At 64.9% G+C, this 56,162-nt stretch carries 58 protein-coding genes, 1 tRNA gene, 1 pseudogene and 1 other annotated feature (2 of these 61 only partly in view); of the genes and pseudogenes, 44 read left to right on the top strand and 16 right to left on the bottom strand.

What is annotated here, in order from left to right:
• The 12 genes from MAAFP003_RS20345 to MAAFP003_RS20290 form a co-directional block, all read left to right on the top strand.
• Positions 1–364 carry the 3' portion of an L-threonylcarbamoyladenylate synthase gene (locus tag MAAFP003_RS20345; RefSeq protein ID WP_096289568.1) on the top strand. The gene continues 290 nt to the left of window position 1, outside the view, so 364 of the gene's 654 nt are visible here — the last part of the coding sequence; its start codon lies beyond the left edge, outside the window; its stop codon occupies positions 362–364.
• Positions 365–405: 41 nt separating this feature from the next.
• Positions 406–1,638 carry a glycosyltransferase family 4 protein gene (locus MAAFP003_RS20340; RefSeq protein WP_096289567.1) on the top strand — a complete coding sequence of 411 codons (1,233 nt, stop codon included), beginning with the start codon at positions 406–408 and terminating at the stop codon, positions 1,636–1,638.
• A gap of 224 nt (positions 1,639–1,862) precedes the next feature.
• The gene (locus MAAFP003_RS20335; RefSeq protein WP_090605135.1) at positions 1,863–2,327 is read left to right on the top strand and encodes an ATP synthase subunit I; all 465 of its coding nucleotides are present in this window, start codon (positions 1,863–1,865) and stop codon (positions 2,325–2,327) included.
• On the top strand, positions 2,320–3,078 hold the full coding sequence (gene atpB / locus MAAFP003_RS20330) for a F0F1 ATP synthase subunit A (RefSeq protein ID WP_096289566.1): 759 nt from the start codon (positions 2,320–2,322) through the stop codon (positions 3,076–3,078). Before MAAFP003_RS20335 ends, atpB (MAAFP003_RS20330) begins: the two co-directional genes overlap by 8 nt.
• Positions 3,079–3,162: 84 nt before the next feature.
• Positions 3,163–3,408: a F0F1 ATP synthase subunit C gene (locus MAAFP003_RS20325; protein ID WP_090609504.1), complete on the top strand. Its 246-nt coding sequence runs from the start codon at positions 3,163–3,165 to the stop codon at positions 3,406–3,408.
• Positions 3,409–3,417: 9 nt separating this feature from the next.
• The gene (locus tag MAAFP003_RS20320) at positions 3,418–3,927 is read left to right on the top strand and encodes a F0F1 ATP synthase subunit B (RefSeq protein ID WP_096289565.1); all 510 of its coding nucleotides are present in this window, start codon (positions 3,418–3,420) and stop codon (positions 3,925–3,927) included.
• A gap of 6 nt (positions 3,928–3,933) precedes the next feature.
• Positions 3,934–5,274, top strand: coding sequence for a F0F1 ATP synthase subunit B/delta (locus tag MAAFP003_RS20315; protein ID WP_096289564.1), 1,341 nt, complete (start codon positions 3,934–3,936; stop codon positions 5,272–5,274).
• 59 nt (positions 5,275–5,333) lie between these two features.
• Positions 5,334–7,001 carry a F0F1 ATP synthase subunit alpha gene (gene atpA / locus MAAFP003_RS20310; RefSeq protein WP_096289563.1) on the top strand — a complete coding sequence of 556 codons (1,668 nt, stop codon included), beginning with the start codon at positions 5,334–5,336 and terminating at the stop codon, positions 6,999–7,001.
• A 6-nt stretch (positions 7,002–7,007) separates the two neighbouring features.
• Positions 7,008–7,925 carry a F0F1 ATP synthase subunit gamma gene (locus MAAFP003_RS20305; protein ID WP_096289562.1) on the top strand — a complete coding sequence of 306 codons (918 nt, stop codon included), beginning with the start codon at positions 7,008–7,010 and terminating at the stop codon, positions 7,923–7,925.
• Between the two features lie 23 nt (positions 7,926–7,948).
• Positions 7,949–9,397: a F0F1 ATP synthase subunit beta gene (gene atpD, locus MAAFP003_RS20300; protein WP_096289561.1), complete on the top strand. Its 1,449-nt coding sequence runs from the start codon at positions 7,949–7,951 to the stop codon at positions 9,395–9,397.
• Positions 9,398–9,423: 26 nt separating this feature from the next.
• Complete coding sequence (locus tag MAAFP003_RS20295) at positions 9,424–9,789, top strand: F0F1 ATP synthase subunit epsilon (RefSeq protein ID WP_096289560.1); 366 nt, start codon at positions 9,424–9,426, stop codon at positions 9,787–9,789.
• Between the two features lie 17 nt (positions 9,790–9,806).
• Positions 9,807–10,250: a DUF2550 domain-containing protein gene (locus MAAFP003_RS20290; protein WP_096289559.1), complete on the top strand. Its 444-nt coding sequence runs from the start codon at positions 9,807–9,809 to the stop codon at positions 10,248–10,250.
• Between the two features lie 25 nt (positions 10,251–10,275).
• Here MAAFP003_RS20290 and MAAFP003_RS20285 read toward each other — a convergent pair whose 3' ends face one another.
• Positions 10,276–10,860, bottom strand: coding sequence for a cob(I)yrinic acid a,c-diamide adenosyltransferase (locus MAAFP003_RS20285; RefSeq protein WP_096291290.1), 585 nt, complete (start codon positions 10,858–10,860; stop codon positions 10,276–10,278).
• Positions 10,861–10,930: 70 nt separating this feature from the next.
• On the opposite strand from MAAFP003_RS20285, the gene murA reads away from it, so the two are divergent.
• The 4 genes and pseudogenes from murA to MAAFP003_RS20265 all read left to right on the top strand — a co-directional run bounded on the left by murA (position 10,931) and on the right by MAAFP003_RS20265 (position 16,405).
• On the top strand, positions 10,931–12,184 hold the full coding sequence (gene murA / locus MAAFP003_RS20280) for a UDP-N-acetylglucosamine 1-carboxyvinyltransferase (RefSeq protein WP_096289558.1): 1,254 nt from the start codon (positions 10,931–10,933) through the stop codon (positions 12,182–12,184).
• Between the two features lie 394 nt (positions 12,185–12,578).
• Positions 12,579–13,103: a sequence feature (16S ribosomal RNA rRNA prediction is too short), on the top strand.
• Positions 13,104–13,276: 173 nt separating this feature from the next.
• Positions 13,277–14,014 (top strand): annotated as a pseudogene (gene cysD, locus MAAFP003_RS20275) (sulfate adenylyltransferase subunit CysD); the annotation flags it as partial.
• Complete coding sequence (gene cysC / locus MAAFP003_RS20270; RefSeq protein WP_096289597.1) at positions 14,014–15,867, top strand: adenylyl-sulfate kinase; 1,854 nt, start codon at positions 14,014–14,016, stop codon at positions 15,865–15,867. The pseudogene cysD and the gene cysC, both read left to right, overlap by 1 nt.
• Positions 15,868–15,922: 55 nt before the next feature.
• Positions 15,923–16,405, top strand: a complete 483-nt coding sequence (locus MAAFP003_RS20265) for an Rrf2 family transcriptional regulator (RefSeq protein ID WP_096289596.1) — start codon at positions 15,923–15,925, stop codon at positions 16,403–16,405.
• Positions 16,406–16,415: 10 nt separating this feature from the next.
• Here the strand turns inward: MAAFP003_RS20265 and MAAFP003_RS20260 are convergent, their stop codons facing one another.
• Positions 16,416–16,805 carry a VOC family protein gene (locus MAAFP003_RS20260; RefSeq protein ID WP_096289595.1) on the bottom strand — a complete coding sequence of 130 codons (390 nt, stop codon included), beginning with the start codon at positions 16,803–16,805 and terminating at the stop codon, positions 16,416–16,418.
• A gap of 19 nt (positions 16,806–16,824) precedes the next feature.
• Entirely contained in the window at positions 16,825–17,238 is a 414-nt protein-coding gene (locus MAAFP003_RS20255) for a VOC family protein (RefSeq protein WP_096289594.1), read from the bottom strand.
• 39 nt (positions 17,239–17,277) lie between these two features.
• Between MAAFP003_RS20255 and MAAFP003_RS20250 the strand changes: the two genes are divergently transcribed.
• On the top strand, positions 17,278–18,156 hold the full coding sequence (locus MAAFP003_RS20250; protein WP_096289593.1) for an LLM class flavin-dependent oxidoreductase: 879 nt from the start codon (positions 17,278–17,280) through the stop codon (positions 18,154–18,156).
• Here the strand turns inward: MAAFP003_RS20250 and MAAFP003_RS20245 are convergent.
• Both MAAFP003_RS20245 and MAAFP003_RS20240 read right to left on the bottom strand, forming a co-directional pair.
• Positions 18,153–19,877, bottom strand: a complete 1,725-nt coding sequence (locus MAAFP003_RS20245; RefSeq protein WP_096291296.1) for an NAD-binding protein — start codon at positions 19,875–19,877, stop codon at positions 18,153–18,155. The two genes, MAAFP003_RS20250 and MAAFP003_RS20245, sit on opposite strands and share 4 nt — an antisense overlap.
• A 136-nt stretch (positions 19,878–20,013) precedes the next feature.
• Positions 20,014–20,385, bottom strand: coding sequence for a nuclear transport factor 2 family protein (locus tag MAAFP003_RS20240; RefSeq protein WP_096289592.1), 372 nt, complete (start codon positions 20,383–20,385; stop codon positions 20,014–20,016).
• Between MAAFP003_RS20240 and MAAFP003_RS20235 the strand changes: the two genes are divergently transcribed.
• Together MAAFP003_RS20235 and MAAFP003_RS20230 are read left to right on the top strand one after the other, a co-directional pair.
• Positions 20,384–20,980, top strand: coding sequence for an NUDIX domain-containing protein (locus MAAFP003_RS20235; protein WP_207768561.1), 597 nt, complete (start codon positions 20,384–20,386; stop codon positions 20,978–20,980). The two genes, MAAFP003_RS20240 and MAAFP003_RS20235, sit on opposite strands and share 2 nt — an antisense overlap.
• 114 nt (positions 20,981–21,094) lie before the next feature.
• Positions 21,095–21,604 (top strand): Rv2253 family sensor-like surface protein, encoded by a 510-nt coding sequence (locus MAAFP003_RS20230; protein WP_207768560.1) that lies wholly within the window; start codon positions 21,095–21,097, stop codon positions 21,602–21,604.
• A 19-nt stretch (positions 21,605–21,623) separates the two neighbouring features.
• Here the strand turns inward: MAAFP003_RS20230 and MAAFP003_RS20225 are convergent, their stop codons facing one another.
• On the bottom strand, positions 21,624–21,923 hold the full coding sequence (locus tag MAAFP003_RS20225) for a DUF732 domain-containing protein (RefSeq protein WP_096289590.1): 300 nt from the start codon (positions 21,921–21,923) through the stop codon (positions 21,624–21,626).
• 405 nt (positions 21,924–22,328) lie between these two features.
• Here MAAFP003_RS20225 and MAAFP003_RS20220 point away from each other — a divergent pair, with 405 nt between their 5' ends.
• On the top strand, positions 22,329–22,934 hold the full coding sequence (locus MAAFP003_RS20220) for a DUF1345 domain-containing protein (protein ID WP_096291294.1): 606 nt from the start codon (positions 22,329–22,331) through the stop codon (positions 22,932–22,934).
• 16 nt (positions 22,935–22,950) lie between these two features.
• Here the strand turns inward: MAAFP003_RS20220 and MAAFP003_RS20215 are convergent, their stop codons facing one another.
• From MAAFP003_RS20215 to MAAFP003_RS20200, 4 genes are all read right to left on the bottom strand, one after another.
• Positions 22,951–23,364: a hypothetical protein gene (locus MAAFP003_RS20215; protein ID WP_096289589.1), complete on the bottom strand. Its 414-nt coding sequence runs from the start codon at positions 23,362–23,364 to the stop codon at positions 22,951–22,953.
• A gap of 203 nt (positions 23,365–23,567) precedes the next feature.
• Positions 23,568–23,915, bottom strand: coding sequence for a DUF732 domain-containing protein (locus MAAFP003_RS20210; RefSeq protein ID WP_423790915.1), 348 nt, complete (start codon positions 23,913–23,915; stop codon positions 23,568–23,570).
• 74 nt (positions 23,916–23,989) lie between these two features.
• Positions 23,990–24,568 (bottom strand): TetR/AcrR family transcriptional regulator, encoded by a 579-nt coding sequence (locus MAAFP003_RS20205; RefSeq protein ID WP_096289588.1) that lies wholly within the window; start codon positions 24,566–24,568, stop codon positions 23,990–23,992.
• Between the two features lie 11 nt (positions 24,569–24,579).
• A complete protein-coding gene (locus MAAFP003_RS20200) occupies positions 24,580–25,569 on the bottom strand; it encodes an NAD-dependent epimerase/dehydratase family protein (protein ID WP_096289587.1) in 990 nt (329 codons plus the stop codon).
• Positions 25,570–25,662: 93 nt separating this feature from the next.
• Between MAAFP003_RS20200 and MAAFP003_RS20195 the strand changes: the two genes are divergently transcribed.
• Positions 25,663–26,475: an SDR family NAD(P)-dependent oxidoreductase gene (locus MAAFP003_RS20195; protein WP_096289586.1), complete on the top strand. Its 813-nt coding sequence runs from the start codon at positions 25,663–25,665 to the stop codon at positions 26,473–26,475.
• Between the two features lie 62 nt (positions 26,476–26,537).
• Here the strand turns inward: MAAFP003_RS20195 and MAAFP003_RS20190 are convergent, their stop codons facing one another.
• Positions 26,538–27,326, bottom strand: coding sequence for an SDR family NAD(P)-dependent oxidoreductase (locus MAAFP003_RS20190; protein WP_096289585.1), 789 nt, complete (start codon positions 27,324–27,326; stop codon positions 26,538–26,540).
• A 45-nt stretch (positions 27,327–27,371) separates the two neighbouring features.
• Here MAAFP003_RS20190 and MAAFP003_RS20185 point away from each other — a divergent pair, with 45 nt between their 5' ends.
• Positions 27,372–27,938, top strand: coding sequence for a carboxymuconolactone decarboxylase family protein (locus MAAFP003_RS20185; RefSeq protein ID WP_096289584.1), 567 nt, complete (start codon positions 27,372–27,374; stop codon positions 27,936–27,938).
• Between the two features lie 28 nt (positions 27,939–27,966).
• On the opposite strand, the gene MAAFP003_RS20180 is transcribed toward MAAFP003_RS20185, so the two are convergent.
• From MAAFP003_RS20180 to MAAFP003_RS20165, 3 genes are all read right to left on the bottom strand, one after another.
• Positions 27,967–28,542: a S1 family peptidase gene (locus MAAFP003_RS20180; protein WP_243394161.1), complete on the bottom strand. Its 576-nt coding sequence runs from the start codon at positions 28,540–28,542 to the stop codon at positions 27,967–27,969.
• Positions 28,543–29,225: 683 nt separating this feature from the next.
• On the bottom strand, positions 29,226–29,894 hold the full coding sequence (locus MAAFP003_RS20170) for an aspartyl/asparaginyl beta-hydroxylase domain-containing protein (RefSeq protein ID WP_165796445.1): 669 nt from the start codon (positions 29,892–29,894) through the stop codon (positions 29,226–29,228).
• Positions 29,895–30,014: 120 nt separating this feature from the next.
• Positions 30,015–30,782 carry an aspartyl/asparaginyl beta-hydroxylase domain-containing protein gene (locus tag MAAFP003_RS20165; protein WP_243394133.1) on the bottom strand — a complete coding sequence of 256 codons (768 nt, stop codon included), beginning with the start codon at positions 30,780–30,782 and terminating at the stop codon, positions 30,015–30,017.
• 517 nt (positions 30,783–31,299) lie between these two features.
• Between MAAFP003_RS20165 and MAAFP003_RS20160 the strand changes: the two genes are divergently transcribed.
• Together MAAFP003_RS20160 and MAAFP003_RS20155 are read left to right on the top strand one after the other, a co-directional pair.
• Entirely contained in the window at positions 31,300–31,707 is a 408-nt protein-coding gene (locus MAAFP003_RS20160) for a hypothetical protein (RefSeq protein ID WP_096289580.1), read from the top strand.
• Between the two features lie 152 nt (positions 31,708–31,859).
• Complete coding sequence (locus MAAFP003_RS20155; RefSeq protein WP_207768559.1) at positions 31,860–32,771, top strand: fatty acid desaturase; 912 nt, start codon at positions 31,860–31,862, stop codon at positions 32,769–32,771.
• A gap of 236 nt (positions 32,772–33,007) precedes the next feature.
• Here the strand turns inward: MAAFP003_RS20155 and MAAFP003_RS20150 are convergent, their stop codons facing one another.
• On the bottom strand, positions 33,008–33,787 hold the full coding sequence (locus tag MAAFP003_RS20150) for an alpha/beta fold hydrolase (RefSeq protein WP_096289578.1): 780 nt from the start codon (positions 33,785–33,787) through the stop codon (positions 33,008–33,010).
• A gap of 80 nt (positions 33,788–33,867) precedes the next feature.
• Here MAAFP003_RS20150 and MAAFP003_RS20145 point away from each other — a divergent pair, with 80 nt between their 5' ends.
• Positions 33,868–35,634, top strand: a complete 1,767-nt coding sequence (locus MAAFP003_RS20145) for a GNAT family N-acetyltransferase (protein ID WP_096289577.1) — start codon at positions 33,868–33,870, stop codon at positions 35,632–35,634.
• A 46-nt stretch (positions 35,635–35,680) separates the two neighbouring features.
• On the opposite strand, the gene MAAFP003_RS20140 is transcribed toward MAAFP003_RS20145, so the two are convergent.
• Positions 35,681–35,756, bottom strand: a tRNA-Arg gene (locus tag MAAFP003_RS20140).
• A 124-nt stretch (positions 35,757–35,880) separates the two neighbouring features.
• Here MAAFP003_RS20140 and argS point away from each other — a divergent pair.
• The 19 genes from argS to atpD (MAAFP003_RS20040) form a co-directional block, all read left to right on the top strand.
• Positions 35,881–37,545, top strand: a complete 1,665-nt coding sequence (argS, locus tag MAAFP003_RS20135) for an arginine--tRNA ligase (protein ID WP_096289576.1) — start codon at positions 35,881–35,883, stop codon at positions 37,543–37,545.
• On the top strand, positions 37,542–38,960 hold the full coding sequence (gene lysA, locus MAAFP003_RS20130) for a diaminopimelate decarboxylase (RefSeq protein ID WP_096289575.1): 1,419 nt from the start codon (positions 37,542–37,544) through the stop codon (positions 38,958–38,960). Before argS ends, lysA begins: the two co-directional genes overlap by 4 nt.
• A gap of 2 nt (positions 38,961–38,962) precedes the next feature.
• Positions 38,963–40,288 (top strand): homoserine dehydrogenase, encoded by a 1,326-nt coding sequence (locus MAAFP003_RS20125; protein WP_096289574.1) that lies wholly within the window; start codon positions 38,963–38,965, stop codon positions 40,286–40,288.
• Positions 40,285–41,367, top strand: coding sequence for a threonine synthase (thrC, locus tag MAAFP003_RS20120; protein ID WP_096289573.1), 1,083 nt, complete (start codon positions 40,285–40,287; stop codon positions 41,365–41,367). The genes MAAFP003_RS20125 and thrC overlap by 4 nt, the downstream gene beginning before the upstream one ends.
• An 11-nt stretch (positions 41,368–41,378) precedes the next feature.
• Entirely contained in the window at positions 41,379–42,314 is a 936-nt protein-coding gene (gene thrB, locus MAAFP003_RS20115) for a homoserine kinase (protein ID WP_096291291.1), read from the top strand.
• Between the two features lie 268 nt (positions 42,315–42,582).
• The gene (gene rho / locus MAAFP003_RS20105) at positions 42,583–44,469 is read left to right on the top strand and encodes a transcription termination factor Rho (RefSeq protein ID WP_096289572.1); all 1,887 of its coding nucleotides are present in this window, start codon (positions 42,583–42,585) and stop codon (positions 44,467–44,469) included.
• A gap of 229 nt (positions 44,470–44,698) precedes the next feature.
• Positions 44,699–44,941 (top strand): 50S ribosomal protein L31, encoded by a 243-nt coding sequence (rpmE, locus tag MAAFP003_RS20100; protein WP_096289571.1) that lies wholly within the window; start codon positions 44,699–44,701, stop codon positions 44,939–44,941.
• 101 nt (positions 44,942–45,042) lie between these two features.
• Positions 45,043–46,116 (top strand): peptide chain release factor 1, encoded by a 1,074-nt coding sequence (gene prfA, locus MAAFP003_RS20095; protein ID WP_096289570.1) that lies wholly within the window; start codon positions 45,043–45,045, stop codon positions 46,114–46,116.
• The gene (gene prmC, locus MAAFP003_RS20090) at positions 46,113–46,958 is read left to right on the top strand and encodes a peptide chain release factor N(5)-glutamine methyltransferase (protein WP_096289569.1); all 846 of its coding nucleotides are present in this window, start codon (positions 46,113–46,115) and stop codon (positions 46,956–46,958) included. Before prfA ends, prmC begins: the two co-directional genes overlap by 4 nt.
• Positions 46,951–47,604 (top strand): L-threonylcarbamoyladenylate synthase, encoded by a 654-nt coding sequence (locus MAAFP003_RS20085; RefSeq protein ID WP_096289568.1) that lies wholly within the window; start codon positions 46,951–46,953, stop codon positions 47,602–47,604. The genes prmC and MAAFP003_RS20085 overlap by 8 nt, the downstream gene beginning before the upstream one ends.
• 41 nt (positions 47,605–47,645) lie before the next feature.
• Entirely contained in the window at positions 47,646–48,878 is a 1,233-nt protein-coding gene (locus MAAFP003_RS20080; RefSeq protein ID WP_096289567.1) for a glycosyltransferase family 4 protein, read from the top strand.
• Between the two features lie 224 nt (positions 48,879–49,102).
• Positions 49,103–49,567: an ATP synthase subunit I gene (locus MAAFP003_RS20075; protein ID WP_090605135.1), complete on the top strand. Its 465-nt coding sequence runs from the start codon at positions 49,103–49,105 to the stop codon at positions 49,565–49,567.
• Positions 49,560–50,318, top strand: coding sequence for a F0F1 ATP synthase subunit A (gene atpB, locus MAAFP003_RS20070; RefSeq protein WP_096289566.1), 759 nt, complete (start codon positions 49,560–49,562; stop codon positions 50,316–50,318). Before MAAFP003_RS20075 ends, atpB (MAAFP003_RS20070) begins: the two co-directional genes overlap by 8 nt.
• An 84-nt stretch (positions 50,319–50,402) precedes the next feature.
• Positions 50,403–50,648 (top strand): F0F1 ATP synthase subunit C, encoded by a 246-nt coding sequence (locus tag MAAFP003_RS20065; RefSeq protein WP_090609504.1) that lies wholly within the window; start codon positions 50,403–50,405, stop codon positions 50,646–50,648.
• Positions 50,649–50,657: 9 nt separating this feature from the next.
• Positions 50,658–51,167 carry a F0F1 ATP synthase subunit B gene (locus tag MAAFP003_RS20060; protein WP_096289565.1) on the top strand — a complete coding sequence of 170 codons (510 nt, stop codon included), beginning with the start codon at positions 50,658–50,660 and terminating at the stop codon, positions 51,165–51,167.
• A 6-nt stretch (positions 51,168–51,173) separates the two neighbouring features.
• The gene (locus MAAFP003_RS20055) at positions 51,174–52,514 is read left to right on the top strand and encodes a F0F1 ATP synthase subunit B/delta (RefSeq protein ID WP_096289564.1); all 1,341 of its coding nucleotides are present in this window, start codon (positions 51,174–51,176) and stop codon (positions 52,512–52,514) included.
• A gap of 59 nt (positions 52,515–52,573) precedes the next feature.
• Positions 52,574–54,241 carry a F0F1 ATP synthase subunit alpha gene (atpA, locus tag MAAFP003_RS20050; protein ID WP_096289563.1) on the top strand — a complete coding sequence of 556 codons (1,668 nt, stop codon included), beginning with the start codon at positions 52,574–52,576 and terminating at the stop codon, positions 54,239–54,241.
• 6 nt (positions 54,242–54,247) lie between these two features.
• On the top strand, positions 54,248–55,165 hold the full coding sequence (locus MAAFP003_RS20045; protein WP_096289562.1) for a F0F1 ATP synthase subunit gamma: 918 nt from the start codon (positions 54,248–54,250) through the stop codon (positions 55,163–55,165).
• A 23-nt stretch (positions 55,166–55,188) separates the two neighbouring features.
• Positions 55,189–56,162 carry the 5' portion of a F0F1 ATP synthase subunit beta gene (gene atpD / locus MAAFP003_RS20040; RefSeq protein ID WP_096289561.1) on the top strand. It continues 475 nt past the right edge of the window, so the window shows 974 of its 1,449 coding nt (coding positions 1–974); it begins with the start codon at positions 55,189–55,191; the stop codon falls past the right edge of the window.

Genomic DNA, 56,162 nt, shown 5'->3' with positions numbered 1-56,162 from the left:
GCTGAGTCTGGTTGTGGCGCAAGCGCCATCGCTGCAGTGGGATCTCGGGGATGCCCGTGGCACGGTGATGCTGCGGATGCCGTTGCACCCGGTGGCGATCGAGCTGTTGCGCGAGGTCGGGCCGATGGCGGTGTCCAGCGCCAATGTCTCCGGTCGCCCGCCGGCGGTGAACGCCGTCGAGGCGCGTGACCAACTCGGCGATCTCGTCGATGTCTATCTCGACGCGGGACCCTCACAGCAGCAGGCGGCCTCGACGATCGTTGACCTCACCGGCGAGACGCCGCACCTGCTGCGCGCCGGACCGGTAAGCGTCGAGCGCATCGCGGACGTGCTTGGAATGGACCCGGGACGGTTGATCGCCTAGCGGCGCAGCGGTGATGAAGCGAGACCTCAAGTCTCAGGAAGGTGGCGTACGGTCTCGTGGTGTCCAGCGACCCAGCCAGCAATCTCGTCAGCCTTGCCGCTGGTCTGCACACCCTGTCCGACCGTGGCGCCGGGGTCCCGCTGCGCGAGCTGGCGTTGGTCGGACTGACCGCCGCGATCATCACCTACTTCGCGACCGGACCGGTGCGGGTGCTGGCCACTCGTTTAGGCGCGGTCGCCTACCCACGCGAACGCGATGTGCACGTCACGCCCACCCCACGCATGGGCGGGTTGGCGATGTTCGTCGGTGTTCTCTCCGCGGTGTTCCTGGCATCCGAGCTCCCGGCGCTCACCCGGGGTTTCGTCTATTCCACCGGCATGCCGGCGGTGCTGGTGGCGGGCGCGGTGATCATGGGCATCGGACTCATCGACGACCGCTGGGGCCTGGACGCCCTGACGAAATTTGCCGGCCAGATCACCGCGGCCAGCGTGCTGGTCACGATGGGTGTCGCATGGAGCGTGCTGTACATCCCGTTCGGTGGTGTCGGCACCATCGTGCTGGACCAGGCGTCGTCGATCCTGCTGACGCTGGCGCTGACGGTGTCGATTGTCAACGCGATGAACTTCGTCGACGGGCTCGACGGGCTGGCGGCCGGGCTGGGACTGATCACCGCGCTGGCGATCTGCGTGTTCTCGGTCGGTCTGCTGCGTGACCATGGCGGCGACGTGCTGTTCTATCCGCCGGCCGTCATCTCGGTCGTGCTGGCGGGGGCCTGCCTGGGCTTTCTGCCGCACAACTTCCATAAAGCCAAAATTTTCATGGGCGACTCCGGCTCGATGCTGATCGGCTTGATGCTTGCTGCCGCGTCCACCACCGCGGCCGGACCGATCTCGCAAAATGCCTACGGCGCCCGTGACGTCTTTGCTCTGCTGTCACCGTTCCTGCTGGTGGTCGCGGTGATGTTCGTGCCGATGCTCGACCTGCTGCTGGCCATCGTGCGGCGAACCCGTGCGGGCCGCAGCGCGTTCAGCCCCGACAAGATGCATCTACACCATCGGTTGCTGCAGATCGGCCATTCGCATCGCCGGGTGGTACTGCTCATCTATTTGTGGGTCGGGATCGTCGCGTTCGGCGCCGCCAGCACGATCTTCTTCAACCCGCGCGATACCGGCGCGGTGATGCTGGGCGCGATCGTGGTTGCCGGCGTCGCGACGGTGATTCCGCTCCTGCGCCGCCGCGACGATTACCCCGACGAGGACTACGACGGGCAGTAGTAGTGCCGCTGACCTTGTGGTACGGTGCTGGTAGAACCCCAAAAAGAATCTTGAGGGTTGCCGGCCAGTCGGCCCGCCGGATCGTTTTCCGACCGTGCCGATCGACGACCGACGCAGGGAGATACCCCTTGAGTGAATCCCCTGTGACGTGCGATACGCTCGGCGGGCTACCGATCAGTCGGTCGGAAGTTTTCCGCTCCGCCAATCCGGATTGAGGTGCTGCAGTGACGACACCAGCGCAGGACGCGCCGTTGGTGTTTCCGTCCGTTGCATTCAACCCGTCTCGGCTCCTGGTGGTTTGCGCTGCGATCACCGCGGTGGCGGTAGCTGGCGCCGCTTTCTCGGGTCATCTGATGGTCGGAGTGTTCTTCGGCGTCGGGCTGCTGCTGGGTTTGCTCAACGCGCTGCTGGTGCGTCGCTCCGTTGCGTCGATAACGGCGAAAGAACATCCGATGAAAAGCTCGATGGCGCTGAATTCGGCGACTCGGCTGGCGATCATCACCGTCATCGGCCTGATCATTGCTTACATTTTCCGGCCCGCCGGCTTAGGCGTGGTGTTCGGCTTGGCCCTGTTCCAGGTGGTGTTGGTGCTCTCGACCGCCCTGCCGGTCTGGAAGAAGCTGCGCGCCGGCGACTGGGCGGAGCCCGCATCCGAAGGTACCGAAAGAGGGAACACCAGCGATGAGTGAGACGAGGTTCCTGGCCGAGGGCGCGATCGAGGTCGGCGAGCACACCCACGCCACCTGGCTCGGGCTGACCGTCAACACCGACACGATCCTGTCGACCGGGATCGCCGCTCTGATCGTCCTGGCGCTCGCCTTCTACTTGCGCGCGAAGATCACCTCGACCGGGGTGCCCAGCGGAGTCCAATTGTTCTGGGAGGCCATCACGGTCCAGATGCGTGACCAGATCGAGGCGGCCGTCGGGATGCGGATCGCGCCCTTCGTCCTGCCGCTGGCGGTCACCATCTTCGTGTTCATTCTGATCTCCAACTGGCTCTCGGTGCTGCCGCTGCAGTACACCGACAAATCCGGGCGCACCACCGAGTTACTCAGCTCGGCGGCCGCGGACATCAATTACGTACTCGCACTGGCTCTTTTCGTGTTCGTCTGCTACCACGTGGCCGGTATCTGGCGCCGCGGCATCGTCGGGCACCCGCTCGCGGTGCTCAAGGGTCACGTGGCGTTCCTGGCCCCGATCAACCTCGTCGAGGAACTCGCCAAGCCGATCTCGTTGTCGCTGCGACTTTTCGGCAACATCTTCGCCGGCGGCATCTTGGTCGCGCTAATCGCGCTCTTCCCGCCCTACATCATGTGGGCGCCCAACGCGATCTGGAAAGCGTTCGACCTCTTCGTCGGCGCGATCCAGGCGTTCATCTTCTCGATCCTGACCATCCTGTACTTCAGCCAAGCCATGGAGATCGAGGATCACCATGACTGAGACCATCTTTGAATCGGCCTGAGCCACACACGATTACAGAAGCCTGGTAGACAACTACCAGTTATAAGGAGGATAAGAATGGCCCTGGACCCCCAAGTCGCTGCCGCTGCACTCATCGGCGGTGGAATCATCATGGGCGGCGGCGCAATCGGTGCCGGTATCGGTGACGGTATTGCCGGTAACGCACTGGTTGCGGGTATTGCCCGTCAGCCGGAAGCGCAAGGCCGGTTGTTCACGCCGTTCTTCATCACCGTCGGTCTGGTTGAGGCGGCGTACTTCATCAACCTGGCCTTCATGGCGCTGTTCGTCTTCGCCACCCCCGTCGGCTAGTTCGCAGTGATGGGTGACGCGAGCCGCAGCGTTCTGGCGTCCAGCCAGTTAGTAGCCGAGGGAGGCAACAACTTCCTCGTCCCCAACGGCACTTTCTTTTTCGTGCTGGCGATCTTCTTGATCGTGCTGGCCGTCATCGGCACGTTCGTCGTGCCGCCGGTCATGAAGGTGTTGCGCGAACGCGACGCGATGGTCGCCAAGACCGCCACCGACAACAAGAAGGCGAACGAGCAATTCGAGGCCGCCCAGGCGGATTACGAGAACGCCATGAGGGAAGCCCGGGTCGAGGCGTCGTCGTTGCGCGACAACGCCCGGGCGGAAGGTCGTAAGGTCGTCGAGGACGCGCGGGCCAAAGCCGAGCAACAGGTCGCTTCGACGGTGCAGACGGCAGCCGAGCAACTGAAGCGCGAAAGGGACGCTGTGGAATTGGATCTGCGTGCCAACGTGGCAACCATGTCGGCAACGTTGGCCAGTCGCATCCTCGGCGTCGACGTCACAACCACTGCCGCGACAAGGTAACTATCAATGTCGACGTTTATCGGGCAGCTGATCGGATTCGCCGCCATCGTTTTCCTGGTGGTGCGTTATGTCGTGCCGCCAGTCCGCAATTTGATGGCCGCTCGTCAGAACACGGTGCGCCAGCAATTGGAAGACGCGGCCAAGGCTGCCGACCGGCTGACGGAATCCACTACCGCCCATAGCAAGGCGGTGGAGTCCGCGAAGTCTGAAGCTGAGCACGTCGTCGAAGAAGCCAAGACCGACGCCCAGCGCATCACCGAGCAGTTGCGCGCGCAGGCTGAAGTCGAGGCCGAACGCATCACGGGACAGGGCGCTCGCCAGGTAGAGCTGCTGCGGGCCCAGCTGACCCGTCAGCTTCGCCTGGAGCTTGGACACGAATCCGTGCGCCAGGCAAAGGAATTGGTACAGACCTACGTCGCCGATGCGACGCAGCAGTCGGGCACCGTCGATCGGTTTTTGGACGAACTCGAGGCGATGGCGCCGGCGTCGGCGGAGGTCTCCTACCCGCTGATGACCAAGATGCGTTCGTCGAGTCGCGAAGCGCTGCGCAACCTGTCGGACCGGTTCACCACCATCGCCAAAGATCTTGACAAACCCGGACTTTCGAAGCTGTCCAGCGAACTGGTGTCGGTGGGCCAGCTGCTCGACGAGGAGATCGTGGTCACCCGGTACCTGACCGTGCCGGCCGAGGACGCGGCACCGCGGATCCGGCTGCTCGAACGGCTGGTGTCCGGCAAGGTCGGCGACGCCACGCTCGTGGTACTGCGGGCGGCCGTCTCGGAACGTTGGTCGGCCAACGCCGACCTGGTCGACGCGATCGAACACATGTCGCGCCAGGCGCTGCTGGAGGTTGCCGAACGCGACGGAAAGGTCGACGAGGTCGAAGACCAGTTGTTCCGGTTCTCCCGGATTCTGGACGCGCAGCCGCGGCTCTCGATTTTGTTGGGCGACTACGCCACTCCGGCCGAGAAGCGGGTGGAGTTGCTGCACAAGGTACTCGACTCCAGTGGCAGTGCGGTCAATCCGCTCGTCGTCGCGTTGCTGTCGCAGACGGTCGAGCTGCTCCGGGGTGAGCAGGCGGAAGAGGCCGTGCAGTTCCTGGCGGAAGTTGCGGTGGCTCGCCGCGGCGAGGTCGTCGCCGCGGTCCGCGCAGCCGCCGAGCTCAGCGACGCCCAGCGCACCCGTCTCACCGAAGTTCTCAGTCGTATTTACGGGCATCCGGTGACGGTTCAGCTCGAGATCGATGCCGACCTGTTGGGCGGGTTACTCATCGCTGTCGCCGACGAGGTGATCGACGGGTCGCTCTCGTCGCGTCTGGCCGCAGCCGAGGCGCAGCTACCCGACTAACCCGAATCAGCCACCACCACCCCGCGAACGCCGGAAATCAAGTAGGAAGACGAAAAGCCATGGCCGAGTTGACAATCTCCGCTGATGACATTCAGAGCGCGATCGAAGAGTACGTAGGCTCCTTCACCTCCGACAGCTCCCGCGAGGAGGTCGGCAGCGTCGTCGACGCCGGTGACGGCATCGCGCACGTCGACGGCTTGCCCTCGGTCATGACGCAGGAGCTGCTGGAGTTCTCCGGCGGTGTCCTCGGCGTCGCGCTGAACCTCGACGAGCACAGCGTCGGCGCGGTGATCCTCGGTGACTTCGAGAAGATCGAGGAAGGCCAGCAGGTCAAGCGCACCGGCGAGGTCCTCTCGGTGCCCGTCGGTGACGCGTTCCTGGGCCGGGTGGTCAACCCGCTGGGCGAGCCGATCGACGGCCAGGGCGACATCGAGACCGACACTCGTCGCGCGCTGGAAATCCAGGCGCCCTCAGTGGTTCAGCGGCAAAGCGTCAGCGAGCCGCTGCAGACCGGAATCAAGGCCATCGACGCGATGACCCCGATCGGGCGCGGCCAGCGTCAGCTGATCATCGGCGACCGCAAGACGGGCAAGACGGCGGTCTGCGTCGACACCATCCTCAACCAGCGGCAGAACTGGGAAACCGGCGACGAGAAGAAGCAGGTGCGCTGCGTCTACGTCGCTATCGGCCAGAAGGGCACCACGATCGCCTCGGTGCGTCGCGCTCTGGACGAAGGTGGCGCGATGGACTACACCACCATCGTCGCGGCGCCGGCATCCGACTCCGCCGGGTTCAAATGGCTTGCGCCGTACACCGGTTCGGCGATCGCGCAGCACTGGATGTACGACGGCAAGCACGTGCTGATCGTCTTCGACGACCTGAGCAAGCAGGCCGAGGCGTACCGCGCGATCTCGCTGCTGCTGCGCCGCCCGCCGGGCCGCGAGGCTTACCCCGGCGACGTGTTCTACCTGCACTCGCGGCTGCTCGAGCGCTGCGCCAAGCTGTCCGACGAGCTCGGTGGTGGTTCGATGACCGGCCTGCCGATCATCGAGACCAAGGCCAACGACATCTCGGCTTACATTCCCACCAACGTCATTTCGATCACCGACGGCCAGTGCTTCCTGGAATCCGACCTGTTCAACCAGGGTGTGCGCCCGGCCATCAACGTCGGTGTCTCGGTGTCCCGCGTCGGTGGCGCGGCGCAGATCAAGGCCATGAAGGAAGTGGCCGGGTCGCTGCGTCTGGACCTGTCGCAGTACCGCGAGCTGGAAGCGTTCGCCGCGTTCGCCTCCGACCTGGACGCCACCTCCAAGGCGCAGCTGGACCGCGGCGCCCGGCTGGTGGAATTGCTCAAGCAGCCGCAGTACCAGCCGTTGCCCGTTGAGGAGCAAGTGGTTTCGATTTTCCTGGGCACCGGCGGCCACCTGGACTCGGTGCCCGTCGAGGATGTCGGCCGCTTCGAAACCGAGCTGCTGGATCACATGCGGGCCTCCGAGGAGAAGTTTCTGACCGGAATCCGGGATAGCGGAAAGCTTTCCGAAGAGGCCGAGAGCCAGCTCGAGGAGATCATCAAGAAGTTCAAGAAGGGCTTCGCCGCTACGGGTGGCGGGTCGGTGGTGCCGGACGAGCACGTCGAGGCTCTCGACGAAGAGGACTTGGCCAAGGAGTCGGTCAAGGTCAACAAGCCGGCGCCGGAAGACAAGAAGAAGCAAGAGAAGAAGAAGTAGTACTCGATGGCTGCCACACTTCGCGAGTTGCGCGGACGGATCCGTTCCGCCGGTGCGATCAAGAAGATCACCAAAGCCCAGGAGCTGATCGCGACATCGCGTATCGGCAAGGCCCAGGCTCGGCTTCAGGCTGCTCGCCCCTACACCGAAGAGATCACCAATATGCTGACCACGCTGTCCAGCGAGGCAGCACTCGATCATCCGCTGCTGGTCGAACGGCCTGAGCCCAAGCGGGCCGCCGTCTTGGTGGTGTCGTCGGACCGTGGTCTGTGTGGCGCCTACAACTCCGGTGTCTTCCGCCGCGCCGAGGAGCTGTTTTCGCTCCTGCGGGAGGAAGGCAAGACTCCCGTGCTGTACGTGGTCGGCCGTAAGGCGCTGGGCTACTACAGTTTCCGCAACTGGACCATCACCGAATCGTGGACCGGCTTCTCGGAGCAACCCACGGTGGAGAAGGCCGCCGAGGTTGCCTCGACGCTGGTGGATGCGTTCATTCCCGGCAGCGAAGGCAGCGACGAGAACTCCGACGTCGAGGGTGTCGACGAGTTGCACATCGTCTACACGGAATTCAAGTCGATGCTGTCTCAGTCCACCACCGCCCACCGGATGGCGCCGATGGTCGTCGAATACGCCGAAGAACCCGAGGCGCTGCACACGCTGTATTCGTTCGAACCCGATGCGACAACACTTTTCGATGCGCTGTTGCCGCGGTATGTGACCACCCGCGTGTACACCGCGCTCCTGGAATCCGCGGCGTCGGAGCTGGCGTCGCGCCAACGGGCAATGAAGTCGGCCACCGACAACGCCGACGACTTGATCAAGGCCCTGACGCTGATGGCGAACCGCGAGCGGCAGGCCCAGATCACCCAAGAGATCAGTGAAATCGTCGGTGGCGCAAACGCGCTCGCCGACGCCCGAGCCAAATAGCACCACGAGGAAGCGAAGAGAATATGACTGCGACTGCCGAAAAGAAGAAGTCGACCAATACCGACACCAACGGCCGCGTGGTGCGGATCACCGGTCCGGTTGTCGACGTCGAGTTCCCGCGCGGCTCCGTCCCGGAGTTGTTCAACGCGCTGCACGCCGAGATCACCTTCGAGGAGCTCAAGAAGACGCTCACCCTCGAGGTCGCACAGCACCTCGGCGACAACCTGGTCCGCACCATCTCGCTGCAGCCCACCGACGGACTGGTGCGCGGCGTCGCCGTCACCGACACCGGGGCCTCGATCTCGGTCCCGGTTGGCCAGGAAGTCAAGGGCCATGTGTTCGACGCGCTGGGCCGCTGCATGGACGAGCCGGGCTACGGAGAAGACTTCGAGCACTGGTCGATTCACCGCAAGCCGCCGCCCTTCGAAGAGCTCGAGCCGCGTACCGAGATGCTCGAGACCGGCCTCAAGGTCGTCGACCTGCTGACGCCGTACGTGCGTGGCGGCAAGATCGCGCTGTTCGGCGGCGCCGGCGTGGGCAAGACGGTGCTCATCCAGGAGATGATCAACCGTATTGCCCGCAACTTCGGTGGTACTTCGGTGTTCGCCGGCGTGGGGGAGCGCACCCGTGAGGGCAACGACCTGTGGGTCGAACTCCAGGAAGCCAACGTGCTCAAGGACACCGCGCTGGTGTTCGGTCAGATGGACGAGCCGCCCGGCACCCGTATGCGGGTGGCGCTGTCGGCGCTGACGATGGCGGAGTGGTTCCGCGACGAGGCGGGCCAGGACGTGCTGCTGTTCATCGACAACATCTTCCGGTTCACGCAGGCGGGCTCCGAGGTCTCGACGCTGCTCGGTCGTATGCCGTCCGCGGTGGGTTACCAGCCCACGCTGGCCGACGAGATGGGTGAGCTGCAGGAGCGCATCACCTCGACGCGTGGTAAGTCGATCACGTCCATGCAGGCCGTCTACGTGCCCGCCGACGACTACACCGACCCGGCGCCGGCCACCACGTTCGCCCACCTGGACGCCACCACCGAGCTGTCGCGTTCGGTGTTCTCCAAGGGCATCTTCCCGGCGGTGGACCCGCTGGCGTCGAGCTCGACCATCCTCGACCCCAGTGTCGTCGGTGACGAACACTACCGGGTGGCGCAGGAAGTCATCCGAATCCTGCAGCGCTACAAGGACCTTCAGGACATCATCGCCATCCTCGGTATCGACGAGCTGTCGGAAGAGGACAAGCAGCTGGTGCAGCGGGCGCGTCGCATCGAGCGGTTCCTGTCCCAGAACATGATGGCGGCCGAGCAGTTCACCGGTCAGCCGGGTTCGACGGTCCCGCTGAAGGAGACCATCGAGTCGTTCGACCGCCTGACCAAGGGCGAGTTCGACCACGTGCCCGAGCAGGCGTTCTTCCTGATCGGTGGTCTCGACGACTTGGCCAAGAAGGCCGAGAGCCTTGGCGCCAAGCTTTAGTCGGCGATTCCGAAAGATGGTGTGACATGGCTGAATTGAACGTTGAGATCGTCGCCGTCGACCGAAAGATCTGGTCGGGTGAGGCAACGTTCTTGTTCACCCGCACCACTGTCGGCGAGATCGGTATCCTGCCGCGACACATCCCGTTGGTGGCCCAGTTGGTCGATGACGCCATGGTGCGCGTCGAGCGCGACGGCCAGGACGATCTGCGGGTAGCGGTGGACGGTGGATTTTTGTCGGTGACCGAGGAGAGCGTCACCATTCTCGCGGAGTCCGCCGAATTCGCTTCGGAGATCGACGAGGCCGCGGCCAAGCAGGATTCCGAGTCCGACGATCCTCGTGTTGCCGCCAGGGGCCGCGCCAGATTACGCGCCGTCGGCGCAATCGACTAGCCGCACAGGACGAGGCGATGAGCGCGCCCATGATTGGCATGGTCGTGCTCGTCGTCGTGCTGGGGGCGGCCGTTCTGGCCCTGAGCTACCGGCTGTGGAAGCTGCGGCAGGGCGGGACGGCCGGGATCATGCGCGACATTCCGGCGGTGGGAGGTCATGGCTGGCGGCACGGCGTGATCCGTTACCGCGGCGGCGAAGCCGCTTTCTATCGGCTATCCAGCCTGCGCCTGTGGCCGGATCGGCGGGTGTCCCGCCGGGGCGTCGAGATCGTCGCCCGGCGCGCGCCGCGCGGCGATGAATTCGACATCATGACCGACGAGATCGTGGTGCTAGAGCTGCGCGATACCACCCAGGAGCGCAGGTCGGCCTACGAACTGGCGCTCGATCAGGGCGCGTTGACCGCGTTCTTGTCGTGGCTGGAGTCTCGTCCGTCACCGCGCGCACGCCGTCGCAGCGTCTGACGAAAAGCCCGGCAGCTCAACTTGTTCAGGCGCCACCGCCTGGCTTCCCTCCTGGTTTCCAGAGCACATCGCCATCCACGTTGGCGGCCCTGGACAGGATGAAGAGCAGATCCGACAACCGATTCAGGTATTTCGCCGGCAGCACGTTGACTTCGCCGGGTGCGGAGTCGACTGCGGCCCAGGCCGATCGCTCGGCGCGACGCACCACGGTGCGGGCGACGTGCAACAGTGCTGACAACGGCGAACCTCCGGGAAGCACAAAGGAATTCAGCGCCGGCAGCGACTCGTTGTATTTGTCACACCATCCTTCGAGCCGGTCGATGTAGGACTGGGCGACGCGCAGCGGAGGGTATTTCGGGTTTTCCACCACCGGGGTCGACAGGTCCGCACCGGCGTCGAACAAATCGTTTTGGATCTGCCGCAATACGGCGGCGACTTCGGAATCTGGCCGGCCCAGCGCGATCGCGGCGCCGATCGCGGAATTGGCCTCGTCGCAGTCGGCGTATGCGACCAGGCGGGGGTCGTTTTTCGAGACGCGGGAGAAGTCGCTCAATCCCGTGGTTCCGTCGTCGCCGGTCCGGGTATAGATGCGGGTCAGATGTACTGCCATGATCAAACCGTACTCGGCGAAGTGAGTTAGCTGACTGACAAGCCGATACCCCTTCACTAGACTGACGCGGGTGGCTGAGCGATTCGTGGTAACCGGCGGTAATCGGTTGTCAGGCGAAGTCGCAGTAGGGGGCGCCAAGAACAGCGTGCTCAAGCTGATGGCCGCGACCCTGCTGGCCGAGGGCACCAGCACGATCACCAATTGCCCCGACATTCTCGATGTCCCGCTGATGGCCGAGGTGCTGCGCGGCCTGGGCGCCACCGTCGAACTCGACGGCGACGTCGCGCGCATCACCTCACCCGACGAACCCAAGTACGACGCCGACTTCGCGGCCGTGCGACAGTTCCGCGCCTCGGTCTGCGTGCTCGGGCCACTGGTCGGCCGGTGCAAGCGCGCCAGGGTGGCGCTCCCGGGCGGCGACGCGATCGGCTCGCGTCCGCTGGACATGCATCAGGCGGGCCTGCGGCAACTGGGTGCGACGTGCAATATCGAGCATGGGTGTGTGGTCGCTCACGCAGATACGTTGCGCGGCGCGGAGATTCAACTGGAATTCCCCTCGGTGGGGGCCACCGAGAACATCTTGATGGCCGCCGTGGTCGCCGAAGGTGTCACCACGATCCACAACGCCGCGCGCGAACCCGACGTCGTCGATCTCTGCACGATGCTCAACCAGATGGGCGCACGGATCGAGGGTGCGGGTTCGCCGACGATGACAATCACCGGCGTCGACCGGCTGTATCCCACCGAGCACCGGGTGATCGGGGACCGGATCGTGGCCGCCACCTGGGGGATCGCCGCCGCGATCACCCGCGGCGACATCACGGTCAGCGGTATCGATCCGGCGCACCTTCAGGTGGTGCTGCACAAACTGCATGACGCGGGTGCCACCGTCACGCAGACAGACAACAGTTTTCGCGTGACGCAGTACGAGCGTCCGAAGGCGATGAACGTTGCGACGTTGCCGTTTCCCGGTTTCCCGACGGATCTGCAACCGATGGCGATCGCGCTGGCATCGATCGCCGATGGCACCTCGATGATCACGGAGAACGTGTTCGAGGCGCGCTTCCGATTCGTCGAAGAAATGATCCGGCTGGGCGCCGACGCGCGCACCGACGGCCACCACGCCGTGGTCCGGGGCCTGCCGCAACTTTCCAGCGCACCGGTCTGGTGTTCGGATATTCGCGCAGGTGCCGGCCTGGTATTGGCCGGCCTCGTCGCCGACGGTGACACCGAGGTCCACGACGTCTTTCACATCGATCGCGGCTACCCGTTGTTCGTCGAAAACCTGGCGATTTTGGGAGCGGAGATCGAGCGGGTACAGTAACCAAAGTCAGTGCCCCACAGGCGCGGTCACCACTCGAAGGAGACCGAGACCGGGGCTTGACTCCCTCGCCGGATTGGTACTAACCTGGCACGGCTGCCCTCGCAGCGATCACCACGATCGCAAGAAATTGGGGGTTGACGCCTCTGCCGGATCTGTATTAAGCTGGCAGGGTTGCCCCGAAGCGGGCGAGAAAAGCAAGAAAAGTGTTGTTTGAGAACTCAATAGTGTGTTTGGTGTTTTTGTTTGTTGTTGTTTTTTGACCACTCCCAAAACACTCCCCGTGTGATAGGGATGTGGTCGTTTATTTTGATGCCAGTTATATGGCGTCTTTTTGTTAGGTCAGATTTTCTCTGATTCGAAATTCACCTCGCTTGTCGAGGAGTTTTTGTTTGGAGAGTTTGATCCTGGCTCAGGACGAACGCTGGCGGCGTGCTTAACACATGCAAGTCGAACGGAAAGGCCTCTTCGGAGGTACTCGAGTGGCGAACGGGTGAGTAACACGTGGGTAATCTGCCCTGCACTTCGGGATAAGCCTGGGAAACTGGGTCTAATACCGGATAGGACCTTTTGGCGCATGCCTTTTGGTGGAAAGCTTTTGCGGTGTGGGATGGGCCCGCGGCCTATCAGCTTGTTGGTGGGGTGACGGCCTACCAAGGCGACGACGGGTAGCCGGCCTGAGAGGGTGTCCGGCCACACTGGGACTGAGATACGGCCCAGACTCCTACGGGAGGCAGCAGTGGGGAATATTGCACAATGGGCGCAAGCCTGATGCAGCCATGCCGCGTGTATGAAGAAGGCCTTCGGGTTGTAAAGTACTTTCAGCGGGGAGGAAGGGAGTAAATTGACGTTACCCGCAGAAGAAGCACCGGCTAACTCCGTGCCAGCAGCCGCGGTAATACGGAGGGTGCAAGCGTTAATCGGAATTACTGGGCGTAAAGCGCACGTAGGCGGTTTGTCGCGTTGACAGCAACACCCACCGCGAGCCAACGTCGGTGACACCGTTACAGATAACAGTGTCCCCTACGAGAAAACCCCATCTAAAACCCACGTGGGTGACAGTCCTACACACCCCACAACCCGTTACAGATAAGGCGGCTGCCGTTTCCGGTCATGCATGTCGACACCGGCCACAACTTCGACGAAGTGATCTCGACCCGCGACGAACTCGTCGACGAGTTCGGGGTGCGCCTGGTAGTGGCATCGGTGCAGGAAGACATCGACGCCGGCCGGGTCGTCGAGACCATCCCGTCGCGCAACCCGATTCAGACCGTGACGCTGCTGCGTGCCATCCGCGAGAACAAGTTCGACGCCGCGTTCGGCGGCGCCCGGCGCGACGAGGAGAAGGCCCGCGCCAAGGAGCGGGTGTTCAGCTTCCGCGACGAATTCGGCCAGTGGGACCCCAAGGCCCAGCGTCCCGAGCTGTGGAACCTCTACAACGGCCGGCACCACAAGGGCGAGCACATCCGCGTCTTCCCCCTGTCGAACTGGACCGAGTTCGACATCTGGTCCTATATCGGCGCCGAGAAGGTGAAGCTGCCGTCCATCTATTACGCCCACCGGCGCAAGGTGTTCGAGCGCGACGGGATGCTGCTGGCCGTGCACCGCCACATGCAACCGCGCGCCGACGAGCCGGTGATGGAGAAGACGGTGCGGTTCCGCACGGTCGGCGATGTCACCTGCACCGGGTGCGTCGAATCGGAGGCCGCCACGGTCTCGGAGGTCATCGCCGAAACGGCGGTGTCCCGACTGACCGAGCGCGGCGCCACCAGGGCGGACGACCGCATCTCCGAGGCTGGAATGGAAGACCGGAAACGGCAGGGATACTTCTGATGGCTGCACCGACGACACTGCTCCGCATCGCAACGGCCGGCTCGGTCGACGACGGCAAGTCCACCCTGATCGGGCGGCTGCTGTACGACTCCAAGGCCGTGATGGAAGACCAGTGGGCCGCGGTCGAAAAGACCTCGAAAGAGCGCGGCCACGACTACACCGATCTGGCGCTGGTCACCGACGGCCTGCGGGCCGAGCGGGAACAGGGCATCACGATCGACGTCGCCTACCGCTACTTCGCGACCCCCAGGCGCAAATTCATCATCGCCGACACTCCGGGGCACATCCAGTACACCCGCAACATGGTCACCGGTGCGTCGACCGCCGCACTGGTGATTGTGCTCGTCGACGCCCGCCAAGGCCTGCTCGAGCAGTCCCGGCGGCACGCCTTTTTGGCCTCGCTGCTGGGCATCCAGCACATTGTGCTGGCCGTCAACAAGATGGACCTGATCGACTGGGACAGAGAGAAATTCGAAGCGATCAAGGACGAATTCCACGCCTTCGCCGCACGTTTGGACGTGCAGGACGTGGCCACCATCCCGATGTCGGCGCTGCACGGCGACAACGTGGTGACCAAATCGGACAAGACGCCCTGGTATGAGGGTCCCGCGCTGCTCTCGCATCTGGAGGAGGTCTATGTCGCCGGCGACCGCAATCTGGTCGACGTGCGCTTCCCGGTCCAGTACGTGATCCGGCCGCAGACCCACGAGCATCGCGACCACCGCAGCTATGCCGGAACGGTGGCCAGCGGCGTGATGCGTCCCGGTGACGAGGTGGTGGTGCTGCCGATCGGCAAGACCACCCGGATCACCGAGATCGAAGGCCCGAACGGCTCTGTGGGAGAGGCATTTCCGCCAATGGCCGTCTCGGTGAGCCTGGCCGACGACATCGACATTTCGCGCGGCGACATGATCGCCCGCACCAACAACCAGCCCAGGGTCACGCAGGAATTCGACGCGACCGTGTGCTGGATGGCCGACGGCGCGTCACTCGAGCCGGGCCGCGACTACGTCATCAAGCACACCACCCGAACCACCCGCGCGCGGGTCACCGCGCTGGACTACCGCCTCGATGTCAACACCCTGCATCGGGACAAGAGTGCTACGGCGTTGAAGCTCAACGAACTTGGTCGCATAACGCTGCGCACGCAGGTGCCGCTGCTGCTCGACGAATACACCCGCAACGCGAGCACCGGCTCGTTCATCCTGATCGATCCGAACACCAACGGCACGGTGGCGGCGGGCATGGTGCTGCGCGACGTCGCGGCGCAGAAGGCCAGCCCGAACACCGTGCGGCACAAGTCGCTGGTCACCGCCGATGACCGGGCGGCTCGCGGCCGGACGGTATGGCTCACCGGCCTGTCGGGTGCGGGTAAATCGTCGGTGGCGATGCTCGTCGAGCAGAAGCTGCTCGAAAAGGGCACTCCCGCTTATGTTCTCGACGGCGACAACCTGCGCCACGGCCTGAACGCCGACCTGGGCTTTTCGATGGCCGACCGCGCGGAGAACCTGCGCAGGCTGGCTCATGTCGCGACGCTGCTCGCCGATTCCGGCCAGACGGTGCTGGTGCCCGCGATCAGTCCGCTGGCCGAGCACCGCGAGATGGCTCGTAAAGTGCACGACGACGCCGGATTTGAGTTCTTCGAAGTGTTCTGCGATACCCCGCTCTCGGAGTGTGAAGCGCGTGATCCCAAGGGGCTGTATGCCAAAGCCCGCGCGGGCGAAATCACGCATTTCACCGGCATCGACAGTCCGTATCAGCGGCCCAAGAATCCGGATCTGCGGTTGATCCCGGACTGTTCGCTCGAGGAAATGGCCCAGCGCGTCATCGACATGCTGGAGTTGCGCGCCTAGCCCGCAGACCCAAGCATCCGCAGCGCAACGGGCCGATGGTGGCACAATCCTCAACGTGCGCATGTCGGCAAAAGCGGAGTACGCGGTGCGGGCGATGATTCAGCTCGCCACCGCGGACAGCGGCACGCTGGTCAAGACCGACGATTTGGCGCAAGCGCAGGGCATACCACCGCAGTTTCTGGTCGACATCCTGACCAACCTGCGTACCGATCGGTTGGTGCGCAGTCACCGCGGCCGCGACGGGGGCTACGAGCTGGCCCGTCCGGGTAGCGAGATCAGCATTGCCGACGTGCTGCGCTGCATCGACGGGCCGCTGGCCAGTGTCCGCGACATCGGCCTCGGTGACCTGCCGTACTCGGGGCCGACGGCACCCCTGGCCGACGTGTGGCGTGCGCTGCGCGCCAGCATGCGCTCGGTCTTGGAGGAGACAACGCTGGCTGATGTGGCGTCGGGCGCCCTGCCCAAACACGTGGCCAAGCTCGCCGACGACTATCGCGGCCAGGAAAGCCTGCGGCATGGCGCTCCGCGCGCCGACTAGCCCGGTTGGCTCAGCTGCCTGACCCATAGGGCCGAGTCAAGATCTCCATAGCGTGCCCGGCGGGATCCAGGAAGTAGACCCCGCGGCCGCCGTCGCTGTGGTTGATCTCGCCGGGTCGGCTTTGCCGTGGATCGGCCCAATGCTGCAGGCCGCGCGATTGGATCTTGCCGTAGATCGTGTCGAACTCCGGCTCGGACACCAGGAACGCGTAGTGCTGGCGCCGGATCTCATCCCCCTCGGGGGCGTCGGCGTAATCGAGGCTCACCCCGTGCTCGAGTGCGACGACCATGAAGTGGCCGAATGGCTTCGGGGCGGGCAGGTCGAAGAGCTCGGCGAGGAATTCCGCGGATTCGTGTTTGTCGCGGGCGGCGACGATGGTGTGGTTGAAACTGATGGACATAGTTCTTTCCAGTATTCACCTATTTGGGCGCGGTCAGCTCCAGCGCGATGTTGTCCGGGTCGCGGAATTCCAGAATGTAGGACGGCCCGATATCCTTGATCGGCTCGTGCTCGACGCCCAGTTCGTCGAGATGTGCTGCCGCGGTGTCTAATTCGTCCAGGCTGGCGAGCCGGAAAGCGATGTGGTCAAGACCGCACCGGTCTTCGTGAAAGCGATCCGAGGCGACCGGCCGCAGCCCGAGCAGCGTGCCGCCGAGGTCGTAGATGACGCCGCCGTACAAGAAGGAGAACTGGTTGCGGGTTGCCTCGTCGGCATTTTCGGGAAGTTCCAGCAACACCGGCCAGCCGAACACGCTCTCGTAGAACTGCCGCGATCGCTCGATATCGGTGACGGTCAGCCGGACATGTGCGATGGAGGTACTGGCTAAGGGCACTTACCCGAGCATGCCAGAATCGCCGTCGTGCGGATAGCAATGACGATGCCGGTGATGGAGCCGGATTTGGATGCCGCGGTGCTCGAGACCTGGGCGCGCGCGATCGACGAGGGCCCCTTCTCGTCGCTGTGCTGGGGTGAACGCATCGCGTTCGAAAACCCGGACAACCTCACGCTGCTCGGTGCGCTCGCGGCCTGGACGAAACGGGTGCGCCTGATGACGACGGTGATCGTGCCGCAGCTGCACGATCCGGTGATGTTGGCCAAGGGCCTGGCGACCGGCGACATGCTGTCCGGCGGCCGGTTGACCGTCGGCATCGGCGTGGGTGGCAGGCACGAGGACTACCACGCGGTGGGCGCCGACCCCGCGTCGCAGACCATGCGCGACATGGCCGATCGGGTCGCGGTGATGAAGCGGGTATGGGCCGGTGAAAAGATCACTGAGTCGGTGCTCCCGGTCGGACCGGCACCCGTCCAGCCCGGTGGTCCGCCGTTGTTCGTCGGCAGCATCGGACCGAAGACCATCCGCAGCGCGGCCGCCTGGGCCGACGGGCTGGCCGGCACCACCCTGGACCTGGACGTCGGCAAGCAAAATGAGCTCTTCGACGTCACACGGGAAGCGTGGGCGCGGGCCGGCAAGCCCAAACCACATCTGGTGACGTCGTTCTGGTTCGCGTTCGGCACGCCCGAGGAGTCGCGCGCCCAGGTACACCGGCACCTGCGCCGCTACATGAACTGGATCCCGGCGGAGTACGTGGACGCAATGGCCCCGATGACCGGCTGGGCCGGCGACGAAGACGAGCTGCTCGCGGTCCTGCGCAAATTCGAGGAGATCGGCACCGACGAGGTTCAGCTGATTCCGACCAGTTCGGATGTCGGCCAGGTGCGCCGGGCCGCCGACGTCGCCGCGCGGCTCTAGGCCGGTAGCCGCTCGCGACCGACCTCCGGCTGCGGGGGTTGGCCCTTTTGCAGCGTCGCGACCAGCTCGCGGTAGGGGCCGACGAGGTAGACGGTGTCGCCGGCGCGCAGCCGGGCGTCGCGTCGCGGGTGCAGCTGGACCGGGGTGTCGTCGCGGGTGATCGCGATGACGCGGGTCTGCGTGGACAGTTCGAACATCCGCATCCCGTCGAGCTCGCTGCCCGCCGCCACGTGCATGCCGCCGACCATGAAGTAGCGCTGCCCGACCGAGAACGTCCCCAGCACCTGCAGGCCCATCGCGGCGCCGACGAACCACGGAGCGGCCAGTGCGACGGTCGAACGCACGGTGTCAAAACCGAACCGTTCGGCCACCGCGCTGCCGAGCGCGTGGTCGAAAATGCGCAGCACGATCGGCACATCGGGCCGGATGACCCTCGGGATCACCCGCGGACCGAGCATCTCGCGCAGCACGATCCCGGTCTCGATATTGGTCATGTCGTCGTGGGTCAGCACCGCGATCGCACGTGCGGTGTCGACCCGGGCCGCCTCCAGCGTCTGGCGCAGCGTCGCATCCCCGAAGATCACCGGCACCTCGGCAGCGGTCGACAGGTAGCGGTTGTTCTCGTCGATCTCGATCACCGCGACCTCGTATCCGGCGGCGGTCAGGTCGGCGACGACGCGGCTGCCGAACGAACCCAGTCCGACGACGACGATGTGGTTGCGCAAGTGGCGCGCCCGCCGGCGGCCGGCGGTGTGGGCGAAGCGCTGCGAGATCAGCAGGTCGGCGATGAATGCCACCAGGACCGCGGTGGTCATCAGGCCGCCGAACATCAAACCGATGCTGAACAGTCGCAGCCAGGTGGGCTGCGTCAGGAAGCTGAAGTCGCCATAGCCGACCGTCGCGATCGTCTCGGTGCTGAAGTACAACGCGTCGACCCAGGTCATCTTCGCCTGCGGTTGGTAGCAATAGCGCAATAACACCGTCGAGCCGATCAGCACGGTCAGCACCGCGGCGACCGCACGCATGAACATCGGGTTGACGTCGTTGCGCAGGCCGCGGGCGACGTCGATGGCCAGACGCACGCGGCGCTGACGGCGCCGCGTCGTGTTGGGCCGCGGGGCCTTGATGCCGCGCGCCGTCAGCTCGTCGACGGTGCCGATCATCGCTGTCCAGTCGCCGGCGCGGACCTTGAGGTCGCGGCCAGGACAGGTCTCCAGCAGCCCGGGCGCGGGCGAGTTCTCGCCGTGGATCACCGCGACCGGGGCCAGGTCGGCGTAGATCTCGCGCAACGTCGCGTCATAGGGTGCCTGCGAGCCCGAGACGAGAAACTCGATGCCGGCCGCTTCGAACGGGTGCACGGTATGCGCCAGAGCAGCCTCGACCACCGACGGCGCCGCCAACTCGGCGACATCGAGGATCGCTCCGGGACCGTTGTCGTCGGCGACCGCTTCGCGCAGTACGTCGTTGGCCAGCCGGGCGACCACGCGCACATTCGGGTTGGCTTTCCTTGCCAGTAAAGCGATTTCGAGGTTGATCGCGTCGTCGTCGCCGGCGCAGACCACGGCGGCCGCGCGGACGATCCCGGCCTCGATGAGGTCTTCCTTGGTGTCGGCGACGGAGTCGTCGATGAGCTTGACCACGGTGGCGCCGGCGTTTTCCAGCTCCTCGGCGATCGTCGTCGCCAGCGCGTCGTCACCGCTGACGATGATATGGCCGTGCATGCTCACCTGCCTCCCGGGAACGTCACATTGCTATGACTATCGGCTACTGTGCCGATTTCTGCCAGCGCAACACCCGCTATGGCGACGGCCAGCCCGGCGCCGAATCCGTATTTTCTTGGGCTGTAATGGTTTTGCGCTAGAGGACACGGACGTCGGACGGCCCCCAGAACGCCCGCATCGACGTGATCTTCGCGTCGTCGTCGAACGTCATCAGCGAGATGGGCGAAATTCGGGTGCGGGTGTCGCCGGCATCGAGTGTCAGGTGCCAGTAGAACGCCGCCTCGTTGCCGCCGACGCGTATTTCGGCGAGTTCGGTGTCTTTCTTGGCATCTTGGAACGCCGTGTAGAACTCGCGCACCGCGTCCTGCCCGTGCCGGACTTCCGATCCGGCGGGATCCTCGATGGTGGCATCGGCGGAGTAGAGGTTCACAATCTCGTCGGTGGCGCCGCTGGCGACGTGGGCGAGGTAGCTGTTGACGGTGTGGGTGATGGCTTCTTGGGAAGGCATGGCTCCGGACGCTACCTGTTCGCCATGGCGGTCGCTTCGGGTTGGTGATACTAGCAACGTGCCTTTCATCGAACGCCTCGCTTCGCGTGAGATCTATCGGAATCCGTGGCTGATCCTCCGGGAGGACGACATCCGCCGCCCCGATGGCAGCCCCGGCATCTACGCCGTAGTGGATAAGCCGACCTATGCGCTGGTGATGCCCTATGACGAACGCCGGTTCCGGCTGGTCGAGCAGTTTCGCTATCCGGTGGGCGCCCGGCGCTGGGAGTTCCCGCAGGGCACGGCGCCCGATCTGGCCGACACCGAGCCCGCCGAGCTGGCCGCGCGCGAGCTGCGCGAGGAAACCGGGTTGAGCGCGACGTCGTTCGAGGCACTCGGCCTGCTCGACGTCGCTCCCGGCATGACCAGTCAGCGCGGCTGGGTGTTCCTGGCCACCGGGATCTCCGAGGGGCAAGCAGCCCTCGAGCACGAGGAGCAGGACATGCGCAGCGCATGGTTTTCCCGCGAAGACGTCGAGGAGATGATCCGCTCAGGGGTGATCGCCGACGCGCAGTCCGTGGCGGCCTACGGGTTGTTCCTGTTGCACGGGCGATGAGTTTCGGGGCGGGGCCGGTTGGAACCGTTCGGCGCCACGAAGTTTCGGCTGGACGCGGCATTACCGTGCGATCGTGTCCGTGCCGATATCGCATCGCGTCATCGAGTCCGCACCATGGGCACGGTGTGCGCGCGTTACCTGGCCGCGGTGCTCGCCGTCGTCGCGATCCTTGGCGTGCCCGCTATTTCGGCGCACGCCGCGACGCCCGTGTGGAATGGCAAGTACTCGTTGGTCAGATACGCCGTGAACAAGACCGGCACCAGCGTGGCGGCCGGTCAAGCCGAACCCACCTTCAGCGCCGACTACGTCTTCGTGACGTCGTGCGCGTCGGGCAGGTGCGTCGCGACCGCGACGAACGGGCCGGTCCCGAAAAACCCGACGCTGCCCCAACCGTCCCACTACACCTGGGACGGAGCCCGCTGGGTGGAGCACTTCAATTTTCAGTGGGATTGCTATATGGGTGAAGGCGTTCCGAAAGTCTGGGCACCCGCGACGTCATGGGCGTTCTACGCGCCGCAACCGGACGGTTCGCTACGTGGCACCTGGCACACCGACATCTCCAGCGGCCCATGCCGCGGGACGGTGGAGATGCCGGTGGCGGCGTTTTCAGCGGGCCCGCAATAGCCGCGGCCCGCTCAAGTCATTAGGGGCAGTAGTTGGATTCCGCGGCGCTGACGACGCCGGTCGCGTCGCTGAGGCTGATCCCCGGGTTCTTGCTCTGCACCACCTGCGCCAGCTGGTCCGGGGTCTCGCCGTTGGCGCGGTCGACGCAAATCAGGTGCCCGAGCTGGATCAACCCGGTGGGGTCTCCGGTGAGGCCGATCTTCTTGATCTGTGCGAGATAAGCGTCGTCGTCGGCGACCGCGATCCCGGTGCCCACGGTCAACGCGGCGGCAGCAATGGCGGGGACCGTCAATAAGCACAGTTTGCGAGCGGAAATCATGGTCGTCTCCTTGTTTGGGAGGGGCGGTGCAACCGCATCATTATGCGATTCTTAACGCGGCTGTGCGCGCCGAATTGACGCAGCGGGCAAAGATTAGCACCGTACTCGTCGCGCGGTCGGCGCGCTTGAGAGCACGATGTTTCTGACGGATACGTTGCTGGGCGCGGCGTTGGTGAGGCCATTCGACGGCAAAGCGGGGACCGCAATTGGTTCGGTGTCGTCCTGGCCGGCAGCAAATGGGCAGGCTACGACATGAAAAACTGTGAAATTCCCATACCCACGAAATAGTGAACATCGGCAATGATGTCTTTTTCGGAGTTTCTCCCGAGTGTCGCTATCGGATGATGGTTAGGTCGGGATGTGGCGTCTTGGGTGAAATTGTTCCGCGACACCGTCGCGGTTCGGATGGCGGTAGTCGTGGTGCTCGGCGTGGTCGTCGCCATCCTGGTGGGACATGCCCTCGGTTCGCGGTATGCGCTGGTCGGCTGGATCACCGCCGCCGGGGTGTATGTGGTGTGGACGCAGCTCATCCTGCGCGGAATGGACGCTGACCAGACCCGCGAGTGGTCGACGCGAGAAGACCCGACCCGGTGGCTCGCGGACGCGATCATCCTGACCGCAAGCGTCGCGAGCTTGGGTGGCGTCGGATATGTGGTGGCCGCCGGGTCACGCTCCGGCGCCGAGGCCCTCCAAGCGGCCGTCGTCGGCATTCTGAGCGTGGCGGCGTCCTGGTTCGCCGTGCACACGCTGTACACCGTGCACTACGCGCGGCTCTACTACTCCGGCAATCCCGGCGGCATCGATTTCCATGATCCGGAGCCGCCGCGATTTCAGGACTTCGCGTATGTCGCCTTCACCGTCGGCATGACGTATCAGGTGTCAGACACCGAGATCAATCTGACGTCCATTCGCGCCGCGGTGTTGCGTCAGGCGCTGGTGTCTTACCTGCTCGGCGCGGTGGTTCTGGCGGTCACGATCAATTTGATCGCGGGGCTGGGCTCCAAGGTGTGATCGAAAGGTGTTGCAGCTAGCCGATTTTCGTCAGGGTGAAGATGTCGTGCGAGTCGGTGAGGCCGCATGGCGCGGTGCTGTCCAAGAAGACGGCAAGGCCGGTGAGCGTGAGCGGGTCCCACGATTGTTGGACGGTGACCGGATGCAGGCTGTTGTCGTTCGGACAGATCGCGGCCTCCGGGATGGTGCGCGTCACGCTGTACTGGCCGTCGATCAGCGGGGCGTTGAATCCTTGACCCGGAGCGGTCGTCACGTGAGCCACGCAGACCTGCTTGCACGTGGTGTTGATCGTCCACGTTCCGGTGTCACCGTCCTCGTCCGCGTAGTGGTAGACACCGTTCAATTTCGTGTCGTCGGGAGCGGCCAGTGGCTCGGCCGAGGCTGGTAGTGCCGGCAACGTGGCCGCGCCAGCAAAGAATGCGGTCGCCACGATTAATCCGCTTGCCCTCATCTTTTCCGTCCTCATCTCCTGGTTTCACCGCCGCGCGGGCCAGACGAGAACGTATCAGCAAACTGAAGCGGAGTATCCGTTTGCTCCGAGACGCATAGCGAATTGATAGAGAAATTGGTCGGCTGTCCCGAAATCTTCTATGAAGTCGACATGCGTCCCGGATCGCTACCGTGTCGCGGCATTCAGCAGTGCGGGGCCCAGCACCTCTGGTTAGGGCAATAGGTCGCGTGCGCGATGCCGACCATGGATGCGACGTCGCCGATCGTAATGCCTCTGGGGTCCAAGTTGGCGTGCACGTCCCGGGATATCTGGTCCGCCGACCAGCCCCAGCCGAGATCGTCACAAATGAGCTGGGCCATCCCGATCAGGGCGCCCTCGTGTCCCGGTGGCCAGGACAGGCCGGCGGCGCGTAGTTGAGCAAGGTATCCGTCATTGACGGGATCGGCAGTCGCCATCGGTGCGCTCGCAACCAGGGCGGCACTAATCATTGCGGGAGCGGTAATTCTGACCAGCCAGGCAGATGTGGACATGGAGTCAGTGTGCGCCAAATGTGTGAAGAACAAAGAAAGTCGGGATAGCCGTTGAGCTCTGACAATCTTGGCCATCATGGGCGGGGGCCGCCGAGACCGGCGGCGGCCCGGATCTGTCGACGAGCCGCGCCGCGATCAGTCTCGGGAAATATGTAGTGGCTCAAGGCAGTCCGTGCGATGGCGCCGGCAAGGTCGCGGGGATCCACCGTCCCGGCCAGCGCCCCCTCGCGGGCGCAGCGCTGCAAGACCCCTATCAGCCCTTGGGTGATCATGGGTAGTGCCGCGGCCATCTGGTCGTGGGCGAAGCCCGGCTCGAGGTCGAGCAGCCGCCCGGGCGGCTGAGCCTCGAGGAATGCTGCGACGACGTCGAGCGCCGCCTCCAATCGTGCGACACCGACGACTCCCGACATCGCGTCGTCCATCGCCGTACCGAACCGACGGCGTTCGCGTTTTCCCATCGCGTCGATCAGGTCTTCTTTGGACACGAAGTAGCGATAGATGGTGGGTCTCGACACCCCGGCCAGCGTTGCCACGTCCGACAGTGACAGTTTGCGGGCGCCGGTCCGGAAGATCAGCCGCTGCGCCGCGTCCAGGATTCGGTCGGACAGATCTCCGTGATCTGAACGGGGTCTGCGCGATTCGGCGGTCGACACCGTGGCGGCCCCTACAGCTTGCCGAGTTTGCGCAGCCACGAGATCAACAGCCGCAGCCCATCGTCGAAGGACATCGGCACATACCCGAGGCGCCGGGCGGTCAGGTTGTCTTTGGTTCTGGGCTTACGCTCGCTGCGGGCCGCGGCTTCCGCGATGGCCATCAGGGTGGGCCCGAATTCGGCGGTCAGCGCCGCGGAATCGGTGCGGTAGTCGAGATCCTCGACGCGGTGCTCGATTCCGGCCACCTCGCAGGCGCGGTTGATGCCGCCCGCCGTGCTGAAGGTGTCCTCGGGCCGGCCGACCAACAGGTAGCGCTCGCCGGCCACCCCGTTGTCCAGCGCGGCGATCGAGCCCTTCGCGACATCCGCTCCGGCCACCCAGGTCACCGGAAAAGCCAAGTAGCGCTTGATCTTTCCGCGCATGCCCGCCAACAGCACCCGATTGAAACTGGTGCGGTGCAACGCGCGTTCCACCACCAGGCCGGGCCCGAAGATGGCGCCCGGGTGACACGTCAGCACGTCGTCGCCGGCGTCCGCGCGCCGGTGGGCCTCCTGAAAGGCGGCGAGCTTGGTGACGGTGTAGGGGTCGTTGGGCGGGTTCTCGAGCAATGGCGCCTCTTCGAAATCGACGCCCGTGCTCAGGTCGAGGAAGGTGGCGGTGCTCAGGGCGACGACTCGGCGCATGCCGTGCGCCTTGCCCGCGTCTAGGACGTTTGTCGTGCCGTCGACATTGACGGCCTTGAAGTCGTCGAGGTCCTGACTGGCACCGCCCAGCAGCGCGGCGCAGTGGATCGCGGCCTCGGCGCCCTTGGCCGCATGGAGCACATCATCGGTGTCGCTGATATCGCCCTTGACCAACTCGACGCCGATCTCGGCCAGCGCGACCGCGTCGTCGGGATTGCGCACCAGGGCGCGGACGTGGTCGCCGCGCTCGATCAACTGCTCACAGACGTTGCCGCCGGTCTGACCGGTGGCGCCGGTGACGAAGATCGTGCTGGCCATCGCAGCCTCCCTGGAACTAGCCATGCGTTACATATCGAACATATTTAGTGAGAACTGTAAGCCTTGAAGTGGGATTGTTCTATAGTCGACTCCATGGCACTCACCCCCGCCAGCGTGCTGCTGACCAACCGCGTCGCGGTCGTCACCGGCGGCGGTGCGGGCATCGGGCGCGGCATCGCGGCCGGGCTGACGGCATTCGGTGCGCGAGTCGCGATCTGGGAACGCAACCCCGATACCTGCGCGGCCGCCGCCGACGAGATCGGCGCTCTGGGCATTCCGGTGGACGTTCGGGACAGCGCCGCGGTCGACGCCGCGCTGGAACAGACCGCGGGCGAGCTCGGGACGGTGTCAATCCTGGTCAACAACGCGGGCGGTGTCTTCTGGTCGGGAATCCTCGACACCAGCGAGAACGGCTGGGATGCCCTGTACAAGTCGAACCTGCGGCATGTCTATCTCTGCACGCAGCGAGTGGCCCGCGTCCTCGTCGAGCAGAAGCTGCCCGGCAGCATCATCAGCGTCACCTCGATCGAGGGCGTGCGTGCCGCACCCGGCTATGCGACCTACGCGGCCGCCAAGGCCGGTGTCATCAACTACACCAAGACCGCCGCGCTCGAACTCGCACCGCACGGCATCAGGGTCAACGCGCTGGCCCCCGACATCACCTGGACCGAAGGTCTCGAGCAGATCGCGCCGCCGGGATCCCAGCAGCGGATGGGCTTCACGGTCCCGATGGGACGCGCGGGTCACGTCGACGAAATGGCCGGGGCGGCAGTGTTTCTCGCCTCCGACATGTCCAGCTACGTCACCGGCCAAACGATCCACGTCGACGGGGGCACCCATGCCGCCAGCGGCTGGTACCACCACCCGGAAACCGGGGCATACGCTCTCGGACCGACAACTCAATAACGATTCGTTAATTCACGTCCGCCGGTCGCCATCGCGGTTGTGTTGATAACCGCTGCGACTAATTAATCGCCGGTATTCATCGAGACATGCGCTGACATCCCGCCGTCAATAGAAATCATTTGTCCCGTGATGTAGCGGGACTGCTCGGAAGCCAGAAAAAGAACAAGTTCTGCGACGTCTTGTGGCTGTCCTACGTACGGCGTCAGCGTGGCCCGGCCCAGGCCGTCGAGGATGTCGGGGGACAGGTGCGCGCGCACGGCGTCGGTCAGGATCAAGCCGGGCACGATCGTGTTCGCCCGGATGCCGGCCTTGCCTTCGCTGGTGGCCACATACATCGTCAGGGCGTGCACCCCCGCCTTCGAGACGCCGTAAGCCAGGCGGGTGCGGTCACCCGAGAGCGCCGCGCCCGACGACATGTTGACGATGGAACCGCCACCGGTGCTTCGCATTTCGGGCACGGCGTGTTTGCACATCAGCAGCTGACTGCCGAGGTTGGCCTCCATGGATCGCTGCCACACATCGAGAGGCATCTCGGAGACGGTGGTGTCGCGGGCCAGGAAGCTGCTGGCCGTCAGCGCCGCATTGTTGTGCAGGACATCGATGCGCCCGAACTCTGCGACGGTGGCGTGCACCACCGAGCGCGCCACGTCTTCCTCGGCAAGATCGCCGCCGAGGCCGATTGCTCGCGCGCCGCTGTGCCGAATCCGGTCGGCGACCTCTTCGGCTTTGACTTCATCGATATCGACGACGGCAACCGCCGCGCCTTCACGGGCCAATTCGGCCGCGGTCGCCGCACCAATCCCGCCAGCCCCTCCGGTAACTATTGCGACCTTTCCGGCGAGTCTGGACATCGATTTCTCCTTTTCAGTGCCGCACGCAAAAGATAGCCTGAATTAATGCCGCGTATTGCACCAATCCCGATGGAAGAACTCAGCGCGCACTCGCGCGAGATCGTCGATGCCGGCGTGGCCGCCGGGCTCTACGCGACGCCGGTACCGTTGCAGATCTTCGCCTATCGCAGCGCGCAGCTCGAACAGGTGAACACGGCGCGGACCCACCTCGGTGCCGGCACTCTGCTCGGCGGACGCATTCTCGAGCTATTGCGCATCCGCAGCGCCCAACTCGGTGAATGTGAGCCGTGCAGCCAGTCGCGCAAACATGATTCGATCACCGACGAGGACGTCGTCTGCCTGCTCGCGCCGGGCCACGACACGCTCACCCCACAGGAGCAGCTGGCGGTCGAGTTCCTCGATCTGCTCTCGGCGGACCATCATGCGATCGACGACGAGTTCTACCAGCGGCTGGGTGAGCACTTCACCGCGGCACAGATCATCGAACTCGGGTTCACCTGTGCGGGCGTCATGGGGTTGCATCGCTTTATCCACACCCTCAACGTGTACGGCGATTCGCCACCTGTCATCGAATACGGCCGGGACCAGGTCGACGCGGCCAAGGCGGTGTGAGAATGCCAAGCCGATCCTTCAGCCATGCTCAGGGGAGAATGCGCAAGCCCCACCGGCCGAGCAGTGGATACACGAGTGTGAAGTACGTCGTATGGTCGTCACCTTCCGGTGAAGACATCAAGATGCCGACTGCGCTAACGCTGCCGTCCGCGTTCTTCACGAAGCCAGGGCTCCCGCTGTCGCCTTTCAAGCTGTAGACGCTGGCTTCGACCACTCCGTCGTCGACGCTCTTGACGGTGCCGCAAGTCTCACCGGTGACCGCGCCGAGCTTGCAGAACGGCGTGCCCACCTGAATCTGGGAGGGACTCAGGACATCTCGGACCGGGTACTTGCCGCCGACATCTCCCACCGGTACCCCGACGCTCGGGTCAAGGCGGATGATGGCGGCGTCCTTGTTATCGCCATCGTTCTCGCTCGCGGTGATTCTTCCCAGCGGGACATCCTGCTCGTAAGTCCATATCGAACCGTCGTGCGCATCGCAGTGCCCACTGGTCAACAGGTAGTAGCTGTTATCGCTGCCTTGAGTCGCGAAACCCGCTGTGCATCTGCCGCTTTCATCGTCGACCTCGACGCCCGGCATCGGAGGTGCGGCGGCTCGCGCCATGGCGGCGAGCGCCGTGGCCCCAATCAGCACGGCACTTCCGATCGCGAGACTCCGAAACCATACTGCCGTGGCATGGACCGAGACGCGGCTTGTGCGCTTCACCGACTAGTCCAGAGGAGTTGCGACGCAGTCACTGATGCCCCGCAACATAGTGAGGCGTTTCTCAAGTTCTCGCTTGGCGACCTCACACGCCGAGCCGGGATCGTCGGCGGCGGTGTCTGGCACGGTTAGCGTGACTCTGCGCTGTGTGCCACCGATGGATTCCCAGTCGGTGAACATCGGCGATTGCTCGACAAACGGTCTTGCGGGGCCCTGGTGAGGGATGTCCGCATAGATGATCACACGCCAATTCATGTTGTTGACCCCAACCGTCGGGCCGTCGCGGCTACCAAGGCGATGGCTTTCGGTGATGCTGTAAGCGGGCCCGCGCCGGAAGGGTGCTGAATCCGGATCCGACGCGGGCCCATCTGGGTGCCTGCTGACTTGCGCCCAGAACCCCATCGTCGCGTCGGTACCGGACCGGCCACTAGGGACTAAAGACTCCAGTTGTCTGCGAATGCTGACCCGCCCATGACCCACGGCGCTTAGGGGATGTGGCCGCTCGGGACGATGTCGGGTGCGTACGGGCGATTCAGGGTGGCGGTGACAATCTGTCCGCCGACAGTCACGACGAAGGCGCACCGTTAATCCATTGCGGCAGCTTGCCTCTGGTGCCACCGCTCAATATTGCGCACCCCGTCGCGCACGAAAGGACTCGCCCGTAACAGACCGAACAAGGTGTCGCGCACCAGCGAGCCGGGGAAGCGCAGCGGCCGCTTCACGTGAAGCAGCAGGATCACGCGGTGATCCTCGGTGTCGTTCCACACCTCGTGCGGGAACATGTCGTCAAAGATCGCGATGTGGCCCTCCTGCCACACCACCTCATGGTCGCCGATCGTCATCCGACAGTTCTGGCGGTCACGCGGCACGGTGAGGCCCAGATGGGCGGTGACGATGGCCTTGGTCGGCCCGGTATGGCGCGGCACGTGTGCGCCGGGCAGCATTACCGAGTACATGGCGGTCATCAGGCCCGGGATGCGCTCGAGGGCCCGCGCCGTCTCTGGGCAGCGGCCGCAGTTGACCTCGCTGCGGATCCCGTAGCCCCAAAGGAAAAAGGAGCGCCAGCGCTCATCGACCGCGATCTTTTCATGATCGACCGAAATCTCGCGCAACGCGGGAACCGACATCGGGTCGCGCATCACCTCCCGGGCCTCGTCGCGGATGGCGGTCCAGCTCTCGGCGAGGTCGGTCGTCCAGGGAAACACTTCGTTCGGGAAGACCTGGTATTCCTCAGTCGCCGCGAACCGCATCATGATCCAGTCGATGATCGGTAACAGCCAGAGGCCGAAGGCGATGATCAGTTCGCGGCCGGACTTGAGCCCTACCATCTTGTATTCGGCTGTCCTAGAGAACATTCCGCTCGCTCGTACGGCTTAAACCGCACGGCTCGAGCGTTGCGTCGGGACAACGGCGGGCGCTGACGGCGCGGCAGTGTCCAGCGAGTCCCCGTTTCGGTAAAAGGTCTTCTCCCATTTCTTGTGCGCCTTCTTTCCCTCCCTGATGAACGGGGTGAAGGCGGCGATGTTGAGGAGCAGCCAATTGACGAGGGAGGCCGGGAAACGCAGCGGCTTGACGAAGTCGACGAACAGCACGACGCGGGTTTCGTTGGAGCGGTTCCACGCCTCGTGCTCGTATGAGTCGTCGAAGATCAGGATCTTGCCTTCGTCCCACTCGCAGACGGTGTCGTCCACGCTGATCGCAACCGTGCCGGGCGCGGCGTCCGGCACGAGCAGGCCGAGGTGGAGGCGGAGCACGCCGTTGTAGGGTCCGCGATGTGGCTTGAGGTGCTTTCCCGGCTCGAGGACCGAGAACATCGCCGTCTTCATACCCGGGATCGTGTGCAGGATGCGCCACGTTTGCGGGCACCGGCGAATGGCCTCGGCCGACTTGGCGCCGTAGCAGGCCAAGACGAACGTTTTCCAGTCGCGGTCGGTGCTGATCGAGCGCAGCTCACTCAAGATCTCGTGGCAGCCGGGCAGCTCCTCCTTGCGGATTAGCAGGCTATCGAGTTCGGCGCGGACCTGGTGCCATTCACGCTCGATGTCCATCGCCCACGGAAACTCCTCGACGTCATACATCGGTCGATTACCGAGTTTCGCGTACTTCTCGTTGAGCTCCTGGGCCCATTCGACTATATGCATCAACGCACGATTTATGAGTCCAGGCCGGTTCAAAGTGTCTTCGATTCCCGCGGTGCGCCGGACGGAACCTGCCATGAATTCAGCCTTTCTGTGGCCGCTATCTCGCAATACATATAGGGCCGATCCTGTCCAGGTCCCGAAGGGCCCGACCCGACCCTAGCCGCAACCTCGTTATTCGCTCAACACACGCGCCGGCCAACATGTTTCGTCACCGACCGGCCATGTAATGGCAACGGGACTGACAGGTTATCTTGCCCGCCGGAGGGCTACCACTGGCTCGAGACGCGGGAATCGGAGCCGATGTCATTGCGGATTAGCCACTGCGATGCGAGGATGTTCGCGAAGAATGCAATAGCGGCAAGATGAATCAATGCTTAACGTACCCAAGAAAAAGGGTTGTCATGCGTACTGCGGTTTTCGACGAGATAAATTCTCTCACCATCAATTCACCTTCCATCAAATTGCATGTCACAGAACTGCTCGCGTCGATCGGGTACCGGCCACCCGCTGTGGGCGCGTGAGGGAGCACGCCCGGCCAGTGTTGGCCGCGCTGATCGGGGGCGGGGCATACGGTTGCTGGGCGGCGTTTACTCACCACCGGCTCGGCTTGGAGGTCGCGGTGCGCGCGGGCTTCGCACAGCTGGCACTGAGCGTGATCGCGACCCTGGTGGCGGTGCTGGTGCTCGAACGGCTTTTCCGCGTGCCGTCGAATCCCGTGCGCGGCTTCTGGTTGGCCGCGCTGGGAACTTCGACGCTGAGTGCGATTTGGCTGTACGTGGGCCACGAGCTGGCGGCCACACCCGACATCGCGGTGACGATTGCACCCCCCGTGATTGTGGGCACCGCGTCGGACTTCCTTTACGCCGGTGCGCTGCTCGTGCTGGCCAGAAGGGGCGCTGGCACCAAGGGGGCGTCCGTTCGCTGAGCGCGCGGCCGCCACCGTTCGCGGCGGGGTCCGGCCCGTATCGCGTCAACCGATCCTGAACAGGGGAGCAGGCGGTCATGGCAGTAATCCAGTCGTCGACCTGGCGAGCCGAACAAGATGGCAAGTCTGGCCGCGTCACCTCGTGCGTGTTAGTGGCGGTGGCGCTGGCCGGCCTATGCCTCCAGCTATTGGTCCTGCCGCTCTGGTTGCTGCCGGCGGATCCGGGCTTCGGATGGCTGCTGGCGCCGATCGCGCTGCTCTCGATGCCGTTCTGGTCGCTGATCCACGAGGCCATCCACGGCACATTGATGCGGCAAAGGAAATGGAACGATGGCTGCGGTCGGGTGCTTGCCATCGGCTATGGCGCGCCATTTGTGCTGCTCAAGTCCGCTCATCTGTTGCATCACCGGTACAACCGGACCCGCCGGGAGCGGACCGAGGTCTTTGATCCGGCAACCTCAAGTTGGGCTGCGGCGGCTCCCGCGTACTACCTGCACCTTCTGGGCGGGCTTTACGTCATTGAGGCCGCTTCAGTGTTGCTCGTCGCCGCGCCGCGCCGGCTCTGGCGCTACCTGGGGCGCCTGCTCGACTCGCCCGACACGTTCGGCGGCATGTTGCTCGAGGGCATCAGCCGACGGCACCTGGGGGAGTTCCGCTCGGACGCGGTTTTGGTGGGCGCGGTGTATGCGGCCGCGGGCTTCGCCTACGGTCGGCACGTTTGGATGCTGGCCGTCGCGATCGCTGCGCGCGCGGTTTTGATCTCTATCGCGGACAACGCATACCACTACGGCACCCGGCTCGACGCGCGGTTGGAGGCGCTGAATCTTCGGCTGCCGCGAGCTTTGGAACGATTCGTCCTCGCATTCAATTTGCACAGCGTTCATCACCGGCATCCGGGCCTGCCCTGGTACGAACTTCGCTCGGCATTCTTGGCCGACGGTGACGAATTCCACCTCGGCTGGTTCACGGCCGCGGCGCGGCAACTGCGTGGGCCGATCTCGGCTGATTCGGCCGACCTTCGGCAGCCAACATTGCTTCGAAAAAACTCAATCGAGCGAGGCTAAAAGGCAAGCGAGACAAGGACTGTGGCTCCGTTGTTGCGGACTTCGCCGGCGCCGGTCCGGGAGCGGTTACGGTTGGTCGCCTGGGGATCCATCAGTTGGTACATCTGGTTCAGGTCTGAGCTCGTTGTGCGACAACCGGTCCCAATCTGGTCACCTGACGACGTCGCCGCCGCGTTGGGCCGACGTCGTGGTCGGGCGGTGCGCTCAATAGCAGCGGTATTCATCGGCCGAACAAGTCAGCCTCTGCGGGCGACGTCTTGGCTCAGGATCTGGGGCCAGGTCTCGACATCGGCCGGGACGTGCGCCACGGTGAGCGTTGACCGCGGCATCAGTGTCGCAAGCGATTCCGCCGTCGACATCGGATGCGCCGGGTCACCGACCCAGGCAAGAATCGTCGTCGGTACATCGATTCGTGCGACCGCTTCGCGAGCGGGCAGGTCGCTGAGAGCCGCGCCTCGAAACAGTGACGGCAGCAGTGCATCGGCCACATCCGGAACTGTTTCGGGCGCGCCGACCGTGGCTGGCGGCGGAGTCGCCCCACGCGCCGACGCGATGAACGCCCCGACTCCCTCGGTTTCGATAAGTTCGGCCGCAGCCCGGTAGATGGCCGCCTGCGCGGGCCGGGTTTCCCACGCGGTGGCCGGGACCATGAGCGTGAGGCCGGCGAAGCGGTCCGGCTCGCGGGCAGCCGCGTGCAGCAGCGTGCCGGTACCCATGGACGGGCCGACTCCGTGCACCCGTTCGCCGGGAAACCATTTGTCGAGCAGCTGCAGAAGATCCTCGGCAAGGCTTTCCCATCGGTAATCCTCGTCGACCTTGCGCCCAGTCGACTTGCCATGGCCGCGTGCGTCGTACCGCAACAGTCGGGTCCCGCTGAGGCCCCTGCCGAGGTCGAGATTGAGTACCCGGTCACGCGCGCGGCTGGAGGTAAGTCCGTGCAATTGAACAACCGGATGACCACCCTCGTCGCTCAGTTCAACCGCAAGCTCTGCTCCAGGAACCACGAAAGTGGACATCACGCAACTCTTTTCACGACCCGACGGCTCGCCCCGCGCTGACCGAGCATTCAGGCTATCTGGGGCGTTAGGGTACCGCCATGCGGCTGACCAACGTGGCGCACCTGCGGCTACCCTTCGGACGACTCTGGGGCTACGACGTGTCGGTGTCTGACCTCGGCCGGCAGCTCCCGGTGTCTTTTGACCAACGCATGCACGTTGGTGCGGGCCCACGGCCCGGTTCCTGGATGGCTCTGTCCATTCGGTTGTCTGCGGGGGTCAGCCGCCAATCGTTGGCCGATGCGTGGCTGGCGGTGATCGCCCGTCACGGCACGCTACGAACGGCATTCACACCCGGGCCGGACGGCGAACCGCAGCTGCATGAGATCGATATTCACCCGGACAGATGGGTCGAGCATGAGATCACTCCGGGCCAGGCGGTCAACGACGCATTGCGAGTAGTTCTCAATGCGGCGTGCTCGCCCTATGCGCGGCCCTCGCATCGGTTGTGTGTGTTGGAGACTGCCGCCGGATTGACGGTGGTGATCGCCGCCGACCACGCCCACGTGGACATGTGGTCGATGCTGGTGATTGCCCGGGACCTGTTGTCGGTGCTCGCTGACGCGCGCATCGGTCGTAAGCCGTTGCTGCAGCCGCCGCCGGCATTTGTCGTGCACACGCAAGCACTGTTGGACCGTCCTGCGGCACCGGACCATGTGCGCGCCCGATGGGCACAAATCATCAACGACAGCGGTGGGGTCATGCCACGGTTTCCGCTGCCGTTGGACGAATTCGGGCCGCATCCCGAACGCGTTGAAGTGCGTGACGTGTTCGACGTCGATGATGGCGCCGCGTTTGCCGAGCAGGCACGCGAGGACGGTGTCTCGACGCTGGCGCTTGCGGTGGTCGCCATGACTGCGGTGACCCGCGAGTTGGCCGGGGTCCCACTGCGCGCGGTGTTCCCCGTGCACAGCCGATTTGAAGAAAAATGGCACGACTCGGTGGGCTGGTTCATCACCAATTCGGTATTGGAGTCGGCGGTGGCCGAGCCGTCCGCCGCGGCCGCCGCCGTCAAAGAAGCGGTGCAGCTGGGTTCCTGGCCACTGGCCGACGTACTGGCTCCGTGGGGTGGAATGCCCGTTGCGCCGGGCATGTTCGCGATTTCCTGGCTGGACCAACGCAAACTTCCGGTGCGCATCGACTCGGTCGGACTCGACGCCCAGTATGTGAGCGCGAGCGTTGACACCGACGGCGTGATGCTCTGGTTCATCCAGGACGAGTCGGGGCTGCATCTGCGATGCCGCTATCCAGATACCGCGGAGGCACGAACCAACGTGGGGGCGTGGCTGGACCTGTTGGTGGCGCGCCTACAGGCGCTGGCACAGTCCTCGGTTCGAGGACTGCTGCAGGTGTCGGGCCGCACATTCCGTGTGCAGCGCGCGGCGCGCGAACACGTGGGGGTGATCGCCCAGCTGCTCTCCGACGACGAATTCAGTCAGGATCGCGAAGACGCCCAACTCGAACGCTACGAGACGGCCTACGACCTCGTCGTTCGCAACCGATCCAACTATCTCGGAGTCGTCCTGAACAGTTCCGACATGGTCGTCGCGACGGTGCAATTGACCGTCATTCCCGGCCTTTCCCGCGGCGGTGCCACCCGGCTGCAGATCGAGGGTTTACGGGTCGCCAAAGCCGAGCGTGGACAGGGCCTTGGTACTGCACTCGTCGAGTGGGCGCACAACTACGGCCGAGCACACGGGGCGCAGCTGGCGCAGGTGACCACGGACGAGGCTCGCGAAAGGGCGTTGGCGTTCTATCGCCGGCTCGGGTACCACGCCGCCCACGTCGGGCTGAAATGCACCATCTGATTAGCCGAGCTGACTAACCGGCACATCGTCTGACCTGCGTAAATCCTGGTGCCCCCGGCAGGATTCGAACCTGCGGCCTTCTGCTCCGGAGGCAGACGCTCTATCCCCTGAGCTACGGGGGCGCACGATATACATGCTGCGCCGATGGGCTTGAAACTATCCGGGACAGACTAACGCATCCGGGTGGCCGAGCTGACATCCAATGGATTCGGGGCATAGGCACGCTAACCAATAGGATGGACGCTCGTGACCCCTGCTGACCTGGCTGAGCTGCTCAAAGCCACCGCATCCGCGGTGTTGGCCGAGCATGGCCTCGACGCGTCGGCGCTCCCGGCGACGGTCACGGTGGAGCGGCCCCGCAATCCCGAACACGGCGATTACGCGAGCAACCTGGCCATGCAGCTGGGCAAGAAGGTCGGCGCGAACCCACGCGAGTTGGCAGGATGGCTGGCCGAGGCGCTGGCCAGCGCCGACGGTGTCTCCTCGGCGGAAGTGGCCGGACCGGGCTTCATCAACTTGCGCCTCGAGGCGTCGGCCCAGGCCAAGGTCGTCAACGACGTGATCGACGCGGGCGACCGCTACGGATACTCCGACACACTGTCCGGCACCAAGATCAACCTGGAATTCGTCTCGGCCAACCCGACCGGACCGATCCACATCGGCGGTACTCGCTGGGCGGCCGTCGGCGATGCGCTGGGCCGGCTGCTCTCCACGCAGGGCGCCGACGTCACGCGCGAGTACTACTTCAACGACCACGGCGCCCAGATCGACCGCTTCGCCAACTCGCTGATCGCCGCGGCCAAGGGCGAACCCGCGCCGCAGGATGGCTACGCCGGCAGCTACATCAACGACATCGCCACTCAGGTGTTGCAGAAGGCGCCCGACGCGCTGGGGCTGCCCGATGCCGAGATGCACGAGACCTTCCGCGAGATCGGCGTCGACCTGATGTTCAACCACATCAAGGAGACGTTGCACGAATTCGGCACCGACTTCGACGTGTACACCCACGAAGACTCGATGCACACCAGCGGGCGCGTCGACGAAGCCATCGCCCGGTTGCGTGCGGTCGGCAACATCTACGACAAGGATGGCGCAAGTTGGTTGCGCAGCAGCGCTTTTGGTGACGACAAGGACCGCGTCGTGATCAAGAGCGACGGCAAACCCGCCTACATCGCCGGGGACATCGCGTACTACCTGGACAAGCGCCAACGCGGGTTCGACTTGTGCATCTACATGCTCGGAGCCGACCACCACGGCTACATCGCGCGGCTCAAGGCCGCGGCGGCTGCGTTCGGTGACGACCCCGCCACCGTCGAGGTCCTGATCGGGCAGATGGTCAACCTGGTGCGCGACGGCCAGCCGGTGCGGATGAGCAAGCGGGCCGGCACCGTGATCACGCTCGACGACCTGGTGGACGCGCTCGGTGTCGACGCCGCCCGCTACAGCCTGATCCGCTCGTCGGTGGACACCGCGATCGACATCGATCTCGCGCTGTGGTCCTCTGCGTCGAATGAAAACCCGGTCTATTACGTGCAATACGCGCATGCCCGGCTCTCGGCGCTGGCCCGCAACGCCGCCGAGCTCGGCCTGATTCCCGGCGGTGCCGGTTTTGAAGGGCATCTCGAATTGCTCAGCCACGACAAGGAGGGTGCGCTGCTGCGCACCATCAGCGAGTTTCCGCGGGTGCTCGACACCGCCGCGTCGCTGCGCGAACCACACCGGATCTGCCGTTACCTGGAAGACCTTGCCGGTGACTACCACCGGTTCTACGACTCGTGCCGGGTATTGCCCCAGGGCGACGAACAACCCACGGACCTGCACATCGCCCGGCTGGCGCTGTGCCAGGCCACCCGGCAGGTTATCGCCAACGGACTGGCAATACTCGGCGTCAGCGCCCCGGAGAGAATGTGAACGTCCATCCGGCCGGTCCCCGGCATGCCGAAGAGATCCGTCACGCGGACAGCCCGCCCCGACCGCAGTCTCCGGAGGAGCTGCTGGCCTTGGCTCCGAATGTCTGGCCGCGCAACATGGTTCGCAACGATGCCGGGGTGGCCGTCATCGCCGGAGTCCCGGTGACCGAGCTGGCCCAGGAATACGGAACTCCACTGTTCGTCATCGACGAGGACGACTTCCGCTCCCGCTGCGCAGAGATCGCGTCGGCGTTCGGCGGCGGCGCCAATGTCCACTACGCCGCAAAGGCGTTCCTGTGCAGCGAAATTGCGCGCTGGATCGACGAAGAGGGCCTCTGCCTTGACGTCTGCACCGGCGGGGAACTGGCCGTTGCGCTGCACGCCAACTTCCCGCCGGAGCGAATCACCCTGCACGGCAACAACAAATCCGTCGCCGAGTTGACGACCGCGGTCAAAGCAGGTGTGGGCCACATCGTCGTAGACTCGATGACCGAAATCGAGCGCCTCGAAACCATCGCGGGGGAGGCCGGCGTCGTCCAGGACGTCTTCGTGCGACTCACGGTCGGCGTCGAGGCACACACCCACGAGTTCATCTCCACCGCGCACGAGGACCAGAAGTTCGGCCTGTCGGTCGCCGGCGGCGCGGCGATGGCTGCGGTGGAGCGGGTGTTCGCGACCGATCACCTGAGGCTGGTCGGCCTGCACAGCCACATTGGTTCGCAGATCTTCGACGTGGCCGGATTCGAGCTGGCCGCACGCCGAGTCATCGGCCTGCTGCAGGAGGTCGTCGCGGTGTTCGGGGTCGAAAAGACCGCGCAGATATCCACCGTTGATCTCGGTGGCGGCCTTGGCATTTCGTACCTGGCCTCCGACGACCCGCCGCCGATGTCCGAACTCGCGGCCAAGCTGAGCGCGATCATCAACAACGAGGCCGCGGCCGTGGGGCTGCCCACGCCCCGGCTGGTGGTCGAGCCCGGCCGCGCCATCGCCGGACCCGGGACGATCACGCTCTACGAGGTCGGCACCGTCAAGGACGTCGAGGTCAGCACGACGGCCATCCGGCGCTATGTCAGCGTCGACGGCGGCATGAGCGACAACATCCGCACCGCGCTCTACGACGCGCAGTATGACGCCCGGCTGGTGTCCAGAATCAGCGACGCACCGGCGGCGCTGGCCCGTATCGTCGGGAAGCACTGCGAGAGCGGCGATATCGTGGTGCGCGACGCCTGGGTGCCCGGCGACCTGGGGCCGGGGGACCTGCTCGGGGTGGCCGCGACCGGTGCCTACTGCTATTCGCTGTCGAGCCGCTACAACATGATCTGCCGGCCTGCCGTGGTCGCGGTTCGCGATGGGCGGCCCCGCCTGATCCTGCGCCGCGAGACGGTCGACGATCTGCTGAGTCTGGAAGTGAGGTGACTGTGTCGGGTAATGCAAAGCCAGTCGGCGTAGCGGTACTCGGGTTGGGCAACGTCGGCAGCGAAGTGGTCCGCATCATCGAGGAGAGTGCGGACGATCTCGCGGCCCGGGTCGGCGCCCCTCTTGCGCTGCGCGGCATCGGGGTACGGCGCGTCGCCGACGACCGTGGTGTGCCCGTTGAACTGCTCACCGACAACATCGAAGAGCTGGTCTCGCGGGAAGACGTCGACATCGTCGTGGAGTTGATGGGGCCGGTCGAGCCGTCGCGCAAGGCAATCCTGGCCGCACTCGAGCACGGCAAGTCGGTCGTGACTGCCAACAAGGCTCTGTTGGCCACCTCGACCGGCGAGCTGGCTCAGGCCGCCGAAAACGCGCATGTCGACCTGTATTTCGAGGCGGCGGTCGCGGGCGCGATCCCGGTGATCCGTCCGCTCACCCAGTCGTTGGCCGGTGACACGGTGGTCCGGGTGGCCGGCATCGTCAACGGCACCACCAACTACATCCTGTCCGCGATGGACAGCACCGGAACCGACTACGACAGCGCCTTGGCCGACGCGAGTGCGCTGGGCTACGCGGAAGCCGATCCCACTGCGGACGTCGAAGGCTACGACGCGGCGGCCAAGGCCGCGATCCTGGCGTCCATCGCCTTCCACACCCGGGTGACCGCCGACGACGTCTATCGCGAAGGCATCACCAAGATCACCCCGGCCGACTTTGCGTCCGCGCATGCGTTGGGCTGCACGATCAAGCTGCTGTCGATCTGCGAGCGCATCACGACCGACGATGGTCAGCAACGGGTTTCGGCGCGCGTCTACCCCGCGCTGGTGCCGCTGGAGCATCCGCTGGCCACCGTCAACGGCGCGTTCAACGCAGTGGTGGTGGAAGCCGAGGCAGCGGGCCGGCTGATGTTCTACGGCCAAGGGGCCGGCGGTGCGCCGACCGCATCCGCGGTGACCGGTGACCTGGTGATGGCCGCTCGCAACCGGGTGCTGGGCAGTCGCGGGCCGAAAGAGTCGAAATACGCCCAATTGCCGGTCGCACCAATGGGTTTCATCTCCACGCGCTACTACGTGAGCATGAACGTCGCGGACAAGCCCGGGGTGTTGTCCTCGGTGGCGGCCGAATTCGCCAAGCGCGAGGTCAGCATCGCCGAGGTCCGTCAGGAAGGCGTCGCGGACGAGGGCGGGCGACGGGTGGGGGCTCGCATCGTGGTGGTCACGCACAGCGCCACCGATGCCGCACTATCGGAAACCGTTGATGCGCTGGCCGATTTGGACGTCGTGCAGAGTGTGGCAAGCGTGCTGAGACTGGAAGGAACCAGCATATGAGCACGCCGCGAACCGCCGTCCACAAGCCCTGGCCGGGTCTGATTGCCGCCTACCGCGACCGGTTGCCGGTCGGCGAAGACTGGACGGCGATCACGCTGCTCGAGGGTGGCACGCCGTTGATCCCGGCCGCCCGGCTGTCGGAGCAGACCGGCTGCACGGTCCACTTGAAGGTGGAGGGGCTCAACCCCACCGGCTCGTTCAAGGACCGGGGCATGACGATGGCAGTCACCGACGCCGTGGCGCGCGGACAGCAGGCCGTGTTGTGCGCATCCACCGGAAACACCTCGGCGTCGGCGGCGGCCTACGCGGCGCGCGCCGGCATCACCTGCGCGGTCCTGATACCCCAGGGCAAGATCGCGATGGGCAAGCTCGCGCAGGCGGTTATGCACGGCGCCAAGATCATTCAGATCGACGGCAACTTCGACGATTGCCTGGAGCTGGCCCGCAAGATGGCCGCCGACTTCCCGACAATCTCGTTGGTCAACTCGGTCAACCCGGTGCGTATCGAGGGCCAGAAGACGGCCGCGTTCGAGATCGTGGACGCGCTGGGCACCGCGCCGGACATCCACTCGCTGCCCGTCGGCAACGCCGGGAACATCACCGCGTACTGGAAGGGCTACACCGAGTACCACCAGGACGGCGTGTTCGAGAAGCTGCCCCGCATGCTGGGCACCCAGGCGGCCGGAGCGGCGCCGCTGGTGCACGGCAAACCCGTCAAGAACCCCGAGACCATCGCCACCGCGATCCGGATCGGTTCGCCGGCGTCATGGACTGCCGCCGTTGCGGCTCAGGAGCAATCCAATGGACGCTTTCTGGCAGCGACCGACGAGGAGATCCTGGCGGCCTACCACCTGGTGGCCGAATCCGAGGGCGTGTTCGTCGAGCCCGCCTCGGCGGCCAGCATCGCGGGCTTGCTCAAGTCTGTCGAAGACGGTTGGGTGCCCCGCGGGTCGACCGTGGTGTGCACGGTCACCGGCAACGGTCTGAAGGACCCCGACACGGCGCTGAAGGATGTGCCCAGCGTTTCCCCGTTGCCGGTGGATCCTGTACTCGTCGTCGAGAAGCTCGGGCTGGCCTAGTCGTGAATCAGCTGCTGCCCGCCGGGCTGGTGGCCAGCGCCGTGGTGTCGGCGTCCAGCGCCAATCTTGGCCCGGGTTTTGACACCATCGGCCTCGCATTGAGTCTGTACGACGAGATCGTGCTGGAGACAATCGATTCCGGCTTGGTCGTCGAGGTCGAGGGCGAGGGCGCCGGCCAGGTGCCGCTGGGGCCCGAGCACTTGGTGGTGCGCGCCATCGAGCGCGGGCTACAGGCCGCCGGGGTCCGTGCCCCCGGCCTGGCGGTGCGCTGTCGCAATGCCATCCCACATTCTCGCGGTCTCGGGTCGTCCGCGGCGGCTGTGGTCAGCGGTCTTGCCGCGGTCAATGGCCTTGTCGCGCAAACTCATTCCGCCCCGTTCAGCGAGGCGCAGCTGATCCAGCTGGCCTCGGAGTTCGAGGGTCACCCCGACAATGCCGCGGCCGCGGTGCTGGGCGGCGCGGTGGTTTCGTGGACCGAGCGGGCCGACGACGCACCGGCTTACTCCGCCGTCCCGCTGGCGCTGCACCCTGATATCCGCCTGTTCTGCGCGATCCCGGAGGAGCGGTCATCGACCGCCGAGACGCGGGTACTGCTCCCCGCTCAGGTCAGCCACGAGGATGCACGATTCAACGTCAGCCGCGCCGCATTATTGGTGGTCGCGCTGACCCAGCGCCCGGATCTGCTGATGGCGGCCACCGAAGACGTCCTTCATCAGCCGCAACGAGCCCCGGCCATGCCGGCGTCGGCGGAATATCTGCGGCTGCTGCGGCGTCTTAATGTGTCAGCGACGCTTTCTGGGGCGGGTCCGTCCGTTATCGCATTGACTACCGAGTCGGAGTTGCCTTCGGAGGCGTTGGACTGCGGCGTTGCCAACGGATTCAGGATCACCGAGGTGACGGTCGGCGAAGGGGCTCGCTGGAGCCCGGGTGTCACAGTCGCTGGTTAATCCACAAGCTCGCCGGGGGGTTTGCTTGCTTCGAGCACAGATGCGGGTTATCCTCGGCATCGTCCAGCAATCGCAGCATCTGCATCTGCATACATACTGCCTTGCCGCTGGGATAACACCAATTCTTCTCGTGGACGAGGTTCGCCGTTTTCTCCGCCATCCCAGGCGATCACCGTTGCAGAGTCGATGATTGGGTGCACTCGGCAATTTGGCTGAATGCGACGAACCCCTCGTATGACGTGATCAGCGAGGGAAAGAAAGGAAATCCGTGACTGATACGGACCTGTTCACGGCTGACGAGAGTACGGACAGCAATCAGCTGCCGAACGCCGTGACCACCGACACTCCGGACGTGAAAACCAACGTTTCGGCCGGCTCCCTGTCCACCATGGTGCTGCCCGAACTGCGTGCGCTGGCTAATCAGGCCGGCGTCAAGGGCACGTCGGGGATGCGTAAGAACGAACTCATTGCCGCGATCAAGGAAATCAGGGGACAGACCAACGGCAAATCCGCCGCCACCCCGTCCGAGGACACCGGCAAGTCCGAACAGGACAAGAACCAAGAGAAAACTGCCGCCGAAGAACCGACTGCCCAAGGGGAACAGAAGGATTCGGCGAACGAGGGCAGCCAGCGCCGGGAACGGCGCGGCGCCTCCCGCGAAGCGGGATCGGCCCCCCGCACCGCCGACGAGGCGGACGGCGAGGGCTCGGAGAGCCGCAACGGCACCGCTCCTCGCGAGACCGACAAGCGCGACGGCAACCAGGCCGACAAGCGCGACGGTGGCCAAGGTCAAGGCCACAAGGAATCCAAGAACGACGACCGCGGATCAGATTCCGGCGATCAGCAGGGCTCGGGCGGCCAGCAAGGCCGCGGCGCCTCGAACCAGCAGGATGACGACGGCGACGGCCGTGGGGGCCGGCGTGGCCGCCGGTTCCGCGACCGCCGGCGTCGCGGTGAGCGCTCCGGCGAGGGCGGCGGCGGTGGCGAGGCCGAACTGCGTGAGGACGACGTCGTCCAACCGGTAGCCGGCATTCTTGACGTCCTCGACAATTACGCCTTCGTGCGCACTTCCGGATATCTGGCCGGCCCGCACGACGTCTATGTGTCCATGAATATGGTGCGCAAGAACGGCCTGCGCCGCGGCGACGCCGTGACCGGCGCGGTGCGGGTGCCCAAAGAGGGCGAGCAGCCCAACCAGCGGCAGAAATTCAATCCGCTGGTTCGCCTGGACAGCGTCAACGGTGGACCGGTCGAAGACGTCAAGAAGCGTCCCGATTTCCAGAAGTTGACGCCGCTCTACCCCAACCAGCGGCTGCGCCTGGAAACCACCCCCGACCGGCTGACCACGCGAGTCATCGATCTGATCATGCCGATCGGTAAGGGTCAGCGTGCCCTGATCGTGTCGCCTCCCAAGGCCGGTAAGACCACGATCCTGCAGGACATCGCCAACGCGATCACCAAGAACAACCCGGAATGCCACCTGATGGTCGTGCTCGTCGACGAGCGACCTGAAGAGGTCACCGACATGACGCGTTCGGTGAAGGGCGAGGTCATCGCCTCAACCTTCGACCGGCCGCCGTCAGACCACACGTCGGTCGCCGAGCTGGCGATCGAACGCGCCAAGCGGCTCGTCGAGCAGGGCAAGGACGTCGTGGTGCTGCTGGACTCGATCACCCGCCTGGGTCGCGCGTACAACAACGCGTCACCCGCGTCGGGCCGGATCCTGTCCGGTGGTGTCGACTCCACCGCGCTGTACCCGCCGAAACGGTTCCTCGGCGCGGCGCGCAACATCGAAGAAGGCGGATCGCTGACCATCATCGCCACGGCGATGGTCGAGACCGGGTCCACCGGTGACACGGTCATCTTCGAGGAGTTCAAGGGCACCGGTAACGCCGAGCTCAAGCTGGACCGCAAGATCTCCGAGCGCCGGGTGTTCCCGGCGGTCGACGTCAACCCGTCCGGTACCCGCAAGGATGAGCTGTTGCTCTCGCCCGACGAGTTCGGCATTGTGCACAAACTGCGCCGCGTGCTGTCGGGTCTGGACTCCCACCAGGCCATCGACTTGCTGATGTCGCAGCTGCGCAAGACCAAGACCAACTACGAATTCCTGGTCCAGGTGTCCAAGACGACACCGGGCAACATGGACAACGACTAGCGTCCCGACGTGACCACCGCTGAGGCGACACTGTAACCACGCAGACGACACGCCGATCCGTGTCTGCGTGGCTACAGTCTCGGCGTACCGGCCGCCGGGAATGCGCGGGCGTATCTCGCTGTTTGGGCTGATGTAGGTTGACCTGGCATAATCGACGGTCGACTACCCCCGAGGACCAGTTCAGGTCCCAGGAGTTCGCGCCGGGGCGACAACGATCGAAGAGGACATCATGAAAGCTGACATTCATCCCGCATACGGGGAGACCACCGTGCTCTGCGGTTGCGGTAACACGTTCAACACGCGTAGCACCAAAGACGGCGGTCACATCACTGTCGAGGTCTGCTCGCAGTGCCACCCGTTCTACACCGGCAAGCAGAAGATTCTGGACAGCGGTGGCCGCGTGGCGCGCTTCGAAAAGCGCTACGGAAAGCGCAAGGGCGGAACCGACAAGGCCGAATCGGCCGACAAATAGCTGCCTTACCGACGCCCGAACTGTGCACGAAACTGCGCAGGCCGGGCGTCGGTTCGCGTTTGCGGTAAATAAGCTCGCTGGGACCGGGGAGGAGGTGTGAAATGACGCAGCCGGTACAGACGATTGACGTGCTGCTGGCCGAGCACGCCGAACTGGAGCGGCGACTGGCCGACCCTGAGCTGCACAGCAATCCCGACGAGGCGCGCAAGGCCGGCCGTCGATTCGCGCGGCTGGCCCCGATCGTCGCCACGCATCGCAAGCTGGAGTCGGCACGCGACGACCTGGAGACCGCCCGCGAACTGGCCGCCGACGACGACTCGTTCGCCGACGAGGTCGTCGAACTCGAAGCGCGGGTGGCCGAACTGGACACCCAGCTCACCGACATGCTGGCGCCGCGCGATCCGCATGACGCCGACGACGTCGTGCTCGAGGTCAAATCCGGTGAAGGCGGCGAGGAATCGGCGTTGTTCGCTGCCGACCTGGCCCGGATGTACATCCGCTACGCCGAACGGCACGGCTGGACGGTGACGATGCTGGACGAAACCACCTCCGACCTGGGCGGCTACAAGGACGCGACGCTGACGATCGCCAGCAAGGGCGACTCGGCCGACGGGGTGTGGTCGCGGCTGAAGTTCGAGGGCGGCGTGCACCGGGTGCAGCGCGTCCCCGTCACGGAATCCCAAGGGCGTGTGCATACTTCGGCCGCCGGGGTGTTGGTCTACCCAGAACCCGAGGAAGTCGAGCAGGTGCAGATCGACGAGAGCGACCTGCGCATCGACGTCTACCGCTCGTCCGGCAAGGGCGGGCAGGGCGTCAACACCACCGACTCCGCGGTGCGAATCACCCACCTGCCCACCGGAATTGTGGTCACCTGCCAAAACGAGCGATCGCAGCTGCAGAACAAGATCCGCGCCATGCAGGTGCTGGCTGCCCGGTTGCAGGCACTCGCCGAGGAGCAGGCATCGGCCGACGCGTCGGCGGACCGGGCCAGCCAGATCCGCACCGTCGACCGCAGCGAGCGAATCCGCACCTACAACTTCCCGGAGAACCGGATCGCCGACCATCGAATCAACTTCAAGGCACACAATCTCGACCAGGTTCTCGACGGTGACCTGGATGCGTTGTTCGACGCATTGAGCGCCGCCGACAAACAGGCCCGGTTGCAACAGGCATGACCGTCCTGCGGCGCGCAATCGACTCTGCTGCGGCGGTGCTCGCCGAGGCCGGAATCGATTCTGCGCGTTGGGATGCCGAGGAATTGGCCGCTCATGTGGCAGGTGCCGAGCGTGGTCGGCTGACCTTGGTTGAGTCGATCGACGACGAGTTTTTGGTGCGATACCACGACATCGTCGCCGCCCGCTCGCGGCGAGTGCCGTTGCAACACCTGACCGGGACCGCGGCGTTCGGGCCGGTCCTGCTGCACGTCGGCCCCGGAGTCTTCATCCCGCGCCCGGAGACCGAGGCCATCTTGGAGTGGGCCGTCGCGCGGCGGCTCGACGCAGCGCCGGTGATCGTCGACTTGTGCACGGGATCCGGCGCGTTGGCGGTGGCACTGGCCCGGCATCGGCCGACGGCGCGGGTGATCGCCATCGACGATTCCGATGCGGCCCTGGACTATGCCCGGCGAAACGTGGAGGGCACCGCGGTCGAGCTGGTCCGCGCCGACGTCACCGAGCAAGGTCTGCTGCCCGAGCTGGACGGACGAGTCGACCTGGTCGTGGCCAACCCGCCTTACGTGCCGGATGACGTTGCGTTGGACCCCGAAGTCGCTCAGTACGATCCGGCGCACGCGGTGTTCGGCGGCCCGGACGGCATGACCGTGATCAGCGCGGTGGTGGACCTCGCTGGACGCTGGCTGCGTCCCGGCGGCGTATTCGCCGTCGAGCACGACGACACCACCTCGTCGCGGACTGTCGAATTAATCGAATGCACAGGTTTTTTCGAAGACGTCCGGGCACGGCAAGATCTCACCGGCCGGCCAAGATTCGTGACCGCGTGTAGGAGCGCCCGTGACTGAGGTGTTCAATTGTGCTGAGCCCGAACAGCGTTCGGCTGGAATTAGCTCGGCTGTCGGAGCGCTCAAGGGTGGACGACTAGTCGTGATGCCGACCGACACCGTGTACGGCATCGGCGCCGACGCGTTCGACAACACCGCGGTGGCCGCGCTGCTGGCGGCAAAGGGCCGCGGGCGCGACATGCCGGTCGGCGTGCTGGTGGGTTCGTGGCACACCATTGAGGGCCTGGTCTACACGATGCCGGACGGGGCCCGCGAACTGATCCGCGCGTTCTGGCCAGGTGCGCTGAGTCTGGTTGTGGCGCAAGCGCCATCGCTGCAGTGGGATCTCGGGGATGCCCGTGGCACGGTGATGCTGCGGATGCCGTTGCACCCGGTGGCGATCGAGCTGTTGCGCGAGGTCGGGCCGATGGCGGTGTCCAGCGCCAATGTCTCCGGTCGCCCGCCGGCGGTGAACGCCGTCGAGGCGCGTGACCAACTCGGCGATCTCGTCGATGTCTATCTCGACGCGGGACCCTCACAGCAGCAGGCGGCCTCGACGATCGTTGACCTCACCGGCGAGACGCCGCACCTGCTGCGCGCCGGACCGGTAAGCGTCGAGCGCATCGCGGACGTGCTTGGAATGGACCCGGGACGGTTGATCGCCTAGCGGCGCAGCGGTGATGAAGCGAGACCTCAAGTCTCAGGAAGGTGGCGTACGGTCTCGTGGTGTCCAGCGACCCAGCCAGCAATCTCGTCAGCCTTGCCGCTGGTCTGCACACCCTGTCCGACCGTGGCGCCGGGGTCCCGCTGCGCGAGCTGGCGTTGGTCGGACTGACCGCCGCGATCATCACCTACTTCGCGACCGGACCGGTGCGGGTGCTGGCCACTCGTTTAGGCGCGGTCGCCTACCCACGCGAACGCGATGTGCACGTCACGCCCACCCCACGCATGGGCGGGTTGGCGATGTTCGTCGGTGTTCTCTCCGCGGTGTTCCTGGCATCCGAGCTCCCGGCGCTCACCCGGGGTTTCGTCTATTCCACCGGCATGCCGGCGGTGCTGGTGGCGGGCGCGGTGATCATGGGCATCGGACTCATCGACGACCGCTGGGGCCTGGACGCCCTGACGAAATTTGCCGGCCAGATCACCGCGGCCAGCGTGCTGGTCACGATGGGTGTCGCATGGAGCGTGCTGTACATCCCGTTCGGTGGTGTCGGCACCATCGTGCTGGACCAGGCGTCGTCGATCCTGCTGACGCTGGCGCTGACGGTGTCGATTGTCAACGCGATGAACTTCGTCGACGGGCTCGACGGGCTGGCGGCCGGGCTGGGACTGATCACCGCGCTGGCGATCTGCGTGTTCTCGGTCGGTCTGCTGCGTGACCATGGCGGCGACGTGCTGTTCTATCCGCCGGCCGTCATCTCGGTCGTGCTGGCGGGGGCCTGCCTGGGCTTTCTGCCGCACAACTTCCATAAAGCCAAAATTTTCATGGGCGACTCCGGCTCGATGCTGATCGGCTTGATGCTTGCTGCCGCGTCCACCACCGCGGCCGGACCGATCTCGCAAAATGCCTACGGCGCCCGTGACGTCTTTGCTCTGCTGTCACCGTTCCTGCTGGTGGTCGCGGTGATGTTCGTGCCGATGCTCGACCTGCTGCTGGCCATCGTGCGGCGAACCCGTGCGGGCCGCAGCGCGTTCAGCCCCGACAAGATGCATCTACACCATCGGTTGCTGCAGATCGGCCATTCGCATCGCCGGGTGGTACTGCTCATCTATTTGTGGGTCGGGATCGTCGCGTTCGGCGCCGCCAGCACGATCTTCTTCAACCCGCGCGATACCGGCGCGGTGATGCTGGGCGCGATCGTGGTTGCCGGCGTCGCGACGGTGATTCCGCTCCTGCGCCGCCGCGACGATTACCCCGACGAGGACTACGACGGGCAGTAGTAGTGCCGCTGACCTTGTGGTACGGTGCTGGTAGAACCCCAAAAAGAATCTTGAGGGTTGCCGGCCAGTCGGCCCGCCGGATCGTTTTCCGACCGTGCCGATCGACGACCGACGCAGGGAGATACCCCTTGAGTGAATCCCCTGTGACGTGCGATACGCTCGGCGGGCTACCGATCAGTCGGTCGGAAGTTTTCCGCTCCGCCAATCCGGATTGAGGTGCTGCAGTGACGACACCAGCGCAGGACGCGCCGTTGGTGTTTCCGTCCGTTGCATTCAACCCGTCTCGGCTCCTGGTGGTTTGCGCTGCGATCACCGCGGTGGCGGTAGCTGGCGCCGCTTTCTCGGGTCATCTGATGGTCGGAGTGTTCTTCGGCGTCGGGCTGCTGCTGGGTTTGCTCAACGCGCTGCTGGTGCGTCGCTCCGTTGCGTCGATAACGGCGAAAGAACATCCGATGAAAAGCTCGATGGCGCTGAATTCGGCGACTCGGCTGGCGATCATCACCGTCATCGGCCTGATCATTGCTTACATTTTCCGGCCCGCCGGCTTAGGCGTGGTGTTCGGCTTGGCCCTGTTCCAGGTGGTGTTGGTGCTCTCGACCGCCCTGCCGGTCTGGAAGAAGCTGCGCGCCGGCGACTGGGCGGAGCCCGCATCCGAAGGTACCGAAAGAGGGAACACCAGCGATGAGTGAGACGAGGTTCCTGGCCGAGGGCGCGATCGAGGTCGGCGAGCACACCCACGCCACCTGGCTCGGGCTGACCGTCAACACCGACACGATCCTGTCGACCGGGATCGCCGCTCTGATCGTCCTGGCGCTCGCCTTCTACTTGCGCGCGAAGATCACCTCGACCGGGGTGCCCAGCGGAGTCCAATTGTTCTGGGAGGCCATCACGGTCCAGATGCGTGACCAGATCGAGGCGGCCGTCGGGATGCGGATCGCGCCCTTCGTCCTGCCGCTGGCGGTCACCATCTTCGTGTTCATTCTGATCTCCAACTGGCTCTCGGTGCTGCCGCTGCAGTACACCGACAAATCCGGGCGCACCACCGAGTTACTCAGCTCGGCGGCCGCGGACATCAATTACGTACTCGCACTGGCTCTTTTCGTGTTCGTCTGCTACCACGTGGCCGGTATCTGGCGCCGCGGCATCGTCGGGCACCCGCTCGCGGTGCTCAAGGGTCACGTGGCGTTCCTGGCCCCGATCAACCTCGTCGAGGAACTCGCCAAGCCGATCTCGTTGTCGCTGCGACTTTTCGGCAACATCTTCGCCGGCGGCATCTTGGTCGCGCTAATCGCGCTCTTCCCGCCCTACATCATGTGGGCGCCCAACGCGATCTGGAAAGCGTTCGACCTCTTCGTCGGCGCGATCCAGGCGTTCATCTTCTCGATCCTGACCATCCTGTACTTCAGCCAAGCCATGGAGATCGAGGATCACCATGACTGAGACCATCTTTGAATCGGCCTGAGCCACACACGATTACAGAAGCCTGGTAGACAACTACCAGTTATAAGGAGGATAAGAATGGCCCTGGACCCCCAAGTCGCTGCCGCTGCACTCATCGGCGGTGGAATCATCATGGGCGGCGGCGCAATCGGTGCCGGTATCGGTGACGGTATTGCCGGTAACGCACTGGTTGCGGGTATTGCCCGTCAGCCGGAAGCGCAAGGCCGGTTGTTCACGCCGTTCTTCATCACCGTCGGTCTGGTTGAGGCGGCGTACTTCATCAACCTGGCCTTCATGGCGCTGTTCGTCTTCGCCACCCCCGTCGGCTAGTTCGCAGTGATGGGTGACGCGAGCCGCAGCGTTCTGGCGTCCAGCCAGTTAGTAGCCGAGGGAGGCAACAACTTCCTCGTCCCCAACGGCACTTTCTTTTTCGTGCTGGCGATCTTCTTGATCGTGCTGGCCGTCATCGGCACGTTCGTCGTGCCGCCGGTCATGAAGGTGTTGCGCGAACGCGACGCGATGGTCGCCAAGACCGCCACCGACAACAAGAAGGCGAACGAGCAATTCGAGGCCGCCCAGGCGGATTACGAGAACGCCATGAGGGAAGCCCGGGTCGAGGCGTCGTCGTTGCGCGACAACGCCCGGGCGGAAGGTCGTAAGGTCGTCGAGGACGCGCGGGCCAAAGCCGAGCAACAGGTCGCTTCGACGGTGCAGACGGCAGCCGAGCAACTGAAGCGCGAAAGGGACGCTGTGGAATTGGATCTGCGTGCCAACGTGGCAACCATGTCGGCAACGTTGGCCAGTCGCATCCTCGGCGTCGACGTCACAACCACTGCCGCGACAAGGTAACTATCAATGTCGACGTTTATCGGGCAGCTGATCGGATTCGCCGCCATCGTTTTCCTGGTGGTGCGTTATGTCGTGCCGCCAGTCCGCAATTTGATGGCCGCTCGTCAGAACACGGTGCGCCAGCAATTGGAAGACGCGGCCAAGGCTGCCGACCGGCTGACGGAATCCACTACCGCCCATAGCAAGGCGGTGGAGTCCGCGAAGTCTGAAGCTGAGCACGTCGTCGAAGAAGCCAAGACCGACGCCCAGCGCATCACCGAGCAGTTGCGCGCGCAGGCTGAAGTCGAGGCCGAACGCATCACGGGACAGGGCGCTCGCCAGGTAGAGCTGCTGCGGGCCCAGCTGACCCGTCAGCTTCGCCTGGAGCTTGGACACGAATCCGTGCGCCAGGCAAAGGAATTGGTACAGACCTACGTCGCCGATGCGACGCAGCAGTCGGGCACCGTCGATCGGTTTTTGGACGAACTCGAGGCGATGGCGCCGGCGTCGGCGGAGGTCTCCTACCCGCTGATGACCAAGATGCGTTCGTCGAGTCGCGAAGCGCTGCGCAACCTGTCGGACCGGTTCACCACCATCGCCAAAGATCTTGACAAACCCGGACTTTCGAAGCTGTCCAGCGAACTGGTGTCGGTGGGCCAGCTGCTCGACGAGGAGATCGTGGTCACCCGGTACCTGACCGTGCCGGCCGAGGACGCGGCACCGCGGATCCGGCTGCTCGAACGGCTGGTGTCCGGCAAGGTCGGCGACGCCACGCTCGTGGTACTGCGGGCGGCCGTCTCGGAACGTTGGTCGGCCAACGCCGACCTGGTCGACGCGATCGAACACATGTCGCGCCAGGCGCTGCTGGAGGTTGCCGAACGCGACGGAAAGGTCGACGAGGTCGAAGACCAGTTGTTCCGGTTCTCCCGGATTCTGGACGCGCAGCCGCGGCTCTCGATTTTGTTGGGCGACTACGCCACTCCGGCCGAGAAGCGGGTGGAGTTGCTGCACAAGGTACTCGACTCCAGTGGCAGTGCGGTCAATCCGCTCGTCGTCGCGTTGCTGTCGCAGACGGTCGAGCTGCTCCGGGGTGAGCAGGCGGAAGAGGCCGTGCAGTTCCTGGCGGAAGTTGCGGTGGCTCGCCGCGGCGAGGTCGTCGCCGCGGTCCGCGCAGCCGCCGAGCTCAGCGACGCCCAGCGCACCCGTCTCACCGAAGTTCTCAGTCGTATTTACGGGCATCCGGTGACGGTTCAGCTCGAGATCGATGCCGACCTGTTGGGCGGGTTACTCATCGCTGTCGCCGACGAGGTGATCGACGGGTCGCTCTCGTCGCGTCTGGCCGCAGCCGAGGCGCAGCTACCCGACTAACCCGAATCAGCCACCACCACCCCGCGAACGCCGGAAATCAAGTAGGAAGACGAAAAGCCATGGCCGAGTTGACAATCTCCGCTGATGACATTCAGAGCGCGATCGAAGAGTACGTAGGCTCCTTCACCTCCGACAGCTCCCGCGAGGAGGTCGGCAGCGTCGTCGACGCCGGTGACGGCATCGCGCACGTCGACGGCTTGCCCTCGGTCATGACGCAGGAGCTGCTGGAGTTCTCCGGCGGTGTCCTCGGCGTCGCGCTGAACCTCGACGAGCACAGCGTCGGCGCGGTGATCCTCGGTGACTTCGAGAAGATCGAGGAAGGCCAGCAGGTCAAGCGCACCGGCGAGGTCCTCTCGGTGCCCGTCGGTGACGCGTTCCTGGGCCGGGTGGTCAACCCGCTGGGCGAGCCGATCGACGGCCAGGGCGACATCGAGACCGACACTCGTCGCGCGCTGGAAATCCAGGCGCCCTCAGTGGTTCAGCGGCAAAGCGTCAGCGAGCCGCTGCAGACCGGAATCAAGGCCATCGACGCGATGACCCCGATCGGGCGCGGCCAGCGTCAGCTGATCATCGGCGACCGCAAGACGGGCAAGACGGCGGTCTGCGTCGACACCATCCTCAACCAGCGGCAGAACTGGGAAACCGGCGACGAGAAGAAGCAGGTGCGCTGCGTCTACGTCGCTATCGGCCAGAAGGGCACCACGATCGCCTCGGTGCGTCGCGCTCTGGACGAAGGTGGCGCGATGGACTACACCACCATCGTCGCGGCGCCGGCATCCGACTCCGCCGGGTTCAAATGGCTTGCGCCGTACACCGGTTCGGCGATCGCGCAGCACTGGATGTACGACGGCAAGCACGTGCTGATCGTCTTCGACGACCTGAGCAAGCAGGCCGAGGCGTACCGCGCGATCTCGCTGCTGCTGCGCCGCCCGCCGGGCCGCGAGGCTTACCCCGGCGACGTGTTCTACCTGCACTCGCGGCTGCTCGAGCGCTGCGCCAAGCTGTCCGACGAGCTCGGTGGTGGTTCGATGACCGGCCTGCCGATCATCGAGACCAAGGCCAACGACATCTCGGCTTACATTCCCACCAACGTCATTTCGATCACCGACGGCCAGTGCTTCCTGGAATCCGACCTGTTCAACCAGGGTGTGCGCCCGGCCATCAACGTCGGTGTCTCGGTGTCCCGCGTCGGTGGCGCGGCGCAGATCAAGGCCATGAAGGAAGTGGCCGGGTCGCTGCGTCTGGACCTGTCGCAGTACCGCGAGCTGGAAGCGTTCGCCGCGTTCGCCTCCGACCTGGACGCCACCTCCAAGGCGCAGCTGGACCGCGGCGCCCGGCTGGTGGAATTGCTCAAGCAGCCGCAGTACCAGCCGTTGCCCGTTGAGGAGCAAGTGGTTTCGATTTTCCTGGGCACCGGCGGCCACCTGGACTCGGTGCCCGTCGAGGATGTCGGCCGCTTCGAAACCGAGCTGCTGGATCACATGCGGGCCTCCGAGGAGAAGTTTCTGACCGGAATCCGGGATAGCGGAAAGCTTTCCGAAGAGGCCGAGAGCCAGCTCGAGGAGATCATCAAGAAGTTCAAGAAGGGCTTCGCCGCTACGGGTGGCGGGTCGGTGGTGCCGGACGAGCACGTCGAGGCTCTCGACGAAGAGGACTTGGCCAAGGAGTCGGTCAAGGTCAACAAGCCGGCGCCGGAAGACAAGAAGAAGCAAGAGAAGAAGAAGTAGTACTCGATGGCTGCCACACTTCGCGAGTTGCGCGGACGGATCCGTTCCGCCGGTGCGATCAAGAAGATCACCAAAGCCCAGGAGCTGATCGCGACATCGCGTATCGGCAAGGCCCAGGCTCGGCTTCAGGCTGCTCGCCCCTACACCGAAGAGATCACCAATATGCTGACCACGCTGTCCAGCGAGGCAGCACTCGATCATCCGCTGCTGGTCGAACGGCCTGAGCCCAAGCGGGCCGCCGTCTTGGTGGTGTCGTCGGACCGTGGTCTGTGTGGCGCCTACAACTCCGGTGTCTTCCGCCGCGCCGAGGAGCTGTTTTCGCTCCTGCGGGAGGAAGGCAAGACTCCCGTGCTGTACGTGGTCGGCCGTAAGGCGCTGGGCTACTACAGTTTCCGCAACTGGACCATCACCGAATCGTGGACCGGCTTCTCGGAGCAACCCACGGTGGAGAAGGCCGCCGAGGTTGCCTCGACGCTGGTGGATGCGTTCATTCCCGGCAGCGAAGGCAGCGACGAGAACTCCGACGTCGAGGGTGTCGACGAGTTGCACATCGTCTACACGGAATTCAAGTCGATGCTGTCTCAGTCCACCACCGCCCACCGGATGGCGCCGATGGTCGTCGAATACGCCGAAGAACCCGAGGCGCTGCACACGCTGTATTCGTTCGAACCCGATGCGACAACACTTTTCGATGCGCTGTTGCCGCGGTATGTGACCACCCGCGTGTACACCGCGCTCCTGGAATCCGCGGCGTCGGAGCTGGCGTCGCGCCAACGGGCAATGAAGTCGGCCACCGACAACGCCGACGACTTGATCAAGGCCCTGACGCTGATGGCGAACCGCGAGCGGCAGGCCCAGATCACCCAAGAGATCAGTGAAATCGTCGGTGGCGCAAACGCGCTCGCCGACGCCCGAGCCAAATAGCACCACGAGGAAGCGAAGAGAATATGACTGCGACTGCCGAAAAGAAGAAGTCGACCAATACCGACACCAACGGCCGCGTGGTGCGGATCACCGGTCCGGTTGTCGACGTCGAGTTCCCGCGCGGCTCCGTCCCGGAGTTGTTCAACGCGCTGCACGCCGAGATCACCTTCGAGGAGCTCAAGAAGACGCTCACCCTCGAGGTCGCACAGCACCTCGGCGACAACCTGGTCCGCACCATCTCGCTGCAGCCCACCGACGGACTGGTGCGCGGCGTCGCCGTCACCGACACCGGGGCCTCGATCTCGGTCCCGGTTGGCCAGGAAGTCAAGGGCCATGTGTTCGACGCGCTGGGCCGCTGCATGGACGAGCCGGGCTACGGAGAAGACTTCGAGCACTGGTCGATTCACCGCAAGCCGCCGCCCTTCGAAGAGCTCGAGCCGCGTACCGAGATGCTCGAGACCGGCCTCAAGGTCGTCGACCTGCTGACGCCGTACGTGCGTGGCGGCAAGATCGCGCTGTTCGGCGGCGCCGGCGTGGGCAAGACGGTGCTCATCCAGGAGATGATCAACCGTATTGCCCGCAACTTCGGTGGTACTTCGGTGTTCGCCGGCGTGGGGGAGCGCACCCGTGAGGGCAACGACCTGTGGGTCGAACTCCAGGAAGCCAACGTGCTCAAGGACACCGCGCTGGTGTTCGGTCAGATGGACGAGCCGCCCGGCACCCGTATGCGGGTGGCGCTGTCGGCGCTGACGATGGCGGAGTGGTTCCGCGACGAGGCGGGCCAGGACGTGCTGCTGTTCATCGACAACATCTTCCGGTTCACGCAGGCGGGCTCCGAGGTCTCGACGCTGCTCGGTCGTATGCCGTCCGCGGTGGGTTACCAGCCCACGCTGGCCGACGAGATGGGTGAGCTGCAGGAGCGCATCACCTCGACGCGTGGTAAGTCGATCACGTCCATGCAGGCCGTCTACGTGCCCGCCGACGACTACACCGACCC

This window comes from Mycobacterium ahvazicum (assembly GCF_900176255.2).
Taxonomy (GTDB): domain Bacteria; phylum Actinomycetota; class Actinomycetes; order Mycobacteriales; family Mycobacteriaceae; genus Mycobacterium; species Mycobacterium ahvazicum.
The sequence above is the reverse complement of the archived record's forward strand: the minus strand, read 5'-3'. Positions and strand labels throughout refer to the sequence as shown.

Coding starts and splice junctions, on each gene's coding strand:
- atpB (WP_096289566.1), top strand. CDS start 2,320: ATGAGTGAGACGAGGTTCCTGGCCGAGGGCGCGATCGAGGTCGGCGAG.
- MAAFP003_RS20320 (WP_096289565.1), top strand. CDS start 3,418: ATGGGTGACGCGAGCCGCAGCGTTCTGGCGTCCAGCCAGTTAGTAGCC.
- MAAFP003_RS20315 (WP_096289564.1), top strand. CDS start 3,934: ATGTCGACGTTTATCGGGCAGCTGATCGGATTCGCCGCCATCGTTTTC.
- atpA (WP_096289563.1), top strand. CDS start 5,334: ATGGCCGAGTTGACAATCTCCGCTGATGACATTCAGAGCGCGATCGAA.
- MAAFP003_RS20305 (WP_096289562.1), top strand. CDS start 7,008: ATGGCTGCCACACTTCGCGAGTTGCGCGGACGGATCCGTTCCGCCGGT.
- atpD (WP_096289561.1), top strand. CDS start 7,949: ATGACTGCGACTGCCGAAAAGAAGAAGTCGACCAATACCGACACCAAC.
- MAAFP003_RS20295 (WP_096289560.1), top strand. CDS start 9,424: ATGGCTGAATTGAACGTTGAGATCGTCGCCGTCGACCGAAAGATCTGG.
- MAAFP003_RS20290 (WP_096289559.1), top strand. CDS start 9,807: ATGAGCGCGCCCATGATTGGCATGGTCGTGCTCGTCGTCGTGCTGGGG.
- MAAFP003_RS20285 (WP_096291290.1), bottom strand. CDS start 10,860: ATGGCAGTACATCTGACCCGCATCTATACCCGGACCGGCGACGACGGA.
- cysC (WP_096289597.1), top strand. CDS start 14,014: ATGGCTGCACCGACGACACTGCTCCGCATCGCAACGGCCGGCTCGGTC.
- MAAFP003_RS20260 (WP_096289595.1), bottom strand. CDS start 16,805: ATGTCCATCAGTTTCAACCACACCATCGTCGCCGCCCGCGACAAACAC.
- MAAFP003_RS20250 (WP_096289593.1), top strand. CDS start 17,278: ATGACGATGCCGGTGATGGAGCCGGATTTGGATGCCGCGGTGCTCGAG.
- MAAFP003_RS20245 (WP_096291296.1), bottom strand. CDS start 19,877: ATGCACGGCCATATCATCGTCAGCGGTGACGACGCGCTGGCGACGACG.
- MAAFP003_RS20235 (WP_207768561.1), top strand. CDS start 20,384: ATGGCTCCGGACGCTACCTGTTCGCCATGGCGGTCGCTTCGGGTTGGT.
- MAAFP003_RS20240 (WP_096289592.1), bottom strand. CDS start 20,385: ATGCCTTCCCAAGAAGCCATCACCCACACCGTCAACAGCTACCTCGCC.
- MAAFP003_RS20230 (WP_207768560.1), top strand. CDS start 21,095: ATGGGCACGGTGTGCGCGCGTTACCTGGCCGCGGTGCTCGCCGTCGTC.
- MAAFP003_RS20225 (WP_096289590.1), bottom strand. CDS start 21,923: ATGATTTCCGCTCGCAAACTGTGCTTATTGACGGTCCCCGCCATTGCT.
- MAAFP003_RS20220 (WP_096291294.1), top strand. CDS start 22,329: ATGGCGGTAGTCGTGGTGCTCGGCGTGGTCGTCGCCATCCTGGTGGGA.
- MAAFP003_RS20210 (WP_423790915.1), bottom strand. CDS start 23,915: ATGTCCACATCTGCCTGGCTGGTCAGAATTACCGCTCCCGCAATGATT.
- MAAFP003_RS20200 (WP_096289587.1), bottom strand. CDS start 25,569: ATGGCCAGCACGATCTTCGTCACCGGCGCCACCGGTCAGACCGGCGGC.
- MAAFP003_RS20195 (WP_096289586.1), top strand. CDS start 25,663: ATGGCACTCACCCCCGCCAGCGTGCTGCTGACCAACCGCGTCGCGGTC.
- MAAFP003_RS20190 (WP_096289585.1), bottom strand. CDS start 27,326: ATGTCCAGACTCGCCGGAAAGGTCGCAATAGTTACCGGAGGGGCTGGC.
- MAAFP003_RS20185 (WP_096289584.1), top strand. CDS start 27,372: ATGCCGCGTATTGCACCAATCCCGATGGAAGAACTCAGCGCGCACTCG.
- MAAFP003_RS20180 (WP_243394161.1), bottom strand. CDS start 28,542: ATGGCGCGAGCCGCCGCACCTCCGATGCCGGGCGTCGAGGTCGACGAT.
- MAAFP003_RS20170 (WP_165796445.1), bottom strand. CDS start 29,894: ATGATGCGGTTCGCGGCGACTGAGGAATACCAGGTCTTCCCGAACGAA.
- MAAFP003_RS20165 (WP_243394133.1), bottom strand. CDS start 30,782: ATGCATATAGTCGAATGGGCCCAGGAGCTCAACGAGAAGTACGCGAAA.
- MAAFP003_RS20150 (WP_096289578.1), bottom strand. CDS start 33,787: ATGTCCACTTTCGTGGTTCCTGGAGCAGAGCTTGCGGTTGAACTGAGC.
- MAAFP003_RS20145 (WP_096289577.1), top strand. CDS start 33,868: ATGCGGCTGACCAACGTGGCGCACCTGCGGCTACCCTTCGGACGACTC.
- thrC (WP_096289573.1), top strand. CDS start 40,285: ATGAGCACGCCGCGAACCGCCGTCCACAAGCCCTGGCCGGGTCTGATT.
- rpmE (WP_096289571.1), top strand. CDS start 44,699: ATGAAAGCTGACATTCATCCCGCATACGGGGAGACCACCGTGCTCTGC.
- prfA (WP_096289570.1), top strand. CDS start 45,043: ATGACGCAGCCGGTACAGACGATTGACGTGCTGCTGGCCGAGCACGCC.
- prmC (WP_096289569.1), top strand. CDS start 46,113: ATGACCGTCCTGCGGCGCGCAATCGACTCTGCTGCGGCGGTGCTCGCC.
- atpB (WP_096289566.1), top strand. CDS start 49,560: ATGAGTGAGACGAGGTTCCTGGCCGAGGGCGCGATCGAGGTCGGCGAG.
- MAAFP003_RS20060 (WP_096289565.1), top strand. CDS start 50,658: ATGGGTGACGCGAGCCGCAGCGTTCTGGCGTCCAGCCAGTTAGTAGCC.
- MAAFP003_RS20055 (WP_096289564.1), top strand. CDS start 51,174: ATGTCGACGTTTATCGGGCAGCTGATCGGATTCGCCGCCATCGTTTTC.
- atpA (WP_096289563.1), top strand. CDS start 52,574: ATGGCCGAGTTGACAATCTCCGCTGATGACATTCAGAGCGCGATCGAA.
- MAAFP003_RS20045 (WP_096289562.1), top strand. CDS start 54,248: ATGGCTGCCACACTTCGCGAGTTGCGCGGACGGATCCGTTCCGCCGGT.